55 protein-coding genes (1 of these 55 running past the window's edge) are annotated in these 57149 nt (G+C 70.5%); 34 read left to right on the top strand and 21 right to left on the bottom strand.

Translation table 11 applies throughout. The annotated features are described in order from the left end of the window. The 4 genes from ACWC97_RS24730 to ACWC97_RS24715 all read left to right on the top strand — a co-directional run. A protein-coding gene (locus tag ACWC97_RS24730; protein ID WP_352278947.1) for a LacI family DNA-binding transcriptional regulator crosses the window boundary here: on the top strand, window positions 1-672 show its 3' portion. It extends 372 nt beyond the left edge of the window; 672 of the gene's 1044 nt are visible here — the last part of the coding sequence; its start codon lies beyond the left edge, outside the window; it ends in the stop codon at window positions 670-672. Window positions 673-772: 100 nt separating this feature from the next. Continuing rightward, on the top strand, window positions 773-1870 hold the full coding sequence (locus ACWC97_RS24725) for a S1C family serine protease (protein ID WP_352278946.1): 1098 nt from the start codon (window positions 773-775) through the stop codon (window positions 1868-1870). 110 nt (window positions 1871-1980) lie between these two features. Next, entirely contained in the window at window positions 1981-2712 is a 732-nt protein-coding gene (locus ACWC97_RS24720) for a response regulator transcription factor (protein ID WP_392278372.1), read from the top strand. Beyond that, window positions 2709-4139, top strand: coding sequence for a sensor histidine kinase (locus ACWC97_RS24715; protein ID WP_352278943.1), 1431 nt, complete (start codon window positions 2709-2711; stop codon window positions 4137-4139). The genes ACWC97_RS24720 and ACWC97_RS24715 overlap by 4 nt, the downstream gene beginning before the upstream one ends. A gap of 24 nt (window positions 4140-4163) precedes the next feature. On the opposite strand, the gene ACWC97_RS24710 is transcribed toward ACWC97_RS24715, so the two are convergent. From ACWC97_RS24710 to ACWC97_RS24700, 3 genes are all read right to left on the bottom strand, one after another. After that, the gene (locus ACWC97_RS24710; protein WP_450651605.1) at window positions 4164-4481 is read right to left on the bottom strand and encodes a helix-turn-helix domain-containing protein; all 318 of its coding nucleotides are present in this window, start codon (window positions 4479-4481) and stop codon (window positions 4164-4166) included. Between the two features lie 133 nt (window positions 4482-4614). Continuing rightward, window positions 4615-5124 carry a DinB family protein gene (locus ACWC97_RS24705; protein ID WP_450651603.1) on the bottom strand — a complete coding sequence of 170 codons (510 nt, stop codon included), beginning with the start codon at window positions 5122-5124 and terminating at the stop codon, window positions 4615-4617. Between the two features lie 97 nt (window positions 5125-5221). Then, window positions 5222-5812, bottom strand: coding sequence for a TetR/AcrR family transcriptional regulator (locus ACWC97_RS24700; RefSeq protein WP_450651602.1), 591 nt, complete (start codon window positions 5810-5812; stop codon window positions 5222-5224). Between the two features lie 239 nt (window positions 5813-6051). Between ACWC97_RS24700 and ACWC97_RS24695 the strand changes: the two genes are divergently transcribed. Continuing rightward, window positions 6052-8010, top strand: coding sequence for a serine/threonine-protein kinase (locus tag ACWC97_RS24695; RefSeq protein WP_450651601.1), 1959 nt, complete (start codon window positions 6052-6054; stop codon window positions 8008-8010). A 17-nt stretch (window positions 8011-8027) separates the two neighbouring features. Here ACWC97_RS24695 and ACWC97_RS24690 read toward each other — a convergent pair whose 3' ends face one another. Next, entirely contained in the window at window positions 8028-8939 is a 912-nt protein-coding gene (locus ACWC97_RS24690; RefSeq protein WP_450651599.1) for a phosphatidylinositol-specific phospholipase C, read from the bottom strand. On the opposite strand from ACWC97_RS24690, the gene ACWC97_RS24685 reads away from it, so the two are divergent. Next, window positions 8938-9585: a hypothetical protein gene (locus tag ACWC97_RS24685; protein WP_450651597.1), complete on the top strand. Its 648-nt coding sequence runs from the start codon at window positions 8938-8940 to the stop codon at window positions 9583-9585. The two genes, ACWC97_RS24690 and ACWC97_RS24685, sit on opposite strands and share 2 nt — an antisense overlap. Window positions 9586-9925: 340 nt before the next feature. On the opposite strand, the gene ACWC97_RS24680 is transcribed toward ACWC97_RS24685, so the two are convergent. The 7 genes from ACWC97_RS24680 to ACWC97_RS24650 form a co-directional block, all read right to left on the bottom strand. Next, a complete protein-coding gene (locus ACWC97_RS24680) occupies window positions 9926-10579 on the bottom strand; it encodes an RDD family protein (protein WP_450651596.1) in 654 nt (217 codons plus the stop codon). Between the two features lie 285 nt (window positions 10580-10864). Further along, the gene (locus tag ACWC97_RS24675) at window positions 10865-11548 is read right to left on the bottom strand and encodes a hypothetical protein (protein ID WP_450651594.1); all 684 of its coding nucleotides are present in this window, start codon (window positions 11546-11548) and stop codon (window positions 10865-10867) included. A 314-nt stretch (window positions 11549-11862) separates the two neighbouring features. Then, the gene (locus ACWC97_RS24670) at window positions 11863-14244 is read right to left on the bottom strand and encodes a hypothetical protein (protein WP_450651592.1); all 2382 of its coding nucleotides are present in this window, start codon (window positions 14242-14244) and stop codon (window positions 11863-11865) included. Continuing rightward, window positions 14241-14666, bottom strand: coding sequence for a DUF6507 family protein (locus ACWC97_RS24665; RefSeq protein ID WP_352278924.1), 426 nt, complete (start codon window positions 14664-14666; stop codon window positions 14241-14243). The genes ACWC97_RS24670 and ACWC97_RS24665 overlap by 4 nt, the downstream gene beginning before the upstream one ends. Window positions 14667-14867: 201 nt before the next feature. Continuing rightward, complete coding sequence (locus ACWC97_RS24660; protein WP_450651590.1) at window positions 14868-15227, bottom strand: hypothetical protein; 360 nt, start codon at window positions 15225-15227, stop codon at window positions 14868-14870. 332 nt (window positions 15228-15559) lie between these two features. After that, the gene (locus tag ACWC97_RS24655) at window positions 15560-15754 is read right to left on the bottom strand and encodes a DUF397 domain-containing protein (RefSeq protein ID WP_450651783.1); all 195 of its coding nucleotides are present in this window, start codon (window positions 15752-15754) and stop codon (window positions 15560-15562) included. Window positions 15755-15767: 13 nt separating this feature from the next. Beyond that, window positions 15768-16619, bottom strand: coding sequence for a helix-turn-helix domain-containing protein (locus ACWC97_RS24650; RefSeq protein WP_450651588.1), 852 nt, complete (start codon window positions 16617-16619; stop codon window positions 15768-15770). Window positions 16620-16873: 254 nt separating this feature from the next. Between ACWC97_RS24650 and ACWC97_RS24645 the strand changes: the two genes are divergently transcribed. Next, entirely contained in the window at window positions 16874-17350 is a 477-nt protein-coding gene (locus ACWC97_RS24645) for an ATP-binding protein (protein WP_385215430.1), read from the top strand. A 123-nt stretch (window positions 17351-17473) separates the two neighbouring features. Here the strand turns inward: ACWC97_RS24645 and ACWC97_RS24640 are convergent, their stop codons facing one another. Continuing rightward, the gene (locus ACWC97_RS24640; RefSeq protein WP_352278917.1) at window positions 17474-19327 is read right to left on the bottom strand and encodes a bifunctional metallophosphatase/5'-nucleotidase; all 1854 of its coding nucleotides are present in this window, start codon (window positions 19325-19327) and stop codon (window positions 17474-17476) included. Window positions 19328-19654: 327 nt separating this feature from the next. On the opposite strand from ACWC97_RS24640, the gene mshD reads away from it, so the two are divergent. From mshD to pstB, 11 genes are all read left to right on the top strand, one after another. Next, complete coding sequence (gene mshD / locus ACWC97_RS24635; RefSeq protein ID WP_352278915.1) at window positions 19655-20578, top strand: mycothiol synthase; 924 nt, start codon at window positions 19655-19657, stop codon at window positions 20576-20578. 123 nt (window positions 20579-20701) lie between these two features. Then, the gene (locus ACWC97_RS24630; RefSeq protein ID WP_352278913.1) at window positions 20702-21109 is read left to right on the top strand and encodes a GntR family transcriptional regulator; all 408 of its coding nucleotides are present in this window, start codon (window positions 20702-20704) and stop codon (window positions 21107-21109) included. Next, the gene (locus ACWC97_RS24625) at window positions 21109-22005 is read left to right on the top strand and encodes an ABC transporter ATP-binding protein (protein WP_352278911.1); all 897 of its coding nucleotides are present in this window, start codon (window positions 21109-21111) and stop codon (window positions 22003-22005) included. Before ACWC97_RS24630 ends, ACWC97_RS24625 begins: the two co-directional genes overlap by 1 nt. Beyond that, window positions 22002-22952 carry an ABC transporter permease subunit gene (locus ACWC97_RS24620; protein ID WP_450651584.1) on the top strand — a complete coding sequence of 317 codons (951 nt, stop codon included), beginning with the start codon at window positions 22002-22004 and terminating at the stop codon, window positions 22950-22952. The genes ACWC97_RS24625 and ACWC97_RS24620 overlap by 4 nt, the downstream gene beginning before the upstream one ends. 285 nt (window positions 22953-23237) lie before the next feature. Further along, on the top strand, window positions 23238-25490 hold the full coding sequence (locus ACWC97_RS24615; protein ID WP_352278907.1) for an RNA degradosome polyphosphate kinase: 2253 nt from the start codon (window positions 23238-23240) through the stop codon (window positions 25488-25490). Continuing rightward, window positions 25477-26475 (top strand): CHAD domain-containing protein, encoded by a 999-nt coding sequence (locus ACWC97_RS24610; RefSeq protein WP_450651582.1) that lies wholly within the window; start codon window positions 25477-25479, stop codon window positions 26473-26475. Before ACWC97_RS24615 ends, ACWC97_RS24610 begins: the two co-directional genes overlap by 14 nt. After that, entirely contained in the window at window positions 26472-26912 is a 441-nt protein-coding gene (locus tag ACWC97_RS24605) for an NUDIX hydrolase (protein ID WP_352278903.1), read from the top strand. Before ACWC97_RS24610 ends, ACWC97_RS24605 begins: the two co-directional genes overlap by 4 nt. Window positions 26913-27098: 186 nt before the next feature. After that, window positions 27099-28235 (top strand): phosphate ABC transporter substrate-binding protein PstS, encoded by a 1137-nt coding sequence (gene pstS / locus ACWC97_RS24600; RefSeq protein WP_352278902.1) that lies wholly within the window; start codon window positions 27099-27101, stop codon window positions 28233-28235. A gap of 176 nt (window positions 28236-28411) precedes the next feature. Next, complete coding sequence (gene pstC, locus ACWC97_RS24595) at window positions 28412-29407, top strand: phosphate ABC transporter permease subunit PstC (RefSeq protein ID WP_352278901.1); 996 nt, start codon at window positions 28412-28414, stop codon at window positions 29405-29407. Next, entirely contained in the window at window positions 29404-30489 is a 1086-nt protein-coding gene (gene pstA, locus ACWC97_RS24590) for a phosphate ABC transporter permease PstA (RefSeq protein WP_352278899.1), read from the top strand. The genes pstC and pstA overlap by 4 nt, the downstream gene beginning before the upstream one ends. A gap of 28 nt (window positions 30490-30517) precedes the next feature. Next, the gene (gene pstB / locus ACWC97_RS24585; protein WP_366298554.1) at window positions 30518-31294 is read left to right on the top strand and encodes a phosphate ABC transporter ATP-binding protein PstB; all 777 of its coding nucleotides are present in this window, start codon (window positions 30518-30520) and stop codon (window positions 31292-31294) included. Window positions 31295-31468: 174 nt separating this feature from the next. On the opposite strand, the gene ACWC97_RS24580 is transcribed toward pstB, so the two are convergent. Both ACWC97_RS24580 and ACWC97_RS24575 read right to left on the bottom strand, forming a co-directional pair. Beyond that, window positions 31469-32467 carry an inorganic phosphate transporter gene (locus ACWC97_RS24580; protein WP_352278895.1) on the bottom strand — a complete coding sequence of 333 codons (999 nt, stop codon included), beginning with the start codon at window positions 32465-32467 and terminating at the stop codon, window positions 31469-31471. 5 nt (window positions 32468-32472) lie between these two features. Then, complete coding sequence (locus ACWC97_RS24575) at window positions 32473-33093, bottom strand: DUF47 domain-containing protein (protein WP_352278893.1); 621 nt, start codon at window positions 33091-33093, stop codon at window positions 32473-32475. A 200-nt stretch (window positions 33094-33293) separates the two neighbouring features. Here ACWC97_RS24575 and ACWC97_RS24570 point away from each other — a divergent pair, with 200 nt between their 5' ends. Further along, complete coding sequence (locus tag ACWC97_RS24570) at window positions 33294-33644, top strand: metal-sensitive transcriptional regulator (RefSeq protein ID WP_352278891.1); 351 nt, start codon at window positions 33294-33296, stop codon at window positions 33642-33644. 33 nt (window positions 33645-33677) lie between these two features. On the opposite strand, the gene ACWC97_RS24565 is transcribed toward ACWC97_RS24570, so the two are convergent. Both ACWC97_RS24565 and ACWC97_RS24560 read right to left on the bottom strand, forming a co-directional pair. Beyond that, the gene (locus ACWC97_RS24565) at window positions 33678-33872 is read right to left on the bottom strand and encodes a hypothetical protein (protein WP_352278889.1); all 195 of its coding nucleotides are present in this window, start codon (window positions 33870-33872) and stop codon (window positions 33678-33680) included. A gap of 112 nt (window positions 33873-33984) precedes the next feature. Further along, window positions 33985-34884 carry a hypothetical protein gene (locus ACWC97_RS24560; RefSeq protein ID WP_450651578.1) on the bottom strand — a complete coding sequence of 300 codons (900 nt, stop codon included), beginning with the start codon at window positions 34882-34884 and terminating at the stop codon, window positions 33985-33987. 130 nt (window positions 34885-35014) lie between these two features. Here ACWC97_RS24560 and ACWC97_RS24555 point away from each other — a divergent pair, with 130 nt between their 5' ends. Both ACWC97_RS24555 and ACWC97_RS24550 read left to right on the top strand, forming a co-directional pair. Next, window positions 35015-35203 carry a hypothetical protein gene (locus tag ACWC97_RS24555; RefSeq protein ID WP_450651576.1) on the top strand — a complete coding sequence of 63 codons (189 nt, stop codon included), beginning with the start codon at window positions 35015-35017 and terminating at the stop codon, window positions 35201-35203. 56 nt (window positions 35204-35259) lie between these two features. Further along, the gene (locus tag ACWC97_RS24550) at window positions 35260-36873 is read left to right on the top strand and encodes an FAD-binding oxidoreductase (protein ID WP_450651575.1); all 1614 of its coding nucleotides are present in this window, start codon (window positions 35260-35262) and stop codon (window positions 36871-36873) included. Window positions 36874-36924: 51 nt separating this feature from the next. Here the strand turns inward: ACWC97_RS24550 and ACWC97_RS24545 are convergent, their stop codons facing one another. The 4 genes from ACWC97_RS24545 to ACWC97_RS24530 form a co-directional block, all read right to left on the bottom strand. After that, on the bottom strand, window positions 36925-37656 hold the full coding sequence (locus ACWC97_RS24545) for a phosphatase PAP2 family protein (RefSeq protein ID WP_352278883.1): 732 nt from the start codon (window positions 37654-37656) through the stop codon (window positions 36925-36927). A 308-nt stretch (window positions 37657-37964) separates the two neighbouring features. Beyond that, window positions 37965-38966, bottom strand: coding sequence for a C40 family peptidase (locus ACWC97_RS24540; RefSeq protein WP_450651781.1), 1002 nt, complete (start codon window positions 38964-38966; stop codon window positions 37965-37967). A gap of 187 nt (window positions 38967-39153) precedes the next feature. After that, window positions 39154-39753 carry a hypothetical protein gene (locus ACWC97_RS24535; RefSeq protein ID WP_450651574.1) on the bottom strand — a complete coding sequence of 200 codons (600 nt, stop codon included), beginning with the start codon at window positions 39751-39753 and terminating at the stop codon, window positions 39154-39156. Beyond that, entirely contained in the window at window positions 39750-42086 is a 2337-nt protein-coding gene (locus tag ACWC97_RS24530; protein ID WP_450651573.1) for an alpha/beta hydrolase, read from the bottom strand. Before ACWC97_RS24530 ends, ACWC97_RS24535 begins: the two co-directional genes overlap by 4 nt. 553 nt (window positions 42087-42639) lie before the next feature. Here ACWC97_RS24530 and ACWC97_RS24525 point away from each other — a divergent pair. From ACWC97_RS24525 to ACWC97_RS24485, 9 genes are all read left to right on the top strand, one after another. Further along, the gene (locus ACWC97_RS24525) at window positions 42640-43410 is read left to right on the top strand and encodes a DUF4232 domain-containing protein (RefSeq protein WP_450651571.1); all 771 of its coding nucleotides are present in this window, start codon (window positions 42640-42642) and stop codon (window positions 43408-43410) included. Between the two features lie 152 nt (window positions 43411-43562). Beyond that, on the top strand, window positions 43563-43997 hold the full coding sequence (locus ACWC97_RS24520; RefSeq protein WP_352278878.1) for a DUF6892 domain-containing protein: 435 nt from the start codon (window positions 43563-43565) through the stop codon (window positions 43995-43997). An 82-nt stretch (window positions 43998-44079) separates the two neighbouring features. After that, complete coding sequence (locus ACWC97_RS24515) at window positions 44080-44718, top strand: DUF402 domain-containing protein (protein ID WP_450651570.1); 639 nt, start codon at window positions 44080-44082, stop codon at window positions 44716-44718. Between the two features lie 314 nt (window positions 44719-45032). Beyond that, window positions 45033-45341 (top strand): hypothetical protein, encoded by a 309-nt coding sequence (locus ACWC97_RS24510; RefSeq protein WP_352278875.1) that lies wholly within the window; start codon window positions 45033-45035, stop codon window positions 45339-45341. Window positions 45342-45525: 184 nt separating this feature from the next. Next, window positions 45526-46401 (top strand): hypothetical protein, encoded by an 876-nt coding sequence (locus ACWC97_RS24505; protein WP_450651568.1) that lies wholly within the window; start codon window positions 45526-45528, stop codon window positions 46399-46401. Then, on the top strand, window positions 46391-47740 hold the full coding sequence (locus ACWC97_RS24500; RefSeq protein WP_450651566.1) for a hypothetical protein: 1350 nt from the start codon (window positions 46391-46393) through the stop codon (window positions 47738-47740). Before ACWC97_RS24505 ends, ACWC97_RS24500 begins: the two co-directional genes overlap by 11 nt. Further along, a complete protein-coding gene (locus ACWC97_RS24495; RefSeq protein ID WP_450651564.1) occupies window positions 47737-49287 on the top strand; it encodes an SCO6880 family protein in 1551 nt (516 codons plus the stop codon). Before ACWC97_RS24500 ends, ACWC97_RS24495 begins: the two co-directional genes overlap by 4 nt. Before the next feature lie 132 nt (window positions 49288-49419). Then, window positions 49420-50850: an ATP-binding protein gene (locus ACWC97_RS24490; RefSeq protein WP_450651563.1), complete on the top strand. Its 1431-nt coding sequence runs from the start codon at window positions 49420-49422 to the stop codon at window positions 50848-50850. 1 nt (window position 50851) lies between these two features. Beyond that, window positions 50852-52480, top strand: a complete 1629-nt coding sequence (locus ACWC97_RS24485) for a type VI secretion protein (protein ID WP_450651561.1) — start codon at window positions 50852-50854, stop codon at window positions 52478-52480. A 100-nt stretch (window positions 52481-52580) separates the two neighbouring features. Here ACWC97_RS24485 and ACWC97_RS24480 read toward each other — a convergent pair whose 3' ends face one another. Further along, window positions 52581-53147 (bottom strand): GNAT family N-acetyltransferase, encoded by a 567-nt coding sequence (locus tag ACWC97_RS24480; protein WP_352278866.1) that lies wholly within the window; start codon window positions 53145-53147, stop codon window positions 52581-52583. A gap of 147 nt (window positions 53148-53294) precedes the next feature. Between ACWC97_RS24480 and ACWC97_RS24475 the strand changes: the two genes are divergently transcribed. The 4 genes from ACWC97_RS24475 to ACWC97_RS24460 are packed head-to-tail and all read left to right on the top strand — an operon-like array spanning window position 53295 to window position 57011. Then, the gene (locus tag ACWC97_RS24475) at window positions 53295-54230 is read left to right on the top strand and encodes an ATP-binding cassette domain-containing protein (protein WP_450651559.1); all 936 of its coding nucleotides are present in this window, start codon (window positions 53295-53297) and stop codon (window positions 54228-54230) included. Further along, on the top strand, window positions 54227-55027 hold the full coding sequence (locus ACWC97_RS24470) for an ABC transporter permease subunit (RefSeq protein WP_450651557.1): 801 nt from the start codon (window positions 54227-54229) through the stop codon (window positions 55025-55027). The genes ACWC97_RS24475 and ACWC97_RS24470 overlap by 4 nt, the downstream gene beginning before the upstream one ends. Next, window positions 55024-56349, top strand: coding sequence for a sensor histidine kinase (locus ACWC97_RS24465; protein WP_450651555.1), 1326 nt, complete (start codon window positions 55024-55026; stop codon window positions 56347-56349). Before ACWC97_RS24470 ends, ACWC97_RS24465 begins: the two co-directional genes overlap by 4 nt. Further along, window positions 56346-57011 carry a response regulator gene (locus ACWC97_RS24460; protein WP_450651553.1) on the top strand — a complete coding sequence of 222 codons (666 nt, stop codon included), beginning with the start codon at window positions 56346-56348 and terminating at the stop codon, window positions 57009-57011. Before ACWC97_RS24465 ends, ACWC97_RS24460 begins: the two co-directional genes overlap by 4 nt. Window positions 57012-57149: the final 138 nt, after the last annotated feature.

The following is a 57149-nucleotide window of genomic DNA, read 5'->3' as shown; positions in this document are numbered from 1 at the left end:
GTCAGCCAGGGCCCCAGCGAGCGGGCCGCGGCCGAGATCGAGGCGTGGGACGCGCGGGTGGTGCTGCTGCACGAGCGGCCGGAGGCGATCGAGGACGTCGCGGTCGTCACCGACGACGTGGGCGGCGCCCAGCTCGCCACCCGTCATCTGCTGGAGCACGGCAACGCGTACGTGGCGTGCTTCGGCGGCGTGGAGTCCACCCCGGCGGTCGGCGACCCGGTCGCCGACCACGTCGAGGGCTGGCGCCGGGCGATGCAGGAGTCCGGGCGGTCGACGGAGGGCCGGCTCTTCCAGGCCCCGTACAACCGCTACGACGCCTACAAGGTGGCGCTGGAGCTGCTCGCCGGGCCGGACCGGCCGCCGGCCATCTTCTGCTCCACGGACGACCAGGCCATCGGCGTGCTGCGGGCCGCCCGCGAGCTGCGGATCGACGTGCCGGGGGAGCTCGCGGTGGCGGGCTTCGACGACGTGAAGGAAGCCGGGCTGACCGATCCGCCGCTGACCACGGTCTCCTCGGACCGCCCGGCGATGGCGCGGGCCGCGGTGGACCTGGTGCTCGACGACTCGCTGCGGGTGTCGGGGTCGCGCCGGGAGCGGCTGAAGCAGTTCCCGTCCGCGCTGGTGGTACGGCGCTCCTGCGGCTGCGGGGAACCGGCCCTGGGCCCGAGGTAGGCCCCGGCGGCCCGCTCCTTACATCGGGCATACGCGGTTCTGCCGGGCTTCTCAGGGCGGACTCAGGCTCCTCTCATCTTCGGCGGACACGCTCGTAGTCATGACAGAGAGCCAGCGCCCGAGCGGCGAGTACCCGATGTACCCCTCGTACGGCAACGGCGACGCGGCCTACCCGCCGCCGCCGTCATACCCGCCCGTGCAGCCCTCCGCACACGCCCCGGACGCCTCGCACCAGGAGCCGGGATCGGCCGCGTGGCCCCCGCCCGGGCCGGCCGCGCCCCGGCACCGCGAGCGGGCCAGGCGCCCGGTGGCCCTCCTCGCGGCGGTGGCCATCGCGGCGGGGGTCGTCGGCGGCGGCACCGCCGTCCTCGTCGGCGAGCTCACCGGCCGCGGCGGCGACACCGGCTCCGCCGCCGGTGTCGTCCCCGGCACCACCGTCTCGCAGAGCAGCAAGGGCACCGTCGCCGGTGTCGCCAAGGCCGTCTCCCCGATGATCGTCGAGATCAACGCGACGTCGACGGCGGGCGAGTCCACGGGCTCCGGCGTGGTCATCACCTCCGACGGCGAGATCGTCACCAACAACCACGTCATCTCCGGCGCCTCGTCGGTCAAGGTGCAGCTCAGCACCGGCCGCACGTACACCGCGAAGGTCGTCGGCACCGACCCCGCCAAGGACCTCGCCCTGATCAAGCTCCAGGGCGCGAGCGGGCTCAAGACGGCCACGCTGGGCGACTCCTCGGCGGTCGCGGTCGGCGACCAGGTCGTCGCGATCGGCTCCCCCGAGGGCCTCACCGGCACCGTCACCAGCGGCATCGTCTCCGCCCTCGACCGCGATGTCACCGTCGCCAAGGAGGACGGCAGCGGCCAGAACCAGGGGCAGGGCCAGGGCCAGGGCGGGCTCGGCGGCGGGCAGTGGCCGTTCGAGTTCGGCGGCCGCCAGTTCAACGGCGACACCGGCGAGTCGACCACCACGTACAAGGCGATCCAGACCGACGCCTCCCTCAACCCCGGCAACTCCGGCGGCGCCCTCATCAACATGAACGGCGAGATCATCGGCATCAACTCCGCCATGTACTCGGCGAGTTCGTCCGGCGGCTCGGACAGTTCGAGCGCCGGCAGCGTCGGGCTCGGCTTCGCCATCCCGGTGAACACCCTCAAGGCCGACCTGGCCTCCCTGCGCTCCGGCGGCAGCTCCTGAGGGCCCGGCCGTGCGGGGCCCGGCCCCCGGGCGTGCAAGGCTGAGATCCGGAAGGCACCGCCGTACGCCAACGAGATAACCGGACCGACCGGGGAAGAGGACCACGACCGATGAGCCCCGCCGAGGACGCCCCGCAGCGCATCCTGATCGTCGACGACGAACCCGCCGTGCGCGAGGCCCTGCAACGCAGCCTCGCGTTCGAGGGCTACGGAACCGAGGTCGCCGTCGACGGTCTCGACGCGCTGGCCAGGGCCGAGGCCTACGCCCCCGACCTCATCGTCCTCGACATCCAGATGCCCCGGATGGACGGCCTGACCGCCGCCCGCCGGCTCCGCTCCGCCGGCACCACCACCCCCATCCTGATGCTGACCGCGCGCGACACCGTCGGCGACCGGGTCACCGGCCTCGACGCGGGCGCCGACGACTACCTGGTCAAGCCCTTCGAGCTGGACGAGCTCTTCGCCCGGATCCGCGCCCTGCTGCGCCGCAGCTCGTACGCGGCCCCGGCGGGCACCACTGCCTCCGACCCCGACGAGCTTGCCTTCGCCGACCTCCGGATGAACCTCGCCACCCGCGAGGTCACCCGGGGCGACCGCCGCGTCGAGCTGACCCGTACCGAGTTCACCCTGCTGGAGATGTTCCTGGCCCACCCGCGCCAGGTCCTCACCCGCGAACAGATCCTCAAGGCCGTCTGGGGCTTCGACTTCGAGCCCAGCTCCAACTCCCTGGACGTGTACGTGATGTATCTGCGCCGCAAGACGGAGGCGGGCGGCGAGCCGCGCCTCGTGCACACCGTGCGCGGGGTCGGCTACGCGCTCCGCGCCGGCGGCGGTGACGGATGACCGGCTCCCTGTCCCGTTTCCGGGCCCTGCCGCTCCGCTCCCGGCTGGCCCTGCTGGTGGCGAGCGCGGTCGCGGCGGCGGTCGCGGCGGTGGCGGTGGCCTGCTGGTTCGTCACCCGGGAACAGCTGGAGAACCAGCTGGACACCTCGCTGCGGAACGTCTCGGCCAGCGACGACACCGTACGGAGCCTGTTCGCCGCCTGCACCCACCCCGACCAGGCCGCTCCCCCGCCGTTCAAGGGGTCGTACATCGTGCAGCTGGTCACCGCGGCCGGCAGCACCTGCACCTCGGCCGGTGCCTCCCCGATCGAGGTGACGGCCGCGGACACCGCCGTCGCCGCCGGGGAACAGCCCGAGGCCCTGCACACCGCCACCACCAGGAACGGCGGCAAGGTACGGGTGCACACCTACCCGTACGAGACCCGCACCCCGCTGCCCGGGCTGGTCACGGGCGGTCTCGCGGTCTCGGTGGCCCGCCCGCTGAGCGAGATCGACGACCCGCTCTCCTCGCTCGCCTGGATGCTCCTGGTCGTCTCCGGCATCGGGGTCGTCGGCGCCGGGGCGGCCGGGCTCTGGGTGGCCCGCACCGGCCTGCGCCCGGTCGACCGGCTCACCGGCGCCGTCGAGCACGTCGCCCGCACCGAGGACCTCACCGTCCGCATCCCGGTCGACGGCGAGGACGAGATCGCCCGGCTCTCCCGCTCCTTCAACTCGATGACCGCCTCCCTGGCCAGCTCCCGCGACCGCCAGGCCCAGCTCATCGCCGACGCGGGCCACGAGCTGCGCACCCCGCTGACGTCGCTGCGCACCAACATCGAGCTCCTGGCCCGCAGCGACGACACCGGCCGGGCCATCCCGCCCGACGACCGCAAAGCCCTGATGACCTCGGTGAAGGCGCAGATGACCGAGTTGGCCTCGCTCATCGGCGACCTCCAGGAACTGGCCCGCCCCGACGCCCCGGCCCCCGGCCCGCTCCAGGTCGTCGCGCTGCACGACATCGCGGACACCGCCCTGGAACGCGCCCGGCTGCGCGGCCCGGAACTGACCCTCCGGGCCGACCTGGCCCCCTGGTACGTACGGGGCGAGCCCGCCGCGCTGGAGCGGGCGGTGGTCAACGTCCTGGACAACGCGGTGAAGTTCAGCCCGCCCCGGGGCACCGTCGAGATCGCCCTGCGCAACGGCGAACTGACCGTACGGGACCAGGGCCCCGGCATCCCCGCCGACGAACTCCCGCACGTCTTCGAACGCTTCTGGCGCTCCCCGTCCGCCCGCCAGCTCCCCGGCTCGGGCCTGGGCCTGTCGATCGTCGCCCGCACGGTCCAGCAGGCCGGCGGCGAGATCACCCTCCGCCCGGCCCCGGACGGCGGCCCCGGCACCCTCGCCACGATCCGCCTCCCGGGAGCCCCGACACCCCCACCAGGTCTGTGAGGCGGGGCCGCTCGCTTCAGCAGATCAGTTGTCGTAGAGGCCGGCTTCCTCGGTAAGACCGACCAACTCGTCGAGTCCTCGGCGACGCCGTGAGCGCCTCTTCTCCCTGTAGTCGAGAACGTCCGCCAGGAGCACCCTGCGGTGCCGCCCCGGCCTCGAAAACGGTATGCCGCCCTCGTCGAGGATCTTGACGAACGTCGGTCGGCCGACTCGCAGCAGGTCGGCGGCCTCCTGCGTGGTCAGCGTGGTGTTCACCGGAGTGGCCGTCACGGCCTTGCCCTCCGCCAGGGCCCGCACCACCACCTCGGGCAACAAGGTCCGGTCTTCGACGGAGCTGTGCATGGCTCTTTCTCCCTCGTAGATGACCCCAAACTCGCGCAATTCGAAAGAAACCGTGATCGCGGGTTCGGGAGCTGCGGGTGAACAGGGCGCGGACGGGGAACAGGGTGTCGCCGTGTTCCCGGTACGCCCCGCCTCAGGCCCCCACGGTCCCGTCGACGCCCTCGCGCAGGAAGTCCGCGTGCCCGTTGTGGCGCCCGTACTCCAGGAGCACGTGCACCATCACCATCCGCAGCGAGACCTCCTCGCCCCACCTCGGCTGGTACCCGACCAGGTCCAGCGAATCGGCCTCCCGCTCGATCCGGCGCGCCGTCGCCACCTCGGTCTCCCAGGCGGCGAACGCCTCCTCCCGCGTCGAGGAGCTCGCGTCGTACGCCGCCTGGAAGTCCATCTCGTCGGACCAGACCAGGGGCACGTCGTTGTCCTCGAACGCCCGGCGGAACCACGTCCGTTCCACCTCCGCCATGTGCCGCACCAGCCCGAGCAGGGAGAGCGTGGAGGGCGGCATCGACCGCTGCCGCAGTTCCTCGTCGGTGAGCCCCTCGCACTTCATGGCGAGGGTCGCGCGGTGGTAGTCGAGGAAGGCCCGCAGTGTCTCGCGCTCGCTGCCGAGGTGGGGCGGGCCCGTCCGATGGTCGTGGGTCACTGGCGTACTCCTCGTCGTCCGTAAGGGCGTTGATCAGTATCCGCCGCCCCGGGACCGCCGAGGGAGGAGTTACGGGGGCCGGGCCCGACGCGCCCGGCTACCGGCCGACGGAACGCCAGATGCGGTCCGCCATGACCCGCTCGACCTCGGCCAGGTCCACGTCCCCGAGGGAGAGCCAGCGGCGGGCGACCGCCGTGACCGGCCCCAGGATCAGCGATTCCAGCACGGGAAGGGGAAGGTCCACGAGCTCCCCCGAGCTCTGCCGGGCGTGCAGCCAGCCCGCGATCGGGGCCAGCCGGGCTTCCTGCGCGCCCCGTATCCGCCGGGCGTGCGCGTCGATCTCGCGGTCGGCGGCGACGGAGTGCATGAGCCGGGCCGCGGCCGGGTTGAGCCGGACGAAGAGCAGATAGGCCCGCACCAGCGCGTGCACCCCGTCCCGGGCGTCGTCCACCTCCTCCAGGGCCGCGCCCAACTCGTCGAGGAGCCGGCCCAGCCAGGACTGCGCGAGGGCGAGCACCACGCCCTGGAGGCTGCCGAAATGGTGGTAGATGCTTCCCGCGCTGACGCCGCTGGCCGAGGTGATCGCGCCGAGCGTGAGACCGGCCTCGCCCCTGGCCTCGTAGAGGTCGAGCGCGCAGTCGAGCACCTGCGCGGCGGTGGCCTCACCGCGTTGCTGCTTGGGGCTCATCGTTGCCGTCCTCGCTTCCGGAACCAGGGCCTCACGTCTCGTCGGCCCCTCCTACGGTGTCCCGGCCGGACAGCCTAGTGAAGTTTCCGAAATTATTTCCGGAAGTAGTTCCAATTACCGCGTTCGGTACCTCAGACTGAACCACGCTCACCCCAACTGGCTTAGGGGCGAGGGCATTTCGGACGGGCCGGCTCGGCCTCGGGGGCCACGGCGCGGGACACACGGGGGAACGCTCGGACATGACCAGCGCGCATCACGACGACCACGGGGGCGGTGGCGGCGGTCTCGACGGCGACATAGAGCCGCTGGCCGCGAACGATCCGGCCCGCATCGGGCCCTATCTGCTGCTGGGCAGGCTTGGCTCGGGCGGCATGGGCCGGGTCTATCTCGCCCGGTCGGAGGGCGGCCGTACGGTCGCGGTCAAGGTGGTGCACGCCGAGCACGTGGCGGACCCGCAGTTCAGAGCCCGTTTCCGGCGCGAGGTCGAAGCGGCGAGGCGGGTCGGCGCGCGCTACACCGCGCCCGTACTGGACGCGGCCCCCGACGAGGAGTACCCCTGGGTCGCCACCGGATACGTCCCCGGGCTCTCCCTGGAACAGGTCGTACGCGGCCACGGCGCGCTGCCCACCGCGTCGGTGCTCGCCCTCGCCGACGGGCTCCTGCGCGCGCTGAAGGACATCCACGCGGCCCGCATCGTCCACCGCGACCTCAAGCCCTCGAACGTGATGCTCACGGCCGAGGGCCCCCAGGTCATCGACTTCGGCATCGCCCGCGCCGTCGAAACCTCGGTCGAGTCCCTGCTCACCAGTACGGGGATGGTGATCGGCTCACCGGGGTTCATGGCCCCGGAGCAGGTCCTCGGGGAGGACGTGGGCCCGAAGAGCGATGTGTTCGCGCTGGGTTGCGTACTGACCTACGCGGCGACCGGCACGCTCCCGTTCGGCCGCGGGGCGAGCAACCAGCACGCGGTGATGTACCGCATCGTCGAGGGCGCGCCGGACCTCGACCGCGTCCGCGACGCGTCGCTGCGCGCCCTGATCGGCCGGCTGCTGACCAAATCGGTCGACCAACGCCCCTCGGTGGACGAGCTGCTGGCGGATCCCGACCGGCCACAGCCCCCGTCGGGCGCGGCATCGTGGCTGCCGCCCGAGGTGGTCGGCCACCTCGCGCGGCGGTCCGCGCGGCTGCTGGACGCGGAGGCCGCGCCGGTGCGCCGGGAGCAGGTGGACCGGAGCACGGTCGCCCTCCGCCCACCGGCCCCCGAAGCGGAGTCGGCGCCCGGACCCGATCCGACCGCTCCCGCCGGGGCGTCGGCCGCCCCGGAGCCGCCGTCACCGCCCCCCTCGCCGTCACCGTCGCCGTCACCTCGGAAGGCGAAGTCCAAGCGGGAGCGGCGGCGCCGGGCGCTGATCGTTTCCGTCCCCGTGGTCCTGATCCTGGGCGGGGGCGGTGGGACGCTGGCCGTGCTGCAGCCGTTCGGCAGCGACCGGAACGACCACGCGTCCCCGCCCGCCGCCTCCTCCGCCGGCCCGACGGGCACGGCCTCCCCGACAACACCGCCCTCCTCACCGTCCGCCACCCCGCCCCGGGACCGAAAGAGTCCCCACGCCTCCGACGACAAGAGCGGCAAGGCCCGCGACGGCAAGGACGGACGCGACGGGCACGACGGGGAGAACGGCCGCAACGCGACCGGACAGAGCGGAGGCTCGGGTTCCTCCGGCTCCACCAGCAGCGGGTCACGCAGCGGCGGAACCGGCGCGGGAACCGGCAGCGGATCCGGCGACGGGTCCGGGTCCTCCTCGGGCTCCACCTCCGGCTCGGGCGGCTCCTCCGGGGGTTCCACGGGCGGCTCGGGCGGATCGGGCGGCTCGGGCGGGGGAAGCTCGGTTCCCTCCTCGTTCGTGGGCACCTGGAAGTACGGCGAGACCTACAACACCGGACAGCCCGGCACCATCACCATCTCCGGCTCGGGCGTGGTCCGGCTGACCGACTACCCGTTCAACAACTGCCCGTACGAGGGAAAGGTGACCTCTACGACGAGCAGCCGCGTCAACGTCGGCGCCCTCCAGCTCGTCGGCGCGAACCCCGGCTACTGCTACCGGTCGCAGGACCCGTCGTTCTTCGTCCTCAACCCCGGCGGCATCCGGCACAACGTCGGCCCCGCCAGCGGCGACGGCTACTTCTACAAGCGGGGCTGATCCGGCCGGTCGGCGTCTCAGACCCCCGGGTTGTGCCGGATCAACGACTCGACCAGGCCCGGTCGGGTCGCCGGGAAGTCCAGCGGGACGATGCCGAGGCCGGTCCAGCCGGAGGCTTCCGCGCCGTCGAGGAAGGAGTGCACCTGCGGGTTGAGCCGGTCGGCGTTCCAGCGGGGCGGCAGCAGGGCGGCCGTGCTGACGTAGTTCATGAACAGCTTGCCGGGCTGTCCGGCCGCCTTGCGGAACTGGGCTTCGATCTTCGGGTACTTGGCGAACGGCTCCGCCATGTAGTCGTCCTGGATGTCGAAGAGTCCCGGGTCCGCGTACCGGACCCCGGGCAGGCCGCCGTTGTCGGCGAGGAGCACGACCTTGCCGCGCGCCTCCCCCAGCGAGGGCAGCGAGGAGCCGATACGGAACAGCGGGCGCCAGCCCCGGTTGTCGAGGTAGTCGTCGAAGACCGCCCGGAACGCCGCGTCGCTCTCCTCCGAGTACTCCTGCTTGACCCGCATCAGCACGGTTTCGGTGGGGTGCGCCGCCAGGAAGTCCCAGCAGGCGCCGAGCACATCGCCGAACATCAGGTTCTGGTACGAGGCCCCGTGGTGGATCGCGAACGACCCGCCGGTGATCCGGCACCGTACGTCGAGGAAGCGGATGCCGCTGTCCAACTGTTCGGCGATCGTGGTGTTCTGGCATTCGGTCCAGGGTCCGCCGTACCGTGCGCCGGAGTCGTGCGACCCGGGGATCGTGAGGGCCCGCAGCGCGGTCGCGTCGGGTATCGCGCCCATCCACCCCTGGGTGGTGAGGGCCTGCCGGTCGGCGGCGCGCGCGGAACCCGCGCCGATCAGCACGGTGGCGGTGGCGGCCAGGGTTCCGGCCAGGAAGTTGCGGCGGGTGGCGGTGTGCGGGGCGTGCGGGCGGTACGGGCTCATGCGGGCGTTCCTCCGTCTGCCGTGGGGTCAGCCGTCAGATTATGACCGGCACACGTCACATCGGGAACAGCGTCAACGGCGGCCCCGGACGCCCGAAAGACCCGATTACCCTTACTTCCCGCCGATCTACCGGCCTACCGATCCGTCCGGTGGACGAACCCGCAGCCAAGGAGCCGACATCAACGCCACCTCCCGGCACCGCGACACCACCGGGCGGGCCGCCAGAGCCCTCGCCCTGACCGGAGCCGCGATCCTGGCCCTCGGCGGCTGCGATGCCCTGAACACGGACAAGACTCCCGAGCGCGTCCGGAACGGCACCAACGAACTCGATCTGGAGGTCACCGGCCGCCCGACCCCCGGCAGCCTCTCCGTCACGGAACGGGTCCTGGCCCGCCTCAAGGCCCGGGACGCCGACGGCCTGGCCGCGCTCGCGGCGTCAGTCGGCGACCCCGAGTCCGACGCGAAACGCTGGACGGCCCGATGGAGCGGCCCCGCCCAACACCCGGCGACGGCCGACTTCTTCCAGGGCGAGCGGGAGAGCACCGTCGACATCCGCTTCACCGACGAACGGTCCACGCTTTCCCTCGTGCTGAGGGACCACGACTACGACGACGCGTACGACGTCGTCCTGAACGACGAGGGCTGACGCTCCGACCACCGCCCCCGGCTGGACCGCAACCGGCCCCCTCACCCCGCTCGCCCCGCTCGCCCCGCTCGCCCCCAGGACCTCCTACGGGCTCTACGGGTGGACCAAGGACAACTCGTGGTCAGCGAGCCACGTCACCTTCACCCTGGCCGACCTGGAACGGCTCACGCCTGGAAGGGACTTCTACCAGCGGTCCACAGGAGTCAGCGAGGAAGTGGCCGTCACCATCTCCACGGCCGAGTTCAAGGCCACGGCCTGCGGGCGGGAATGACGCGATGGCGCTGCCGCCCGGCTGCTCGGGCGGTGGGGAGTGACCACACCGCCCGTCCGCGTGGGCGCTTCAGGTGTGGCTGACCTTGACGACCACAGTGCGGCACAACTTGTCGGCGAGCGTCTGCCGCTTGCTGTCGAACAGCGGCAGGAACCAGCCGATATAACAGGGCAGGCTGTCCACGATGTGCGCGAGCTTGCGCACGAACGCCATCCCCATGCCGAGCGTGCCACCATCGGCCTCACGACGCAGGCTGATGCCCAGGACCCGCTTCCCGGTCGTCTGCCCGGTCGAACCTTCCCGGTAGAGCTGGAATATCGCCATGACCAGGGTGTAGACGACACCGACCGCGAAGAACGCGCCGGGCTCCGCGGTCGCCGGATCGTCACTGCGGGCCAGGTCGATGAACCCCATCCCGTACATCGGCCCGAGAATGATCAGCCCGTCAAGCAGATAGGCGCCAACCCGACGCCCCCAATGCGCCAGCGGCGGCACACCCACCCCGTACCCGCCCTGCGGATACGCCCCGTACGGCGGATACCCGTACGGCGTGTACCCGTACGGCGCGTGCCCGGGCATGTTCTGCGACGCCGGGGCCTGGTATCCGGGCTGGGCAGGTGAATTCTGCGGGTCGTACGGGGTATGCGGGTCGCCGAAACTCAAGGTGCTCTCCATGGAACGGAAACAGGCTGCGCGGGGAAATACAAAGGAAATGGCGGTCATCCTCTCCACGGCCGAGTTCAAGGCCACGGCCTGCGGGCAGGAATGACACGATAGTGCTGTGCTGCCGTCTGGCTGCCCGGGGGTGGGGTCGTTTTTTAATGTGTCACCTACCCCCTCATGTGTCACACATTTTTGCAAGGGGGGGTGACCATACCGCCCGCCCGCGTGGGCAGTTCAGCTGTGGCTGACCTTGACGACCACGGTGCGGACATCTTGTCGGCGAACGTCTGCCGCTTGGTGTCGAACAGCGGCAGGAACCAGTCGATGTAACAAGGCAGGCTCCAGTCATGACAGGCGTGACTGCCGAAGTTCCAAGATTTCCCTTGCCTCCAGCGGAGCCTCCTCTACCAGAATTCCCGCTTCAGCAGCTTGTGGCATCTCCCGAAGAACCATCAGCGCGGCCTCAGGCGTCATTCCCCGCACATAGGCTTCTTTTAGCCGCTCCAACCAGATGAGTCCGGCTTGGTAGCCCTCAACGTCGGCTTCATCGCGGGGTTCGAAACTCGCCGCACCTTCGCTGTTTGATGCCCAGAGGTAGCCCAGAACTCCGCTGCGACTACGAACCGGGAAGTACAGGACGCGACCTGACGCCTCACGCCGATAGCCCTGCTCAAATTCTTGGGTATGCCTGAAGATCCTGTTCCGGTAAGGGATCTCGAACCGCCCCCACGAATCGGACGGCGCACCATCATCATCGAAATGACTTTCTACGCCAGTTTCAGTGGGTTTCCCAAAGTAAGTCGGATCTTCTGGCCCCGTATCTGAATCGAGGACCACAGACAGGTCCCTCAGAGCAGAAGCCAACCTGGGTGAATTCTTGGCATACACAGAAGGCTGAGGATTACCTTTGAGGTCATAGGCCATCCACGCATCGGAAAAGGTAGTCAAATCAGTGGTGACGAAATCAAGGAAGGCAGAAGTGCCGAGTTGGAACAGGTTTTCCTGAAGGTAATCACCCTCCTCACCCACAAGCATTCCGGCGCACCGGATGGAGGTATCTACCGATCCTATCGACCCTGCGTCGACTCTCGCCTCGATGACACGCGCAAACCTTTGAGGGACCTCATCTCGACCCCCACCTTCCGCAGGGATTTCACCACGAAATAGGTAACTGCCCGACGCACCCGCCTCCGAGACGGAAATTTTAAAGTTGGGCCTCCCACAGGCCAGGCGATGCGCATGAAGAATCGAGTAGGCGTTGAGTGAATCACGGATACACCGAATGATGAGCCCTTCCTCACTATCACACCCCCAGGTCCAACGGGCTACCGGCGTACTGGTAATCACGACGATCCTTTCGGGAAAAATTTAGCCTCGGGAGGGACGAACAAATTCCCGTCCGGCGAACGAAATATGAACTGGACATTATTTTTGGCGTGCAAGCCATGCAGGCGGCCGAGCTGAGTAGCTATTTCAGCCCTCGACGCCTTGGTCTCCACCAAGAAAATTTTCACGTCCGCATGAGAGTCCGTGAGCTGCCGGATCTTCTTGAATACATTCCTGACAACCTTACCCGGGTCGGCCGGAGATTCCGGACCTGTCATATCTTTTAGTTGCCACCCGTATACGGTTCCATCCACATCACGTGCCATCACATCGAGATCTGTCTTTTCACCCGTGAAGACACCGGGCTTTATTTCATAACCATCCTGCTTGATCTCAAAAACTATTTTATCAGCTCCTCCGGAATGCAATCTCTCACCGAGGCGCAGTTGCTCAATCCCTCCCGAAATCCCATCAAGCCTACTCAGGCCGGACACTACCTCCCTGTATCCTTCGAAAGCTACAAGCTTTCCAGACGCAATTATCTCGGATATTTCCTGTCCAGCTGGATTCTTGGACAAGTTGTTCAAGGCCCGTTCAATGTCGTCAGGCTTCACACCAGTGCTGGTCAGCTGGCCACGTACCTGCGCCTCCATTTCACCACCGAGTTCCAGAGGGCCTGAGTGGTCCTGAGGCCTGTCCCACCCGCCAGGATCGCTGATGTCACGAGCGAATCCATCCGGCCCTCCGCCCCCGACGCCACCTCCACCTCCTCCTCCAGTACCGCTTCCCGCAGGTAGGTCGTGGCTCAAGCTGTGCCTGGTTCCTGGCAGCTCGGTGTGATGAATGGTGGTGGCGAGATGGTTGTGGGGTGGGGTGGGGCTGGTGTTGCCGGGTGGGGTGTGGTCGGGGGTGTGGTGGGCGGTTGCGCCGGTGAGGGCGGGTTCGTGGACTTCGGCTGGGGGCTGGGCGTTGAGGTTGCGTTCCTTGGTTGCCTGGTCGGCGCGTTGGAGGAGGGTGCCGTCCTCTTTGTAGAGGTTGCCGTCACGGTCGAAGTAGGCGGCTTCGCCGGCGAACGGGGAACGGACGGCGCCTTCGGGGAGAGCCACCGCACCGTCGGGGAGTTCGACCGTGCCGTTGGGGAGGGCGGTCGCGCCGTCGGGGATCGTGGCGCCCTCGGGGAGGTGCAGGGTGCCGTCCGGGAGGCGGAGGGTGCCCTCGGGGACAGTAATGACGTGGTCCGGGAGAGGCGGGAAGGTGGTGGTCTCCAGGCCCTTCAGCCCGGTCATGACGTCGCTGACCTTCGTGAGTCCGGCACCCGCACCCTTGAAGACGTACGTCATGGGGTCGACGACACGGGCGGTCTTGCCCGCGACGGAGAGGGTCTTGGCCAACGCGCCGGCCTTGCCGGCACCCGCTGCGGAGCCGCCGGTGCCGCCGGTGAAGACGGTGGTCAGGACGTTGAACGTGACCGCCCCCGCCGCACGGGACGGGTTGGAACCCCACTGGTCCCAGGCGATCAGGGCCTTGCCGGTCTCCTTCATCGCGGCGCGTGAGTCGCGTACCCAGGAGGGCAGTTTGTCGTCCGGGGCCGCCCAGAAGATGCCGTTGACGCCAGGAGTGATGGCGAGCGTCACTCCGGTGGCGAGCTTGGCCAGGCCGGTCCATGCCTGCTTCATGGAGTCCCAGCCCTCGGTGCCGACCAGGATGCCGAGACCTTCGAGGGTGCCCCCGACCCCGTCGACGATGAAGCCCCTGCCGAAGTCGTAGGCGTGGCGCCACACCTTCCACCACGGCACCGACTCCTCGACCGGTTCGCCCCACGGCAGGCTCGGCGCCTGTTTCAGCGCCTCGGCGTCGTACCCGTACGTCCCCGACCTGCCCGAGCCGTCACCGGTCTTCAGCGGATGCCCGCCGACCAAGGCGACGATCTTCGCGTGGCAGGCCCGCTCCACCTCCTGGAACGCGGCCCACACCTCGGCGATCTCGTTGCGGCGCCGGTTGTTCTCCTCGACCAGGTCGCCGTCCTCGGCCCAGTCGTCGTCCCCGTTCACCTTCACCCGGAAGGCGACCGCGTCCCGTTTCAGCGCCTTCAACTTCTCCACCAGCGGGAACGCGTCGTCCGAGTACGTGCCGAGCGCACCGGCGACCACACACAGGTCCTCGCTCAGCGACAGCCCCTTCGCCGCGACCGGGGCCGTCGTCGCGAAGAGCTGCTCCGCCTCCGGCGCCCGGTAGAAGGCACGCAGTCCGCCGAAGCTGCGATGCACGTCCCCGGCCGCCTCGGCGATCTTCGCCCCGTGCCCCGACAGCTCGGTCACCTTCACGTCGAGCAGCGCCAGATCACCCGTGAAGACGGGTATCCCGATCGGGTCGACCGGCGCCGGCCCTCCGCCTCTCACCGCATCCCCCGCATACGACGCAGCTCGTCCACCCGTACCGCCCTGGCGGCGTTCTGCGCCCGCTCGGCCGCCTCCAGGTCGCCCCGCACATAGGCGTTCGTCGCGTCCACCGCACCCAGCACCGCGGCCTCGGTTCGCTTCCCCATCGACACGAAGTCCCGCTCACGCACGTGCAGAAACTCCGCCAACGCCGCCGCCACCGGGCCCGCCGCCGCGCGCGACAGCGGTGCCTTCCCCGGCACAACCGGGCCCTGGAGCGGTGTGGACGCCTGCGGGCCCGGCACCGCCGTACCCGCCGCCGATGCCGCCTCCGACACCGTCTCCAGCAACGCCGTCAGCGCCTTCTGCAGGTCGTCGGCGTGCCCGCCCACGCTCCCCAACTGCCCCTGCACACCCTGTGGACGGATGTCCCAACCCACCACCGCAAGCCCCCGGAACGTTGCATTCGAACGCTCGCCCCTGGCTGGACAACCGTTCCCGAGGCCATCCCTATCAAGCCGAACATCGCTGTTGCAATCAGCAAATTGACAATCGGCCAACTACGTCCGAGATCGTGCGCCCAAAGGAACTTCGGAGTGTCGAAGCCGGGCCCGAGCCTCCCGATCCGTTCGCCACTGCGACCTCTACGGCAACGGTTCCTCGCCCTCCACGGGGAGGTCGAACCCCGGGCGTACGGTCCACTCGATCCAGGCGTCACCATGGCTCAGCGAGAGCCCACAGGGTTCGCCGCGATGAAGAGCAGCGAGGGCGCCCACGCATCCGCCGCCCTCGACCCAACTCAGCGCGCGGTGGCGTTCGAACGGCGGCAGTCCGACCGCCAAGGCCCGGATGTTCAAGCGGATGACGCGGATCGCCTCGGCGGGGTCGAGCGCCCTGTGCTGGAACACCTCGGCGATCTCGTCGGCCGCCAACGTCCGATAGGTGACCCGTTCGCACCAGAAGACGCGTGTCACGGACGATGCGGGGCGCTGGCGGTCGAGCACGGGCCTCTCCTGGCGCCCATCGAAATCGCCTCGCGCCCGCCGCCGGCGTGACGAGCCGCGAACGCGAGGCGATCCTTTGAAACTCCGCTCAACGGGCGCAGCACTGAGTGGAGTTGTGCATCACGAACGCCAACCCACCGGGGCCGGGTCGGCTGGAGGCACACCTCGAAGCTAGCGTTTTACGCGAGACCGTTTCAAGCGTTTGACGTCTAACGAGTGAGGTTCAGATGCTCGAAGCTTGCTAACGGGTCACCCAATCCAAGCCACCTCATACACAACGAGCGGCCCCCACCTGCGCCGATGGGAACCGCCCGAAGCGGGAGTGCTATGAATCAGGCCAGATCGTCGAACTCGCCGTCCTTCGCGCCTCCGAGGAAGGCGCGGAGCTTCGCACGGGTCGTCCGGATGACCACATCGGGGTTGTCACTCTCGCGCAACAGGATCTCGCCGCCGTGCTCGGCCAGCTCAAGGCAGTTGTTGCCCTCAGCATTCGATGACTTCGACGACTTTCGCCACTGGATTTCGATTTTTCTCACGCCTTCATACTTGTAGTGCGATGGTACGAATGAAGTCCCGCGTCTTCTCCGGGTCGAGAGAACGTTCCTCGATCCGATTCAGAGCGAACCGCCAGTTCTCAAGGCTTGTTTCAGCGTCCAGAAACCGCGAGCCAGTCGCGGTGTCGATCTGCACGGTGTCAAGCTGTGGCACTGGACCGTAGAGGTAGTGTGCCGAACTGTTGGCGTGCGGGAAACCGCCCGCAGCGAACGGAATCGCGCGGATGACGATGTTGTCGCGCTCCGACTGCAACAGCAGGTGGTCAAGCTGGCTGCGCGCGATGGCAGAGCCGCCGTAGACCATCCGCAGCGCAGCTTCATGAACCAGGAACACGCAGCGGGGCTGGTCCGCCCGATCGAGTACGTCCCGGCGCTTCAGCCGATGCGAAAGCAAGCGCCGTTGACGCGTAGGGCTGGGCGGAGGGACGTTCTCCGCGAACACGGCCCGTGCATAGTCCTCGGTCTGGAGCAGACCGGGGATGTGCATGATCTCGACCGACCTGAATCCTTTGGCATGGTGCTCCAGCTCGGCCAGGTCAAGAGGATCGCTGGTGAATTCATCCCGGTAGTCCTCCCACCAGCCCTTTATGCGCTCCCGGGCCATCTCTGCCAGCGCGTCGATGTAAGCCTCGTCGGAACAGCCATAGTGCTCGGCCCAGGTACGCACCCGCTCCGTGCTGACGCCGAACCGCCCGGACTCGATGTTGCTCACCGTGGTGCGGTCCGTGCCGAGCATCGCCGCCGCTTTGGTGAGCGAAAGCCCCGTGCGCTCTCGCATCTTGCGCATCTCGGTGCCGAGTCGGCGCTGTCGCGCCGTGGGCGCCTTCCTTGATGGCATCAACTTCTCCTCTCCCCAGGTCAGTTTGGCCCGTTACCCATCGAGACGCACATCGTTCATGACATTACACAAGTGCGTCCAACACGTGAGGCGCATGAGCTAGGGTCGCCCTACCTCGCGCCGCACGCCGGTAGGCCCGAAGTGCAGCCGTACGCAGGCATGTTCAGCCACGCCCGCGTGCGGCCATCGCCACGGGCGACGAGTGACGCACGCACGCACGTTCGCTTCGCATCGCATCGCGTTGGGAGAACGACATGACCTCCGTCCACACCACCGCCCATCCTTCGCCGCCGGGTCCGCCGGGTAGCGAGATCTACCGGCTGACCCTGCCCAACACGTCCGGGGCGGCCAAGGTGTCGCGGGACTTCGTGGCGTCGCTGCTGGGCGTCAGCAGATGCGGCGGGCTGGCCGGACTGGTCGACGACGCGCGGCTGTGCGTCACGGAGGTGGTCGCCAACGCGCACCGGCATACGGCCACGGCGCTGATCCAGGTCCATGTCGCCGTAGGGGACGAGCGGGTCACCGTCGCCGTGGCGGACGACGACCACTGGGCCCTGCCCCGGTGCCCCGAGCAGCGCGGCGGGTCATGTCAACCGGAGGGCGGACGCGGGTTGCTGCTGGTGGAGCGGGTGGCGGCCGCGTGGGGGACACGGGTGCTGGGCGAGGGTGTGCCGTACCGGAAGGCGGTGTGGTTCACGCTCGGCGGGGACGGCGGCAGAGTACGGAGCTGAGCCGGGCCGGGTCGAACCGGGGCGAGTCGGGCCGGGGCCGACCGGGAACGCCGAACGGGGCGGCGGGCCGGGTTCGGCCGCCGCCCCGTTCGGGTTCGAGCGGTGTTGCTGGGTGGATCAGTCCTACTTGATGACCGTGATGCGGTCGGCCGCCGGCGGGGCCAGCGGGGCGTCGGCCGTGGAGTGGGCCACCAGGTAGTCGTTGAACATGTCCAGGTCGGAGGCGCCGACCAGCTTGTTCGTGCCCTGGCCGAGGGCCGCGAAGCCGTCGCCGCCGCCCGCCAGGAACTCGTTCATCGCGACGCGGTAGGTCTTGGCCGGGTCGATCGCCTCACCGTTCAGCTTGATGGTGTCGGTGACCACGCGGGCCGCGCCGGACTTCGTCATGTCCAGGGTGTAGGTCAGGCCCTTGGAGATCTGGAGGATCTTCGGGCTGGCCTCGTTGGAGCCGCTGACCTGCTGCTGGAGCGCGGCGACCAGCTGGGCGCCGGTCAGGTCGACGACGTTCATCATGTTGGTGAAGGGCTGCACGGTGAAGGACTCCCCGTACGTCACCACACCGTCGCCCTCGGCGCCGCTCGCCTTGTACACCAGGTCGGCGCGGATGCCGCCCGGGTTCATGAACGCGACGACGGCGCCGCCCTTGTCCGCCGGGGCCAGGCCCTCCAGCTGGGCGTCGGCGATCAGGTCGCCGAGCGGCTTCTCGTAGGCGCTGGAGCCACGGCCGTTGATGTCGGCGGTGATGTAGCCCTGCGGCCGGTTGGAGATCGGGGCCGCGAGGGCGTTCCAGCGCGCGATCAGGGCCGTCATGTCGTTGGCCTTGGGCTGGTCACGGCTGACGATGTGGTTGGCCGACTTCGGGTTCTTGGCACCGGCCGACTTCACCGACGTACGGACGATGTCCTTGGTGCGGCGGTCGTAGGTGAGCGTCGTCTCGGTGTAGAGCTTGCCGAAGGAGGACGCCGAGGTGACCAGGCGCGGGTTGCCCGCCGGGTCCGGGACGGTGCAGACGTACGCCTGGTGGGTGTGGCCGGTGACCAGCGCGTCGACCTTGGGCGTGATGCCCTTGGCGATGGTGGTGATCGGGCCGGAGATGCCGTCGCCCGGGCCGTTGCTGTCGCAGTCGTAGTTGTACGAGGACGAGGCCGGGGCACCGCCCTCGTGGATCAGCGCGACGATGGACTTGACGCCCTGGCGGTCCAGCTCCTTGGCGTACTTGTTGATCGTCTCGATCTCGCTGTGGAACTTCAGGCCCTTGACGCCGTTGGCCGTCACGATGTTCGGGGTGCCCTCCAGGGTCACTCCGATGAAGCCGATCTTGACGCCGTTCTTCTTCCACACCGTGTAGGGCTTGAGGATCGGCTTGCCGGTCTTCTCGTCGGTCACGTTGGCGGCGAGGTAGGGGAAGTCCGCGCCCCGGAACTTCTTGCCCTTCTCGTAGCAGCCCTCGACCGGGTGGCAGCCGCCGTTCTGGAGGCGGCCCAGCTCGGTGGCGCCCTCGTCGAACTCGTGGTTGCCGACGCTGGTGACGTCCAGGTCGATCCCGTTGAGCGCCTCGATGGTGGGCTCGTCGTGGAAGAGGCCGGAGAGCAGCGGGCTCGCGCCCACCATGTCGCCGCCCGCAGCGGTGATCGAGTACGGGTGGCCCTTGCGGGCGGTGCGCAGCGAGGAGGCGAGGTACTCGACACCGCCGGCCGGGACGGCCTTGACGGTGCCGTCGGCCTGCGTCTCGTTGACCGTGCCCGCCGAGCCGGCCGGGGGCTCAAGGTTTCCGTGCAGGTCGTTGAAGGACAGCAGCTGCACGTCGACGGTGGGGCCCTGGCCGTGGTTGCCCTGCCGGCCCTGGCTGTTGCCCTTGCCCGGGTTCTCCTGGGCGCCGGCCGGCATCGCGGCGATGAGCGCGCCCACGGTGGCGAGCCCGGCCGCGGCGGTGAGCACCCGCCGGGACGCGCGGTTCTTCTGCGGTGTCGCTGACATCGGTCCCCTTGTGATTCTCAGCGGGAGGTTTTCGATTTATGACAAGTCCGGAGACTTCGTGCGCAGCCTAGGGTCAACGCGCGTAGCGCGACAGGTTTGGCGGGTTACGAACTGGTTGCCATGTGGTGCGGCCGGGGACCCGCGTCCGGGCAGTGGCCCGTCCCGCCCCTGGGGGGCGACCGTCCGTCAGACGGTGGGCACGGTACGTACGGAGTGGCACGCGCGGGCGGCCCCACCGGTCCGGTCGACTGAACCCGGGGGCCGACCGTACCCGCCGTGCCCGCCGGGGCCGCCCGGTGCCAGGGCGGTCGCCGTACGCTCGTAGCCATGACGACTGACGCAGCTCTTCCCGCCCCCGGCCGTGAGATCCGGACGCTCGACGTGCTCTCCCCCGAGGAGGCGGAGGCCGTATCCGAACTGCTCGCCGAGGCGGCCCGGTCCGACGGCGGGCAGGCCGTGTCCGAGCAGGGGCGGCTCCAGTTGCGGGGCGGGCGGCGCGAGGGGGTCCGGCATCTGCTGCTGACCAGCGGTCCCGACCTGGTGGGGTACGCCCAGCTGGAGGACACCGACCCGGTGGAGGCGCCGGCCGCCGAGCTGGTCGTGCACCCCTCGTACCGGGGGCAGGGGCACGGGCGGGCGCTGGGCGCGGCGCTGCTCGCCACCACGGGCAAGCGGCTGCGGGTGTGGGCGCACGGCGGGAAGTCCGCGGCGCGCCATCTCTCGCAGGTGCTGGGGCTGGCGCTCTTCCGTGAACTGCGTCAGCTTCGGCGGCCGTTGACCTCGCTGGACATCGCGGAGCCGGTGCTGCCGCCGGGCGTCACCGTACGCACCTTCGTGCCCGGTGAGGACGACGCGGCCTGGCTGGAGGTGAACCGCGCCGCCTTCGCCCACCACCCGGAGCAGGGCTCGCTGACCCAGCGCGACCTGGACGACCGCAAGGCGGAGCCCTGGTTCGACCCGAAGGGCTTCTTCCTGGCCGAGCGGGACGGCGAGCTGATCGGCTTCCACTGGACGAAGGTGCACGCCGAGGAGCATCTCGGCGAGGTGTACGTGGTCGGCATCCGGCCCGACGCGCAGGGCGGCGGCCTCGGCAAGGCGCTCACCGCGATCGGGCTGCGCCACCTCGCGGCGGAGGGACTGCCGACCGCGATGCTCTACGTGGACGCGGACAACAAGGCGGCCCTCGCGGTGTACGAGCGGATGGGGTTCACGACCCACGAGGTGGACCTGATGTACCGCACGGAGTCCTGAGCCCGGGTCGGCGGGTACGGCACGGGGCCCTGAGCCCCGGTCACGTCCCCTGGGGGCGGCGTCGCTTGACGCCGCCCCTTTCTTACGTCACCCTTTCACTACTCAATTAGTGAAAGGGTGAATATGGCAGAGTCCGCAGCGGTCGAGTACCGCATCGACCGACGCAGCGGCGTCGCCACGTACCTCCAGATCGTCCAGCAGACCAAACAGGCGCTCCGCCTCGGCCTGCTGAAGCCCGGTGACCGCCTGCCCACCGCACGCGAGGTCGTCGAAGCCACCGCCATCAACCCGAACACCGTCCTCAAGGCGTACCGGGAACTGGAGCGCGAGGGCCTCGTCGAGGGGCGGCGCGGGCTCGGCACCTTCGTCACCCGGGGCCTCGGCGGCGCGGCGGCCGCCGACGACGCGCCGCTGCGCGCCGAGCTCGCCGACTGGACCCGCCGGGCCCGCGCGGCCGGGCTGGAGAAGGACGACGTGAGCGCGCTCTTCACCGCCGTACTGGACAGCACATTCGAGGGGGATCGAGCCTGATGACAGGCGTTGCGATCGAGGCCGACGGCCTCGGGGTGAAGTATCGGGGCGGGGCCGGGAAGTGGGTGCTCCGCGACTGCTCGTTCCGGCTGCCCGCTGGCCGGGTGTGCGCGCTCGTCGGGCCCAACGGGGCGGGCAAGTCGACCCTGCTCGCCCTCGCGGCCGGGCTGCTGCGGCCCTCGGCGGGTTCGGTGCGGGTGCTGGGCGGTACGCCCGCCGAGGCGCGGGCCCGGATCGGCTTCGTGGCCCAGGACAAGCCGCTGTACCCGCAGTTGACGGTGGACGGGACGCTCAGGGCGGGGGCCGATCTGAACCCCGCCACCTGGGCCCCGGAGACCGCCGAACGCATCGCCGGTGACCTGCCGCGCAAGGCCCGGGTCCGGCAGCTCTCCGGTGGCCAGCGCACCCGGCTCGCCCTGGCCCTGGCGCTCGGCAAGCGGCCCGAACTGCTGCTGCTGGACGAGCCGATGGCCGACCTCGACCCGCTCGCCCGCCAGGAGCTGATGGGCGCGCTGATGGCGGAGACCGCCGAGCACGGCACCACCCTCGTGATGTCCTCGCACCTCCTCACCGAGCTGGAGGGCGCCTGCGACCACCTGCTGCTCGTCGACGGCGGCCGGATCCGGCTCGGCGGCGGGACGGACGACCTGCTCGCCGCGCACACCCTGCTCACCGGCCCGGTACGGGACACCGCGCCGCACACCGCCGTCGAGTCCCGCACCACGGGACGGATACAGACCACCCTGATACGGAGGGAGGGCCCGGTGGACACCGGAGTCTGGGAAACCGCGGAACCCTCGCTGGAGGAACTGCTCCTCGCCCACCTGCGCTCGCCCGAGGCCCCCGCGCTGCTGACGCCGGACGCCCTGCCCGCCGGGGAGGTGGCGGCCCGATGAGCGCCCTCGCCCTGAGCGGCCCGGTCCGGGTCACCCTGCGCCAGCACCGTACGACCCTGTGGACCGTCGGCGCGCTCGCGCTCGCCGGGATCGCCGCCGTGGTCATCGCCTGGCAGGTGGTGGCGTCGGCCACCGACACGTTCGCGGACACCGGCTGCTCGGTCAGCAAGGTGACCCACGGCTGCGGCATCGCCGTCCGCCACTTCCTCAGCGTCGGGTTCTACTTCCACCGGCTGCTGGAGTACGCCGGGCTGGTCATGATGCTCCTGCCCGCGTTCGTGGGCATATTCGTGGCCGGCCCGATGGTCGCCCGCGAGCTGGAGAGCGGTACGTTCCGGCTGTCCTGGAGCCAGGGGATCTCGCCCGCGCGCTGGCTGGCGGCCAAGCTCGCGGTGCCCGCCGTGGCAACGGTCGCCGGAGTCTCGGTCCTCTCGGCCGTCTGCACCTGGGCCGTGCCGCGGGCCGACCGGACGCAGTACCCGATGGAAACGTACGACCCCATGATGTACGGCGCCACGGGCACCGTCCCGGTCGGCTACACCCTGTGCATGCTGGCCCTCGGCGCGCTGGCCGGGCTGCTGCTGCGGCGCACCGTCCCGGCGATGATCGCCACCGTGATCGCGTACGCCCCGCTGACGGCGCTCCTGAACCGGGTGCGGGAAGATCTCTGGCCGACCGTCCGCACCACCGAGAACCAGTGGTTCAGGGACAACACGACCTGGCTGGTCGACTCGGGGACGCTCACCGCGTCCGGGAAGCCCCTGGACCCGGCGTTCTGCGGGGAACCCGGTGCGCCCGCCGCGTGCGAGGGCGCCGTCAGCTACGTCGACTACCACCCGCTCGCGCACTTCTGGCCGCTCCAGCTCGTCGAGACCGGCATCCTGCTGGCCGTGGCGGCCCTCGCCGTGGCGCTCGCGTTCCGGGTGCTGCGCGGTCTGCACGCCTGACGCCGGTGCGGTACGGGCACGCACCCGGGCGCCCGTACCGCACCGCGCACCGCTTCCTGCACGTCATGTCGCCGTTACCAGCCATTCAGACGGGCTTGCGAACCTCTGACAATGCAGCCAGCTGTGCCGACCCCCCGCAACGGGAGGAAACCCGGCAACGGGAGAACCCCCGGCAAGGGACGGACGGGCGAAACCGCCCTCCTGTCCCCCACGGCCCCCACGAACCCCGTGAACCCCGCCCCTTCCGACGCGCCTACCGAGCCGTCCGCGCGGAAGAATAGGGCCATGAGCCAGCAGCCCAGCTCCGAGGTAACGGTCCAGCCCGCCACGCAGCCGTCGGTCGGCTCGCTCGCCGCCCAGCGGCCGCGCGCGGTGGCCTCCGCGTCCGGCTCCGCCGCCCTGTCCACCGCGGCCGACCTGGACCCCGACATCGACGCGGACGCCGACGCGTACGAACCCGACGTCGACGGCGACGAACTGCCGCACGACCGCTTCCTGGACCGGGAACGCAGCTGGCTCGCGTTCAACGAAAGAGTGCTGGAACTGGCCGAGGACCCGGCGACCCCCCTCCTCGAACGGGCGAATTTCCTCGCGATCTTCGCCTCGAACCTGGACGAGTTCTTCATGGTCCGGGTGGCCGGTCTGAAGCGCCGCATCGCCACCGGGGTCGCCACCCGGTCCGCCTCCGGGCTCCAGCCACGCGAGGTCCTGGACCTGATCTGGACCCGCTCGCGCGAGCTCATGGCCCGGCACGCCGCCTGCTACCAGCAGGACGTGGCCCCCGCCCTGTGCGACGAGGGCATACAGCTGATCCGCTGGCCCGAGCTGACCGAGAAGGAGCAGGCCCGGCTCTTCACCTTCTTCCGGCAGCGCGTCTTCCCCGTACTGACCCCGCTCGCCGTCGACCCGGCCCACCCCTTCCCCTATATCTCGGGGCTCTCGCTCAACCTCGCCGTCGTCGTGCGCAACCCGGTCAGCGGCCACCGCCACTTCGCCCGGGTCAAGGTGCCGCCGCTGCTGACCCGCTTCCTGGAGGCGTCGCCGCAGCGGTACGTGCCCATCGAGGACGTCATCGCCGCCCACCTCGAAGAGCTCTTCCCCGGCATGGAGGTCCTCGCCCACCACATGTTCCGGGTCACCCGGAACGAGGACCTGGAGGTCGAGGAGGACGACGCGGAGAACCTGCTCCAGGCCCTGGAGAAGGAGCTCATGCGGCGCCGCTTCGGCCCCCCGGTCCGGCTGGAGGTCGAGGAGTCCATCGACCCGTACGTGCTCGACCTGCTGGTCCGCGAGCTGAAGGTGTCCGACGCCGAGGTCTACCCGCTGCCCGGCCCGCTCGACCTGACCGGGCTCTTCGGCATCGCCTCGCAGGACCGGCCCGAGCTGAAGTACCCCAAGTTCATCGCCGGCACCCACCGCGACCTCGCCGAGGTCGAATCCGCCTCCCCGCCCGACATCTTCGCCGCGCTGCGCGAACGCGACGTGCTCCTGCACCACCCGTACGACTCGTTCTCCACCTCCGTGCAGGCCTTCCTGGAACAGGCCGCGAGCGACCCCGACGTCCTCGCGATCAAGCAGACCCTGTACCGGACCTCCGGCGACTCCCCGATCGTGGACGCCCTGATCGACGCCGCCGAGTCCGGCAAGCAGGTCCTGGTCCTCGTGGAGATCAAGGCCCGCTTCGACGAACAGGCCAACATCAAGTGGGCCCGCAAGCTGGAGGAGGCCGGCTGCCACGTCGTCTACGGCCTCGTCGGGCTCAAGACGCACTGCAAGCTCTCGCTCGTCGTCCGGCAGGAGGGCGACACCCTGCGCCGCTACTCCCACGTCGGCACCGGCAACTACCACCCCAAGACGGCCCGGCTCTACGAGGACCTCGGTCTGCTGACCGCCGACCCGCAGGTCGGCGCGGACCTCTCCGACCTCTTCAACCGGCTCTCCGGCTACTCCCGCCGCGAGACCTACCGCCGTCTCCTGGTCGCCCCCAAGTCCCTGCGGGACGGGCTGATCGCCCGGATCGACAAGGAGATCACCCACCAGCGGGCCGGGCGCACCGCCTACGTCCGCATCAAGGTCAACTCGATGGTCGACGAAGCGGTCATCGACGCCTGCTACCGGGCCGCCATGGCCGGGGTGCCGGTGGACATCTGGGTGCGCGGCATCTGCGCGATCCGCCCCGGCGTCCCCGGCCTCTCCGAGAACATCCGGGTCCGCTCGGTCCTGGGCCGCTTCCTGGAACACTCCCGGATCTTCGCCTTCGGCAACGGCGGCGAACCCGAAGTGTGGTTCGGCAGCGCCGACATGATGCACCGCAACCTCGACCGCCGGATCGAAGCACTGGTCCGGGTCACCGACCCCGCCCATCGCGCCGCGCTCAGCCGTCTCCTGGAGACCGGCATGGCCGACACCACCTCCTCCTGGCACCTCGGTCCCGACGGGAACTGGACCCGGCACGCCACGGACGCGGACGGACGGCCGCTGCGGCACGTACAGGAAATGCTCATCGACGCGCGGAGGCGCCGGCGTGCGACGCCATGACCACCAGACGACGACCCAGGCGGACCTTACGGCGGGCGCCGTCCTCGCGCCCTACCTCCAGGAACAGGCCGCCGAGTTCCTGCGCAGCCTGCGCCTGCACCGCGAGAACAGCGCCCCCACGGACGCCGGTGCCCAGGGCGCCGAGGAGGCCGCCGAAGCGCTGCGCCGCTCCTCGCGCCGGATCGGCGGCACCCTGCACACCTTCCGGGCGGCCCTGGACACCGCCTGGGCCGAGCAGCTCCGTACCGAACTGGCCTGGCTCTCGGGCACCCTGGCCCGGGAACACGCCTACGCCACCCGGCTCACCCGGCTCCTCGAAGCCCTGCACACCCTGTCCGGCGCCCCGCTGCCCGCCGCCCGCAAGGGCTCCGGCGACTCCCCCGACAAGGAGCGCGCCGCCCTCGGCGTCGGCGCCGCCCGCGCCGGGGCCCTGCTGGAGCGCCAGCTGACCCTCGCCCGGACCCGGGCCCACTCCGCCGCCCTCCAGGCGCTCGGCTCCTCCCGCTTCCACGCGGTGGCCGACGCCGTGGCGCTGCTCGCCTCCGAGGTGCCGCTCGCCCCGGCGGCGGCCGCCCCGGCGGAGGAGATGCTGCACGGCCCCGCCGACCGGGCCGAGCAGCAGCTGCGGGACACGGTCGCGGCGCTCCCCTCCGGCGGCCACGCGGCCCAGCCGTACAACGAGGCGCAGGACGCGCCGTGGCACCGCACCCGGCTCCTGCTGCGCCTCCACCGGTACGCCCACGAGGTGGTGCGGGGCGCCTCCGATCCGGTGCTGGCCGCGCCGGGGCGGGCGCTCGACCTGCACCGGGACGCCTCGGAGGCGGCCGCGGCGGCGGCCTCCGCGGCCCGCACCCCGCGGATCGCCCCGGCCACCGCGTACGCCCTGGGGGTGCTCCACGCCGACCAGCGCCATGCGGTGGAGGCGGCCCGGGGCGTGTTCCGGACGAGCTGGCCGTACGCGGTGGCGGCCGCGGGCGCGCCGTGAGCGGTCCCACGAAGAACGGGACCGGGAAGCCGGTGCGGGCCGCCGGGTGCGTGCTGTGGCGCCGTACGGACTCCGGCGGGCTGGAGGTCTGCCTGGTGCACCGGCCGCGTTGGGAGGACTGGTCGCACCCGAAGGGGAAGCTGAAGCGCGGCGAGCCCGCCCTGGCGGCCGCCCGGCGCGAGGTCCTGGAGGAGACCGGGCAGCACTGCGTGCCCGGCGCCGCGCTGCCCACGGTCCGCTACACCGTCGGGGACCGGCCCAAGGAGGTCGTCTACTGGGCCGCCGAGGCGACCGGCGGCGCCTTCGTGCCCGGCGACGAGGTCGACCGGGTCCGCTGGCTCGCCCCGGCGGCGGCCCGTGCCCTTCTCACCCGCGAACGCGACCGGGAGCTGCTGGACGCCCTGCTCGCGACCCTGGCGGACACGCCCGGCCCCTGACCCGGCCGGAACCGCGCCGCCCCGCACGGTTCACCTCCCGTTCACTCTCCCCCGTAGGCCGCTTCACCTGGTCTGCCTAACTTCGTCAGTGCACGGTGCGCGGCGCAACGGCCCGGCACCCACCCCAACGCACGCCGTCGTAAGAACCAACAAGACCTCGGCGGCTCCTGGAAGGAACACCCGAAAGTGAAGCTTCAGCGCAAGAACCGGCTTCGTGCCACCGCGCTCGGTGCCCTCGCCGTCTCCAGCGCCCTGGTCCTCACGGCGTGCGGTTCGGACGACAACAGCGGTGGCTCGACCGGCGGCAACGGTGGCAAGACCAACGCCGCGTCGAACATCAAGTGCGACGACGCCAAGGGCCAGCTGCCCGCCTCCGGCTCCAGCGCGCAGAAGAACGCCATGGACCTCTGGGCCAAGAACTACATGGCCGGCTGTTCCGGCGTCGAGATCAACTACAAGTCCTCCTCCTCCGGTGAGGGCATCGTCGCCTTCAACCAGGGCACCGTCGGCTTCGCCGGTTCCGACTCGGCGCTGAAGCCCGAGGAGGTCGCCGAGTCGAAGAAGATCTGCAAGGGCGGCCAGGGCATCAACCTCCCGATGGTCGGCGGCCCGATCGCCATCGGTTACCACCTGGAGGGTGTCGACAGCCTGGTGCTGGACGCCCCCACCCTCGCCAAGATCTTCGACAACAAGATCACGAAGTGGAACGACCCGGCGATCGCCAAGCTCAACAGCGGCGCCAAGCTCCCGGACAAGCCGATCCAGGCCTTCCACCGCTCCGAGGACTCCGGCACCACGCAGAACCTCGGCAAGTACCTCGGCGCCGCGGCCCCGAGCGACTGGAAGTACGAGGCCGAGAAGAAGTGGCCGGCCCCCAAGGGCCAGGCCGCCTCCGGCTCCTCCGGTGTCGCCGCCCAGGTGAAGCAGGTCGACGGCGCGATCGGCTACTTCGAGCTGAGCTACGCCACCGACCAGTCGATCTCCACCGTCGACATCGCCACCGGTGGCTCCGCCCCGGTCAAGGCCACCTCGGAGAACGCCTCCAAGGCCATCGCCGCCGCCAAGGTCAAGGGCACCGGCAAGGACCTGGCCCTGGAGCTCGACTACACGACCAAGGCCGAGGGCGCCTACCCGATCGTCCTGGTCACGTACGAGGTCGTCTGCGACAAGGGCAACAAGGCCGAGACCCTTCCGACGGTCAAGTCCTTCCTGAACTACACCGCCAGCGACGAGGGCCAGAAGCTCCTCACCGAGGCCGGCTACGCGCCGATCCCGGCCGAGATCAACGCCAAGGTCCGCGAGACCATCGCCTCCCTCTCGTAACGACGAGGCACGGGTGACCCCGCGCACGTCACGCACGTAACACCCGCAACACCCGCAGGACCAGCGACACCCGGCGGACCGGTCCGGTACACCCTTCCGGACCGGTCCCGCCACCACCCATCCGGTGCACCGCCGCCAGGGGAGCCAGCCGCTCCCCCACACAGACCGGAAAGACCATGGCTTCCACCACACCGATAGACACGCCGCCGGCCCCGCCGGTGGCGCGCAAGCGCGCCGGGACCTCGTCCGGGCGCGCGGGCGACAAGGTCTTCCTGGGCCTCTCCCGGGGCTCGGGCATCCTGTTGCTCGTGATCATGGCGTCGATCGCCGTGTTCCTGACCTACCGCGCCTCGATCGCCATCTCGAAGAACGAGGGCAACTTCCTCACCACCTTCGACTGGAACCCGGCGGGCAGCCCGCCGGTCTTCGGCATCGCGGTCCTCCTCTTCGGCACCGTCGTCAGCTCGGTCATCGCGATGGCCATCGCCGTCCCCGTCGCCGTCGGGATCGCGCTGTTCATCTCGCACTACGCGCCGCGCAAGCTGGCCGCGCCGCTCGCGTACGTCGTCGACCTGCTCGCCGCGGTCCCGAGCATCGTGTACGGCATCTGGGGCGCGCTCGTCCTGGTGCCCTACCTCGAGGGCCTGAACCTCTGGCTCGACCAGTTCTTCGGCTGGACGTACGTCTTCGAGAAGACCGAACTGGGTGTCGCCCGCTCCCTCTTCACCGTCGGCATCCTGCTGGCGATCATGATCCTGCCGATCGTGACCAGCGTCAGCCGCGAGGTCTTCCTCCAGGTCCCCCGGATGAACGAGGAGGCCGCCCTCGCCCTGGGCGCCACCCGCTGGGAGGTCATCCGCCTCTCGGTGCTGCCCTTCGGCCGCTCCGGCGTGATCTCCGCCTCGATGCTGGGCCTGGGCCGCGCGCTCGGCGAGACGATGGCCGTCGCCACGGTCCTGTCGCCGAGCTTCATCATCTCCGCCCACGTGCTCAACCCGGGCGGTGGAACCTTCGCCCAGAACATCGCCGCGAAGTTCGACGAGGCCAACGAGTTCGGGCGGGACGCCCTGATCGCCTCGGGTCTCGTGCTCTTCGTCCTCACCCTGCTGGTCAACGGCGCGGCCCGGCTGATCATCGCCCGCCGCAAGGAATACTCGGGGGCCAACGCATGAGCCAGGCAGCCAACACCGGCATACAGGAGCGGCCCGCCACGGCGGCGCCCGCCCGTACGAACAGCCTGAGCAGCCGGACGCTCCCCCGCTGGTCCCCCTTCGCCTTCGCCGCCGTCGCGCTCGTGCTCGGCGTGGGCACCGGCATCGCGGCCGGCTGGCAGAGCCGCACCCAGTGGGGTCTGTTCTCCGCCCTCCTCTTCGTCGTCGTCTCGTACGTCGTCACCTCGGTCGTCGAGAACCGCCGCCAGGCCAAGGACCGGCTCGCGACCAGCATCGTCTGGGTCTGCTTCCTGCTGGCGGTCGTCCCGCTCGCCTCGCTGCTGTGGACGACGATCAGCCGCGGCGCCGAGCGCCTCGACGGCTACTTCCTGACCCACTCCATGGCAGGTGTGCTCGGCTCCGAGCCGACCGGCGGCGTCTACCACGCGCTGATCGGCACCCTGGAGCAGGTCGGCATCGCCACCCTGATCTCCGCCCCGGTCGGCATGCTGACCGCCGTCTACCTGGTGGAGTACGGCAAGGGGACACTGGCCAGGGCCGTGACCTTCTTCGTCGACGTCATGACGGGCATCCCGTCCATCGTCGCGGGCCTCTTCATCCTGTCGATCATGCTGATGACCAAGACCCAGCCGTCCGGTCTGATGGGTGCCCTGGCACTCGCGATCCTGATGATGCCGGTCGTGGTCCGCTCCACCGAGGAGATGCTGAAGCTCGTCCCGAACGAGCTCCGCGAGGCCTCCCTCGCCCTCGGCGTCCCGAAGTGGCGCACCATCCTGAAGGTTGTCCTGCCGACCGCGATCGGCGGCATCACCACCGGTGTGATGCTCGCGATCGCCCGTATCGCCGGTGAGACCGCGCCGATCATCCTGCTGGTCTTCGGAAGCCAGCTGATCAACCCCAACCCCTTCCAGGGCGCGCAGTCCTCGCTCCCCTTCTACATCTGGGAGCAGTACCGGGTCGGCACCGACCAGTCGTACGACCGTGCCTGGGCAGCGGCGCTGGTCCTGATCGCCTTCGTCATGATCCTCAACCTGGTGGCCCGCGGCATCGCCCGCTGGAAGGCCCCGAAGACCGGCCGCTGACCGCGGCACGAAAGAAGCAGTGATTCCGATGGCCAAGCGCATCGACGTCAGCGGACTGTCCGCCTACTACGGCTCCCACCTCGCCATCGAGGACATCTCGATGACCGTGGAGCCCCGCTCCGTGACCGCCTTCATCGGCCCGTCCGGCTGCGGCAAGTCCACCTTCCTGCGCACCCTGAACCGCATGCACGAGGTCACCCCCGGTGGCCGCGTCGAGGGCAAGGTGCTGCTGGACGACGAGAACCTCTACGGACCCCACGTCGACCCGGTCACCGTGCGCCGCACGGTCGGCATGGTCTTCCAGCGCCCCAACCCGTTCCCGACCATGTCGATCTTCGACAACGTCGCGGCCGGCCTCCGGCTGAACGGCTCGTACAAGAAGAGCGAACTCGCCGAGATCGTCGAGAAGTCGCTGCGCGGCGCGAACCTCTGGAACGAGGTCAAGGACCGGCTGAACAAGCCCGGCTCCGGCCTCTCCGGCGGCCAGCAGCAGCGGCTCTGCATCGCCCGCGCGATAGCCGTCGAGCCCGACGTGCTGCTGATGGACGAGCCGTGCTCCGCCCTCGACCCGATCTCCACCCTCGCCATCGAGGACCTGATCGGCGAGCTGAAGGAGCGCTTCACGATCGTCATCGTGACGCACAACATGCAGCAGGCGGCCCGCGTCTCGGACCGCACCGCGTTCTTCAACCTCGCGGCGGTCGGCAAGCCCGGCAAGCTCATCGAGATCGACGAGACGGAGCGGATCTTCTCCAACCCGTCCGTCCAGGCCACCGAGGACTACATCTCGGGCCGCTTCGGATAACCGCTCCACCCCGGCGGTACGGGGAACCCGGCCCACGCCGGACCCGTACCGCCGGCACAGACGGCCTTGGGGTGCTGCATGGCGGTGCCACCGCAAGGCGAAGGGGCCGCCCCCACTCCCCGCGAAGGGAGTGGGGGCGGCCCCGTATGCGTCCGCCGCGCGGGGCGACGGACGTCAGCCGAAGAGCAGGTACACGACTCCGTAGCTCGCGGCCGCGACCAGCGCCGCGGCCGGCATCGTGATGAACCAGCCCATGATGATGTTCTTGGCGACGCCCCAGCGGACCGCGTTCACCCGCTTCGTGGCGCCCACGCCCATGATCGCGGAGGTGATGACGTGCGTCGTGGAGATCGGCGCGTGGAACAGGAACGCCGAACCGAACATGATCGACGCACCCGTCGTCTCGGCGGCGAAGCCCTGCGGCGGGTCCAGCTCGATGATCTTCCGGCCGAGCGTCCGCATGATGCGCCAGCCACCGGCGTACGTACCCAGCGACAGCATCATCGCGCAGACCAGCTTCACCCAGACCGGGATCGGGTCGCTCGGGCTCTCGACATCGGCGATGACCAGCGCCATCACCACGATGCCCATCGTCTTCTGCGCGTCCTGGAGGCCGTGGCCGAGCGCCATGCCCGCGGCCGAGACCGTCTGCGCTATCCGGAAACCGCGCTTGGCCTTGTGCGGGTTGGTCTTCCGGAACATCCACATGATCGCGACCATCACCAGGTAGCCGACGACCAGACCGATGACCGGCGAGACGAACATCGGGACGACGACCTTGTCGATCACACCGTCCCAGTGGACCATCGTCCCGCCCGCGAGGGCCGCGCCCACCATCCCGCCGAACAGGGCGTGCGAGGAGGACGAGGGCAGCCCGAAGTACCAGGTGACCAGGTTCCAGATGATCGCGCCGACGAGCGCCGCGAAGAGGATGCCCATCCCCTTGGAGCCCTCGGGCGTGGCGATCAGGCCCTCGCTGACGGTCTTGGCGACCCCGCTGCCGAGGAAGGCGCCCGCGAGGTTCATCACCGCGGCCATCGCCAGCGCCGCACGCGGCGTGAGCGCACGGGTGGAGACGGAGGTGGCGATGGCGTTCGCCGAGTCGTGGAAGCCGTTCGTATACGTGAAGCCGAGCGCGACCCCGATGGTCACGATCAGCGCAAAGGTGTCCACTGCGGTCAGGACTCCTTGACCGCGATGGTCTCCACCGTGTTCGCGACGTGCTCGAACGCGTCGGCCGCCTCTTCCAGCACGTCCACGATCTGCTTGAGCTTCAGCACCTCGATGGCGTCGTACTTGCCGTTGAAGAGATGGGCGAGCAGTTTGCGGTGGATCTGGTCGGCCTGGTTCTCCAGGCGGTTGACCTCGATCCAGTACTCGGTGAGATTGTCCATGGTGCGCAGACCGGGCATCGCCTCGGCGGTCAGCTCGGCCGCCCGGGCCAGAACCTCGATCTGCTGCGCGATACCACTGGGGAGTTCCTCGATCTGGTACAGCACGACCAGGTCGACGGCCTCCTCCATGAAGTCCATGATGTCGTCGAGCGACGACGCGAGGTTGTAAATGTCCTCACGGTCGAACGGCGTGATGAAAGAGGAGTTCAGCTGGTGGAAGATCGCGTGGGTGGCATCGTCCCCCGCGTGCTCCGCTGCCCGCATGCGCTCCGCGATCTCGACTCGGGAGGCAGAGTCCGCCCCGAGCAATTCCATCAGGAGTTTCGAGCCCGTGACGATGTTGTCCGCGGACGCGGAGAACATGTCGTAGAAGCTCGTCTCCCTGGGGGTCAGACGAAAGCGCACGTGGGGTCCTCGGGGTGCTTTGGATTCGGTCAGGCTGATGCTAGGCGCATCATCCGGCCACGGCTAACCGGCGTTCTTCAGTGTCGCGCATCGGACACCACGATCAGCACGGACCCCCGGTCACGTTTCAGATGAATTCGTTAGGATATACCCACCAGGGGTATGTATACGGCAGGGTAAAGGGAAAACGGGAGGCAGTAATGACCACGACCGAGACCACCGTGACCGGCGCGGAGACGGAAACCCCGGTCACCGATCACGACCGCGGCATACACGGTTATCACCACCAGAAGGCCGAGCACCTCAAGCGGCTGCGCCGGATCGAGGGCCAGATCCGCGGCCTCCAGCGCATGGTCGACGAGGACGTGTACTGCATCGACATACTGACCCAGGTCTCGGCGTCCACGAAGGCGCTCCAGTCCTTCGCCCTCCAGCTGCTCGAGGAGCACCTGCGGCACTGCGTCGCCGACGCGGCGGTCAAGGGCGGCGAGGAGATCGACGCCAAGGTCGAGGAGGCCACCAAGGCCATCGCCCGCCTGCTGCGCACCTGACGGCGGGGGCCCCGCCCGGGCGCGCCGCCGCGCTCACCCCCGGTGGTCGCCGTGCCGGGGGCCGGCGGACCGCTCGGCCCCCGCGTGGACGTCGAGCACCTCGTCGATCCGGGCCGCGCTGAGCCGCTCCCCGATCGCGGCCGACGCGGCGATCATCAGCTCGCCGCAGAGCTCGATCTCGGCGAGGGCCACATGGTCGGACACCGTCCGCACGCCGCGCGTCACCACGTCACCACTCACCTCTCGCTGCCGTCGCGGGCTTCCCAGCGTAAGGAGCCGACCTCCCACCGCGCATGGCACGGACGGACCATTTCCCGCTCCCGGCATGGCTAGAACCCCGCTACTTCTCCCGGATCCGCCCCGTGTAGATGTCGTCCCCGTCCGGCAGCCGTACGGAGACCGGGGCTCCGAAGCCGAACAGCAGCGTGGTCGACACCACCTCCACCGCCGGGCCCTCCGCCGCGAAACCGAAGCGGTGGCGGACCTTGCGCAGCCGCCCCTGCTCGTCGAGGTACGCGTCGAACGGCACCGCGTCCGTGCGGAACCCCTTCGCCGCCGAGGCCAGCGCCGCGCGCGAGCCGGGCCCCGCCCGGCGCGCGGCCAGCGCCAGGTCCGCCGTCCCCCGGTAGTGCCGCACCCGGACCCCGGCGACCTCCGTCCACCCCAGGTACGTCACCTGCCGCGCACCGCGCAGCAGCTCGGCCGCGGCCATCGGGTCGGTCGCCCCGCCGGTGACGAGATTGCCGTCGGCCAGCGTCGTCGTGTCGACCCTCACCCACTTGTCCTCCGGCACCCCGGCGCCCCGGTTCTTCATGTAGAGCGCGCCCGGCGCCAGCAGCTCCGTGATCGGGCGGTGCGCGTCCGTACCGGCGGCGTCCTTCGGCAGCACGACGGTGAGCCGGCCGGTGCCGGTGCGGAAGTCGTACGCGCCCCGGCCCCTGATCGTCACCCGCGTACCGCCCGCCGCGGTCTCCATCGACGTACGCACCTCGGCGCTCCCGGCCGACACCCCGGCGGTCCCGGCCACCACGGCCGTTCCCGTCCCGCCGACGGTGGCGGCGAGGACGTCGGCCGCGCGCCGCACCTCGGCGAGGGAACCCGAGCCGCCCTGCTCGTCGGCGACGGCACGGTCACCGCCACCACCGGCCGAGCAGCCGGCGGCCGCCGCCATCACCCCCACCACGGCCAGGGCACAGACAGCGCGCGCCCCACTCCTGGACCTGTGCTGCCGCACCACCATCGCCTGCCAACCCCCAACGCCGTCACCTGCCCGAGAGGCCCGTCCGTCCGGATAACGACGCCCCGTGTCCCCCGTCACGCGGCCCCCTCGGGGCTCACCGCCCGGGAGGTACGGCCAGTACCGTGGTCGAGTGCATGACCGATACGTCGAAGAGGTCCCGCCGACCACCCCCACCACCGCGTCCACCGCCCACACCCCCACCACCGTGGAACGCGGCTCCTTCTGCATCGCGCGCTGCTCCTGCGGCTGGTCGGGACCGGCCCGCCGCTCCCGCGACCGGGCCCGCACGGACGCCGCGGATCATCTCGCGGCCCCCTGACGCCCCGGCTCCCCACTTCCCGGCCTCCGCCCCCCCACCGTGATCCCGGAGCTCCGATGAACCTTCCCCTCCCACCCGCCCGGCGCACCCTGCTCGCCGCGGGCGCCGCGGCGGTACTCGCCGGTGTCACCACCGCGTGCGACGGCCCCTCCGCCACCCCGGGCGGTACGTCGGACGGCGCCGGCGGCACCGGGAGCGCCACCGGCTCCCCGTCCGCACCCTCCGCCCCACCAAAACCCTCCGCCACCGCCCGTACGGACTGGTCCGCGCTGGCCAGGAGCCTCGACGGCAGCCTCGTACGACCGCAGGACGCCGCCTACCGGACCGCCCGTCAGCTCTACAACACCCGCTTCGACGGGCTGAAACCGGCCGCCGTCGCCTACGTCCGGCACGCGGCGGACATCCGCGAGTGCCTCTCCTTCGCCCGCCGCACCGCCACCCCCGTCGCCATCCGCGGCGGCGGCCACTCCTACGCGGGCTGGTCGAGCGGGAACGGCCGGCTCGTCCTCGACGTGTCCTCGCTGGACCGCATCTCCCCGGACGGCACGATCGGCGCGGGCGCCCGGCTCGGCGACATCTACCGGAGCCTGGGCCGCAGCGGGCTGACGATACCCGGCGGCTCCTGCCCCACCGTCGGCATATCCGGCCTCACCCTCGGCGGCGGCCACGGCGTCGCCTCCCGCGCGTACGGCCTGACCTGCGACAGCCTCACCTCCGCGACCCTGGTCACGGCCGACGGCACCACCCTCACCGTGGACGCCGACCACCACCCGGACCTCTTCTGGGCGCTGCGCGGCGCGGGCAACGGAAACTTCGGCGTGGTCACCGAGCTGAGGTTCCGCACCCGTCCGGTCCGGCCGGCCGTCACCGCGTACCTGACCTGGCCGTGGTCGCGCGCCCGGTCGGTCGTCGCGGCCTGGCAGGAGTGGGGCCCCGCACAGCCCGACGAGATCTGGACCTCCGCCCATCTGGACGCCGGCCCGGCGGGCGCCGACCCGACCGTGTCGGTCTCCGCGTTCGGCCTGGGCACGTACGGCGACCTCCAGAACGCCGTGGACCGCCTCGCCGACCGGATCGGCGCCCCGGCCTCCTCGGTCTCACTGCGCCGCCGCGGCTATCTGGACGCGATGCTCGGGTACGCGGGCTGCGCGGGCATCAGCGAGGCGCAGTGCCACCTGCCGGGAACGACGCCCGGCCGCACGCCCCAGGGCGCGCTGCGGCGCGAGACGTACGCCGCCGCCTCCGACTTCTACGACCGCTCGCTCCCCCCGGCGGGGATACAGGCGCTGCTCGACCGGACCGCGGCGTTCACCCGGATCACGGTGGCGCAGGGCGGCGGGAACGGTTCGGTCTCGCTCACGGCCCTGGGCGGGGCGATCAACCGGGTCTCCCCGCAGGCGACGGCCTTCGTCCACCGGGATTCGCGGATCCTCGCGCAGTACATCGGCGCCTGGGCCCCCGGCACGGCGGGCAGCGCGCAACAGGAGTGGCTGAAAAACACCCATGCGGTAATGCGCCGTCATGCTTCGGGCGCGGCCTACCAGAACTACAGCGACCCGACGCTGACCGACTGGCGCCGGGCCTACTACGGCACGGCGGCCGACCGCCTCACCGCGCTGAAGAGGACGTACGACCCGGACCGCCTCTTCTCCTACCCGCAGGCGCTCTGAGGCCGGGGCCGCGAGTCCCCTACGCGGCGAGGCCCCTACCCGGCACGGTCCCTATGCGGCGAGGTCCTTCTCGCCGCTCCCGCCGCACGCGCCCGGCCGCGGCTCGGGGATCCCGAACGCCCCGGACCGGTCACCGGCCCCGGCCACCGGCCCGGACCGCCGCGACCGTACGAGCCGGCCGAGCCGCTCCGACCGGGAGACGGCCGCCACCAGCGGGGTCAGCAGCATCCCGGCCAACGGGGCCAGCAGCAGGGCGACCGCCGTGCCGAGCGCGAATCCGCCGATGACGTCGGTCGGGTAGTGGACGCCCATGTAGACCCGGCAGAACCCCTCCAGGAGGGCGAGCCCGATCGCGGCGATGCCGAATTTCCGGTTGGCCACGAAGAGTCCGACGCCCAGCGCCATCGCCATCGTGGCGTGATCGCTGACGAACGAGAAGTCGTTCTTCCCGTTGATCAGGACCTCCAGCCCCTGGTGGTCCCGGAACGGGCGGGGGCGCTCGACGAATCCGCGGATCGGGATGTTGATCAGGAGCGCGATCCCGGCGGCGAGCGGCGCCCAGACGATCCCGGCGACCGACGCGACCGCGTCGTCCGCCGTACCGCGCCGCCGCACGCTCCACCAGCACCACAGGACCACCAGGACGAGCCCGAGCAGGATCCCGTACTCACCGAGGAACTCCATCACCCGGTCGAACCAGGGGGGAGCGGACCTGGCGAGCCCGTTGATGTCGTAGAGCAGGCCGACGTCGGGGTTCGACCCATCGACTGCGACTCCAGCCATCTGCTGCGGCCCCTTGTCCTGTCTGCTGCCGCGGGCACCCATGTGTGCGCCGCTCTGACGAACCCCCGTGTCGGTTCGGTTCCGGCCGCCGTCGCACGGTCGACGCGTCGGTACGCCGTCGGCCCCGTCCTCCCAGGGAACGAGACCCCTGGTACGCGTGTTCCGCTCTCCACCGAATGATCACCATGACGTTATCGAAGAGAGACGCATCACCGCAGCTCAGGGCTGAGGTTTCACGGAGAGTTCCGGCCATCGCCGCCCCGAGGCCATGCCCCGCGCGCCGCCCGTGCCGCCGCCCACGCCGCCGCTCATGCCGCCGACCGGCTCTTCGGAAGGGCCTTCGGGAGGGCCGCGGCCCCGTCCTTGGTCACCCGCGTCGCTCCGAAGTAGTCCGGCGCGTCGATCTTGTCGAAGCGGATGACGGCCCCCGTGTACGGAGCGTTGATCATGTACCCGCCCCCCACGTAGATCCCCACGTGGTGGATGGCCCGCGAATTGGACAGGTCGTTCGAGAAGAACACCAGGTCCCCGGGGAGCAGCTCGTCCCGGGAGGGGTGCGGCCCAGCGTTGTACTGGTCGTTCGCCACCCGGGGCAGCTCGATGTCCACCGTCCGGTACGCGGCCTGGGTCAGCCCCGAGCAGTCGAACCGGCCGTTCTGCTCCGGCGTGCCGTTGCCACCCCAGAGATACGGCGTCCCGAGCTTCTTCTGCGCGAAGTAGATCGCCCCGGCCGCCTGCTGCGAGGGCTGCACCCGGCCGACCGGACGGGCGAAGCTCTTCTCCAGGCTGCGGATGATGGTGACGTAGTTCTGCGTCTCCGAGATGGACGGGACCCCGCCCGCCCTGATGACCCGGTACGCCCCGGCGTTGTACGCGGCCAGCATGTTGTCCGTCGGGTCGCCCGGGACCTTCTTCACATAGCTGGCCAGCTCGCAGTCGTACGACGCGGCGGACGGGATGGCGTCGGCCGGATCCCACACGTCGCGGTCGCCGTCACCGTCACCGTCGATGCCGTGGGTGGCCCAGGTGCCGGGGATGAACTGGGCGATGCCCTGCGCGGCGGCGGGGCTCTGCGCACGCGGGTTCCACCCGCTCTCCTGGTAGAGCTGGGCGGCCAGCAGGGCGGGGTTGATCGCGGGACAGAGGTTGCCCCACTTCTCCACCAGCGCCTGGTACCGCGCGGGCACCGCCCCCTTGGCCAGCGCGACGGCCCCGCCGCCGGACCCCATCCCGGCGGCGGCCGAGTACGTACCGACGACGAGGAGCGCCACGAAGGTCATGGCGCTGCCCGCCGCGATGCCACCGACCACCCAGAATTTACGCACCCCTCAACCATCCCCCATCCGGGGCGTGTTCATGGGCGGTTTCGACGGTGTGTACGAGTAATCCGCGTCATGCGGGGGCGATCCGTACGCAGCTCCGGCGCATGGGACCGCACGACGGGCGCACCGGGTGCACCGGCCGGATCAACCGGCGCACCCGGCACCCGCACGACCGTCAGGCCCCGGCGGACCAGTGGTCCGAGCGGACGTTGGGGCTCGGCAGCGGATACACGTCCTTGTATGCCGGGCCGTTCGGCTTCGACGCGGACTCGGCGACCTTCGACTCCTTCACACAGGGCGTGTCCGCCTCGAAGAAGACCTGCCCCTTGGCGCGCACGCTCACGCTGATGCCGAAGCCGTCCTTCGTCACCGCGTAGACCGCCGGGAACTCGGTGTCCTTGTTCTTCGCCCGGATACGGAAGTCGCTCGCCCGCCAGGTCTGCTCGACCTGGTCCAGGAACGCCTGCCTGCGGTCCGCGGACACGATGGTCATGACGGTGCGTCGGCGCGTCACGTCGCAGCTGCCCTTGGTCGTCGGACCGTGCGCCCACTGGACCTCGGGGTCGATCTTCTTCAGTACGTCGTCGAGCATGCCGTCGGCCCGGTCGGCAGCCTCCTGCATGTCCATCTTGTTCCCCTTGGTGCTTTCGGAGCCTGCGGTGCTGCTGGTCGAGGTGTTCGCACCGGCCTCCGGGTGCGCCTTCTCGCTGCCACAGGCGGACAGCGCGAACCCGACGGCCAGAGCCACGGCGACGATCTGGAACCTTCGGCTCATCGGTACTCCTCAATCTTGAGCCGGTCGGCGTGCCCGGACACGATAAGCGCGATGCTGTCGGCGGAGACGGCGTCCCGCGACGGGGTGAAGTAGTTGGAGTGCGAATCGAAGCTCATGGGCTTGCCCGGGTCCACCGGGAACCGCCTGGCCCCGAACGCCTTGCTCGCCGGGTCCTTCCCGAACCAGAGGTTGTCGTCGCCCGGGTCGGCCAGATCACCCGCGATGACCGCGCCGGCCGGCCCGCCCAGGATCATCCCGATCCCGCCCACGACCACCTGGGTCTTGGACGGCAGCTTGGTGACCGGGTCGTTCTGCGCGGCGCCGACGAAGACGTGCTCGGCACCGACCCCGAGGTCCACGGCCCGGTCCACGCCCACTCCGGGGCTGCCGACCAGGATGATGTCGTCCACCCCGGGAATCCCGCCGATCCGCCGGGCGGCGGCACCGACGGTGCGCGAGCCGTAGGAGTGCCCGATGGCCGTGATGTGCGGATCCTTGTTCTGGTTGGTCGCGACGATCCCGCTCATGAAGTCGTTGTACGCCGCGCCGCCCACCTCCGCACGCTTGGTGCCCGCCACCGCCAGGCTCTGCAGCCCGTCCGGCGTCTGCGGGGCGTCGTAGCCGAGCCAGACGATCGCGGCGCTGGACGGGTCGTACCCCTGGGCGCCGATCGCGGTGTCCTTGGCCCGCCGCAGGCCGCTCTTCGCGAACTCCTCGTCGAGGGCGGTGTTCAGCCCCGGCACGTAGGCCGACACGTTCTTCGAGGTGTCGGGGTTGCCGTACGAGACGATCGCCCGCCCGTTGCCCTCGTCGCTGATGCCGATGAGGTACATCGGGGGCCGGCTGCCCTCCTTGAGCTGCCGGTCGATCTCCTTCAGCCCGGCCAGCTGCTCGCGGGACTTCTTGTCGGTCTGTCCCTCCAGCTTCTGGATCAGGCCGGGCAGGTTACGACGGTTGGCGGCGTCCCGGTCCGCCACGGGGATGCCGTCCAGACCGCCGATCTGGTCCGGGAGGAGCTCCAGGTAGCGGTCGCGCTGCTGCTGCGTCAGCCCCTTCCACCAGTACGCGCGTCCGGCGGCGCTGCCGTTGCGGGGGATGAGCCCGTCGAGGTACTGCCGCTCGCTGTCCCGTACCGCGGACTCGACGCGGCTGCCCGAGCCGGGCAGTCCGGTCAGCGGGTTGCTCCCGCCGGGCTGGGCCACCTCCCAGGCGGCGTTGATGAACTTGCCCTTGTTCCACTGGTCGCCGGCCTTCTTCGCGGCCTGCGCGTACTGGTCGACGACACCGCGACCGGTGGTGACGGGGTGCGCGATGGTGTCGACGGCGCCCTGGACGTCACCCAGCAGGCCGTCCTTGCCGACGACGCCGGAGAGGAAGCCGCCGTTCGGACGGGGCTCGTAGTCCGAGATCACGGGTTGTCTACCCGCGTTGACTCCTACAGAAGAACCGCCGTCCGCACCCGAACCACCACTCCCAACGGAACCACCGGCACCATCGGAACCGCTGGCACCACCGGCACCACCGGCACCACTCCCGCTGCCGCCACCATCGGCGCCCCCGGAACCACCGGCGCCTCCGGAACCATCAGCACCCCCGGAGCCGGACCCTCCGGACTGCGACGAGCCCGACGCACCCGAGCCGCCGGTCACGGTCGCGCTGTCCGTCCCGGAGCTGTCGCCGCTGCCGCCCTTCCCCCCGTGGCCGCCCTCGGCGACGGCGGCGGGCGGCGGGCAGGAACTCCCGGTCAGCCGGCAGACGGCGTCCTGGATCCGGCCGGACACCTGACCGCCGATCCCCGTCGCCACCAGCGCGCCGACGAGAGCAACGACCACCAGAATCGTGCCCAGGTACTCCATCGCGGTCTGCCCGTGGTCCCGGCGCCGCTGGGCCAGCAACCGCCCGAGGCTGAACCCCTCGTGGAGCACCCGCTGCTCGGGCGCGAGCCTGAACCACGCGCGCGACCGCGCCCGGCACAGCAGTACGAGAACGAGGACCGGAAGGACCATCCGGGTCACGCCGCGGCTGTCCTCCGAGTTCAACGTGGCCAGCGCCCCGAGCAGGAGCCAGGCGTGCACGGCCACCAGCCCGCGCCAGACCCAGACGCCCCCGGTCCGCACCCGGAACGACAGCACGAGCCCGACGATGCCGGGCAACGAGGCGTACAGCAGCATCCCCAGCAGATGACCGTCGACCGCCTCGACGGACGAGGCGGTGAGCAGCGCGTTGAACACACCCACGACCGTGACGGCGAAGAGCAGCCGGACGAGGACCAGAACTGCTTGCAGGGGGCGCGACAGTGACTGTCTGCCGGGACGGTCATCGGGGGCGCGCAAGGCAGCACCGCCCGGTACCGCTAGTTCCTGTATGCCAGACACGGCGAGTCTCCCCAACTTTGTGAGTGGGCGCAGCGACAGTTCCCCCCGGTATCCGTATGCGACCACAACACCCCGGGGCCCGGCATGGGCCCTGGGACCCAATGCCGGACTCAATGCCTGCTCGGGCCCTCACCGCCACCACCCCGCCTTTCAGGGCGAGTTGCAACACACGACCCGCCGCCCCCTCGCTGCTCCGGGGCCGCTTCACCCCCTTCAGCGCCCTTCAGCCCCGCGCCGCGCGGCGAGTTGAGCCCGACCGGAGCGGGCGGCTTCCCCACCCCTCCCAGGAACGCGAAGGCCCGGTCCGCCCCGACCGCCAAAGCCTCCGCACCCCTGCCCGGTAGCCCCGCGGGGAGTGCCGATCAGAGGGTCCCGACGACGTCAGCCGGACGTCAGTGGGGCGTCAGCAGAACGTGAGCGATCCACAGGATGCTTTTGATGTCAAGAGGTCGGAGCAAGCGGTTCACCGCAGGATTCGGGCCTTGTCTCACGCTCATCCTGGGAGAAATCCATGCGCTCGATCCGCACCCGCAAGCACACCGCCGCCCTCGGCGTCGTCACCGCCGTCCTCGCCCTCGCCCTCACCGCCTGCAACGAGGGGGACGGCACGGACGCCGCGGGCGCCGCCGGTAACACCTCCTCCGCCCCCTCCGCCGAGGCCACGCAGGCCGGCGGCGACGCCAAGGGCACGGACGGCTCGAAGTCCGGCGGCAGCGCGCAGAACGCCGGCGCGAAGACCGGCTCGTCGACCGGCGGCGGCTCCAAGGACAGCGGCAGCTCCGCCTCCGGCGGCAGCGGCGGTGGCAGCGGCAACACCAGCGACAGCTACGCCTACAAGCACCCGTGCAAGGCCAGCGACCTGTCGATCCGCGTGTACCCCCGCGAGGGCTCGAAGACCCAGCACGTGATCGAGGTCAACAACACCGGCGCCAACTCCTGCGGTCTGAGCTACTTCCCGCAGGTCAGCCTGGGCGCCTCGAAGGCCTCGGACCACAGCGGCGACATCATCCCGGCGGTTCCCGGCGGCCTGGGCGGCGCCCCGGCGTACCCGGTCAAGCCGAAGACGGCCGCCATCGCGGTGATCGACCTGAACCCCAAGGGCGGCAACGGAGTGACCTGGATCAACGAGATGAACGTGCTGGCCGACGGCGACCACATGCCCAACGCCGACACCCAGAACTTCGAGCTCGGCCCGGACGTCAAGGTCCTGGACCCGAAGCTGGGCCTGTACGAGGCCTCGGTCGCCGATGCCGTGAGCTCCATGCAGTCCGCGGGCAAGTAACCCCGCCGCACCCCGCAACCCCCGTAGGGCCCGGATCGCGTCTCGTATCCGGGCCCTACGGGGTGTTCGACGCGACCTCCCGCCCCCGCACCGGGCGGGTCGCGGCCTCCGGCGGCCGGCCCGCTGTCAGAGGGGCTCGGTAGGGTCCGGGCATGCCTGCATTCCGCGACTTCAATTTCAAGCTGTTGGTCATAGAGAAGCTCATGTATGAGGACCGGACGCTCACCCCGGCCTTCAGCATCGACGAACTCCTGAGCGCGAGGGGCGCCAGGAGCGCGATGGACTACGTGTACGAGCAGGGCCTCGAGTTCACGGTGCTCGACGAGTCCCGCGCCTACTTCGAGGCGCTGGAGATCAGCGAGGAGCTGCTCGCCACGGTGGAGACCCTCCTCGTCGACGGCGGCAACCGGGTGTACTACCACTGCTCCCCGGTCTGGGACGGCGAGGACGAGCTGTTCGACGTGGCCTCGCTCGACGATCTCGACCTGCTGCCGAACCTGCGGCGGGTCAGTGGCGCACAGGACTGCGGGATAGGCGTCGCGTTCGACGAGAAGCTCCTCGCGGCCCGGGGCATCGCCTCCGACTGAGCCGCACACACTCTCCCGCTGTCGCCCCGTCAGGTGATCCGACAACGTGTCCGGCGGCTCCGCCACGGGCACGATCAACGTCATGAACGACGGCATGAGCGACGAGCCGGGCAGGATCCTCCGCTGGAACTTCTTCATCGGCGGACACCTGAGTTCCTCGGTGCCCGTACGCCTGGTCCAGCGGACCGGGGCGGGCCAGCTGGTGTGGATGGAGACCGGCACGCCGATGTGGCGGACGAAGCTTCCGCGCGGGGCCCATCTGCGGGACATAGCCCCGGACGACCGGCCGGCCGGCGGCTACCCGGTCGTCGCCGACCGCTGGCCGATGGGCAACGCACTCTTCTACCAGCCGGACGGCGCAGCGCATTCGGTGCTCTGGCTCTTCGGACGTGGACGAAAATTCCGCGGCTGGTACGTCAATCTGGAGCGCCGCATCCATCGCGGCGACGACATCGATGTGTCCGACCACGAGCTCGACATCAACGTGGCACCGGACCGGACCTGGAGATGGAAGGACGAGAAGTCCTTCGCCGAGAAGACCGGTCACCCCGTCTACTGGTCGGCCGCCGAAGCGTCGGCGATCCGGGACGAGGGCGCCTCGGTCGTCCGACTCGCCGAGGCCGGAACGTTTCCCTTCGACGGCACCTGGTGCGATTTCCGGCCGCCGCCCACCTGGACCACGCCGCCCCGGCCGCCCGTTCCCCGCCACCCGCTGCTCTGACGTACCCCCAATTCCGTACGGCATCAACTGTCACGGCCGCACTGACCAGGGGATCCATGCATTCTCAGCCAGTGTGGCGAGATGGCAATCATTGCCCGGGGTCACACCCCGTGATACATAGAGTAACCATACAAATTCAGTCATACGCCGTTCCGCCCCACGGGCCCGAGACAGCCCGACCGGCCACATGTGCGAGGCCGGAGCAAAGAGAGCCGTCGAGCCGTCGCCCGAGACCGGTTTCATCAGCGAAGATAGAGAGCGACCCGTGCCGTGGGGCAGGGGCAATGAACTACCCAACAGGGGCGGTGACTTACATGATCCTGGCAGCGGAAAAGGGCGACATCACCACCATCATCGGCGGAATCGCCCCGAACTGGGGACCGTTCGGGACCCTCGGCAACGAGGCCCGCGTGATGATCGAGGTCGTGATGGCGGTCGCGATCCTGCTCTGCCTGGGCATCGCGATCTGGGGTGCGGCCAAGCAGCGCATCGGAGCGACGGCCCTGCGCGACACCTTCAGCGCGGAGCAGGGCAAGGGCCTGATCGTCGCCGGGCTGACCGGTGTGTTCATCATCGGATCGCTCGGCACGGTGTTCACCATCGTCTACGGAATGGCCGTCTGACCCGCTGTCATTCCCCGTCCGGGGCCCGTCCGGCCCATCCACCACCATCCGTCGTCCGTCCGTCGTGCCCACCGGCAGAGGTTGCGTCCCTGATGTCGAGTCACCACACCGCACCCGCGCGGAAGCCCACCCGGCTACCGTCGTACTACCCGGTCCAGGAAACGGTTGAGGGGGCGTACGCGGCATGAGCCTCGGCGACGACAACGGCTACCGCAGCGACTCAGGTCGTACGGACGATGCGTACAGCACCATCGGCGGCACACGGCAGACCCGCACCCGCCTCCCCGACGGCGAGGGCGGCGACGGCTACGGCCCCCCTCGCCGCCCGGCCCGCAAGCCGCGCTCCATGATCATGATGGTCGGCGTGATCGTCCTCCTGATCGCGGCCATCGCGTTCGCCAACATGGGCGGGGGCGGCGGGGACGACAACAACGACGGCCGAGGCCGCGCGGACGGCACCCCGAACACCTCGTCCACGGCCGCCACCGGAACGAAACCGGTGAACAGAAAGAACGGCACCATCGCCTCCGGCTTCGCCCACGACGAGCAGGGGGCGCAGAGCGCGGCGGCGAATTATGCGGTGGCGCTGGGCTCTGCCGAGATGTTCGACAAGAACCGTCGCCGTGCCATTGTCTCAGCCGTATACGCACCCGAGGTTGCTACCGCTCGCCAGGGCGATCTTGACAAGGTGTACTCCGGCCGCAGTTTCCTTACCAGCATCGGGCTCAACGCTGACGGCACGGCGCCAGCTGGCCTGACCTTCGTATCACGGTCCAATCCGGCCGGAACGAAGGTAGTGAAGTTCAACGGTGATACCGCGAGCGTCGCAGTCTGGTACTCGGCGCTGTTTGGGCTGGCAGGCGAAGGCTCCAAGAATCCCGTGGCCGAAAGCTGGTTCACAAACACCTTCGAGCTGGCATGGATCAATGGTGACTGGAAAGTAACGGACTTCACCCAGAAGGACGGCCCCACACCAGTCGGCCGCGACCAAGCCGCCTCGCCTGCCGACGAAATGGCCGATGCAGTGGAACAGTTCGGAGGGTTCACCTATGCCCGATAAACGATCTGGTCGAGCCCTTCCGTTCACGGCTGCAGTGGCCGGCCTGCAAGTGTTCTTGGTAATGCTGGCCAGTCGTGCATTCGCCGAGCCTTCCCCAAGCCCGACTCCGACGCAGAGCAACAATGCCTGCGACCTGATTCGCGGCCCCGCCAAGGACTACTGCGAATCCGGCGACGCCGGCACCGGCCGTTCCCCCAGCACGCTGACCGACTCGCAGGACCCCCTCGCCTCCCTCGCCCGTGGGTGCGCCGACGCCGCCGCGTGGATCGTGGACAAGCTCAGCGAGGCCGTGAAGAGCACCGCCAGCGTCGACTTCACGAACACCAAGTTCCTCCAGCAGTACGCGATCGTCTTCGCCGCCTCCACCGTCCTCACGCTCGTCCTCTGGCTCCTCGCCGTGGCCAAGCGCGCGATCCGCGGCGTACCGCTGACCACCGCGATCTCCGAAGCCGTCGGGTACCTGTGGCTGACGGTCCTGGCGTCCGCGTTCACGCCGCTCATCCTCTACACGATCGTCTCCGCGACCGACGGCGTCACCGACGTCATCGCCGGGTCCTCCGGCGGGCAGACCGACGTCTTCTTCGGCTCGTTCTCCGAAGCCCTCAAGAAGGGCTCCGACATCGGCGGCGGCCCGATCATGCTGATCGTCGTCTCCCTCGTGTCGATCCTGGCCGCGGGCGTCCTCTGGCTGGAGCTCGTCATCCGGGCCGCCCTGCTCTACGTCGGCGCCCTGCTCGGCACCGTCGTCTACGCCGGACTCGTCGACAAGAACATGTGGGGCCACGTCCGGCGCTGGGCGGGCATCATGATCGCGGTGATCATGGTGAAGCCGGTCATCGTCGTCGTCCTCGGGCTGGCCGGCGCGCTCTCGCAGGACGACGGGCCCAACGCCGTCTCCGCCGTCGTCTCCGGCCTCGCCATCATCCTGCTGGCGATCTTCGCCTCCGCAATGATCTACCGCTTCGTCCCCGGCTTCGGCGACGAGATCCAGGGCGCCCGCACCAACCGCAAGCAGGCCACCGACGGCGCCCAGGCCGCCGCCCTGGTCAGCTCCCCCGCCGCGCTCGTCTCCCAGGGCATCAAGACGCACAGCAGCCGAGGCGGCCAGGGCGGCGCCGACAGCACCGGAGGCGGCGCCCGGCCCGCCAACCCCGCCAGCGGCGGCATGGCCGCCCACAGCTCCCGCGGCTCCGGAACAGGTACGGGCGGCACCGGCTCCGTGGCGCCGTCGCCCCGCAGCGGCTCCTCGCCCACCTCCGGCACCCCGCACGGAAGCCGCCCGCACCGCGGCGGATCAGGCAGTTCAGGTAACAACAGCACGGGAGGTGGAGGGCGTTGACGACTCCGTCCCACACGATCGCACCCCGCCGCACGTATCTCATCGGCCGGGCCCGGCCGAACGCGATCGTCGGCAAGAACCGCGAGACCGGCGAGATCGCCCTGATCATCGCCGGGGCGTTCCTCGGCATGATGTGCGGCCTGCTCGTCCCGGTCCTGTCGCTGCGGATCGTGCTCCTCACCGGCTTCCCGCTGCTCGCCCTGGCGATCGTGTACCTCCCGTACAAGCACCGCACCTTCTACCGGTGGTTCGAGATCAACCGCAGCTACAAGCGCACCCTGCGCCGCGGTACGACGTACCGTTCCGCGGCCATGGAGGCGGGCGTCGGCAGCGACGGGCGCGAGGTCGAGATCGGCCCGCCCCCCGGCATCGGCCGGATCAGCTGGCTCGCCGCCCCCTTCGGCCCCGACGAGATCGCCGTCCTGCTGCACGCCGACCGCCGCACCGTCACCGCCGCGATCGAGATCGAGGGCCCCGGCGTCGGCCTCCGCGACAGCGAGGACCAGGAAGCCCTCGTCGACCGCTTCGGCACCCTGCTCAAGCACGTCGCCAACGGCGACGGCTTCGTGACCCGCATCCAGATGCTGGCCCGCACCCTGCCCGCCGACCCCGACGCGCACGCCAAGGACGTCGCCCAGCGCGGCGACACCGCCTCCCCCCGCTGGCTCAAGGACTCCTACGACCAGCTCCAGTCGATGGTCTCCACCTCCAGCGAGCAGCACCGCGCCTACCTCGTGGCCTGCATGCACTACACCCGCGAGCTGGCCGCCGAGGCCAACGCCATGGCCCGCGCCGCCCGCCCCCAGGCCGGCCGCAAGCTCGACCGGGACGCCGGCCTCGCCGTCGTCATGGCCCGCGAGCTCACCGACATCTGCGCCCGCCTCGCCGAGGCCGACATCCGGGTCCGCCAGCCGCTCGGCCAGAGCCGCCTCGCCTCCCTGGTGCACTCGATGTACGACCCCGACCACCCCATCGACCACATCCAGGCCATGACCAAGCGCAACGCCTGGCCCGCCGAGCTGGACGCGGTCGAGCCCACGTACCTCCAGGCCAAGACCCGCGAGTCGGTCACCCGCGCCCCCTGGTGCCACTCCACGGCCTGGGTGAAGGAGTGGCCGATGACCCCCGTCGGCGTCAACTTCCTGGCCCCGCTGCTCGTCCACACCCCCGACGTGATCCGCACGGTCGCGGTCTGCATGGACCTCGAACCGACCGAGGTCGCCATCGAGCGGATGCTCACCGAGAAGACCAACGACGAGGCCGAGGCCAGCCGCCAGGCCAAGATGAACCGCACCGTCGACCCCCGCGACATCGCCGCGCACGGCCGGCTCGACCAGCGGGGCGAGGACCTCGCGAGCGGCGCGGCCGGCGTCAACCTGGTCGGATACATCACCGTCTCCTCCCGCTCCCCCGAAGCCCTCGCCCGCGACAAGCGGACCATCCGGGCCTCGGCCGGAAAGTCCTACCTCAAGCTGGAGTGGTGCGACCGCGAGCACCACCGCGCCTTCGTGAACACCCTCCCGTTCGCCACCGGCATCCGCCGCTGACACCCGGTCCCGAATGGTCGGGACCGTCCCGAACGACCCGGCCGACAACCACGCCGTCCGAGCAACGACCCGGACCGTCCGAACCACCCGAACAACCCGAACGACCCGAACGAAAGGGAGGTCGGTCACGCCATGCGGGATCCGCTGTCCGCGCTGTCGGACGCCTTCACCGCCTTCCTCTTCGGGAAGGTGGAGACCACCAGGCTGCCCGTCCGCACGTCCACGGGGCAGGCCCAGGCCGTCTACCTGCCCACCGCCGCCCCCGGCCTCGGCGACTCGGGCGTGATCATCGGCCGCGAGGTCTACTCGGGCAAGGGCTACATCTACGACCCCTTCCAGCTCTACGGGCAGCAGCTCCCGGCCCCGCACTGGCTGGTGCTCGGCGAGTCCGGCAACGGCAAGTCCGCGCTGGAGAAGACGTACGTGCTCCGCCAGCTCCGCTTCCGCGACCGCCAGGTCGTCGTCCTGGACGCCCAGGGCGAGGACGGCGTCGGCGAGTGGAACCTCATCGCCCAGCAGCTCGGCCTCACGCCCATCCGCCTCGACCCGACCTCCGCCCTCAACGGCGGAATCCGGCTCAACCCGCTCGACCCCTCGATCACCACCACCGGCCAGCTCGCCCTGCTCCGGACGATCATCGAGGTCGCCCTGGGCCACGGCCTGGACGAGCGGTCCGGCTTCGCCCTGAAGGTCGCCCACTCCTACGTCAACGGGACGATCACCGACCGACAGCCGGTCCTCACCGACATCGTCGAACAGCTCCGCCACCCCGAACCCGAGTCCGCCGAGACGATGAACGTCGACATAGACGACGTACGCGCCTGGGGCCTGGACGTCGCGCTCGTCCTGGACCGGCTGGTCGACGGCGACCTGCGCGGCATGTTCGACGGACCGACGAGCGCGGGCATCGACCTCGAAGCCCCCCTGATCGTCTTCGACCTCTCGCACATCGACCGCAACTCGATCGCCATGCCGATCCTCATGGCGATCGTCGGCGTCTGGCTGGAGCACACCTGGATCAGGCCCGACCGGAAGAAGCGCATCTTCCTCGTCGAAGAGGCCTGGCACATCATCAACTCGCCCTTCGTCGCCCAGCTCTTCCAGCGCCTGCTGAAGTTCGGGCGCCGACTCGGCCTGTCCTTCGTCGCCGTCGTCCACCACCTCAGCGACGTCGTCGACGGGGCGGCGGCCCGCGAGGCCGCCGCGATCCTCAAGATGGCGTCGACCCGCACGATCTACGCCCAGAAGGCCGACGAGGCCAGAGCGACGGGCCGGGTGCTCGGCCTGCCCCGCTGGGCGGTCGAGATCATCCCGACCCTCACCCCCGGCATCGCCGTCTGGGACGTCAACGGCAACGTCCAGGTCGTCAAGCACCTGATCACCGAGGCGGAACGCCCCCTGGTCTTCACCGACCGCGCGATGACCGAGTCCTCCGTCGTCGATCCGCTCCCCGACTCCCTCCCGGAGGACGTACGCGCCGCGGACCTGGAGGCGGAGGAGCGGGCCGCCCGGATCGAGCGGCAGCAACGGCTGAACGAGTCGTCCGAGTCAACGGTGGCATGACATGGCAGGGCGCCCTCACGAACGCACCGGCGACTCCGGCCGGTACGGCCGCGGCCATGGCCGTACCGGCCCCGGACACACCGGCCCCGGCCGCGCCGACCACGAGCGCCCCGGAGGCAGCGGCGGCATCCCCGACGGCCTCCTGATCGGCCTGCTCGTCTTCCTGCTCGGGCTGGCCGCGCTGGCCTGGACGACCACCGGTCTGGCCGGTCTGTTCGCGCACGGCGCCTGGCCGGAGGGCGTCACGCTCACCGAAACGCCCCGCGCGATGCGCAGCCTCGCCTCCGCGCCGCACGATCTGCCGGCCGCCTGGCCGGACACCCCCGCGGGCGAGCTCTCCGGGTACGGGCTGTTCTGGGGCATGTTCATCGGTGAACTGCTGGTGCTGCTGGTGCTGACGGTGTTCGTGCTCGGTACGGTGGCCCGCTGGCGCGCCGTACGCGCCCACCAACGAGCCGAACGGAACACGTATGGTCCCGAGGAGAAGAACACCCCCGAGGAGTTCGACGGCCCCGCCTACGAAGCCCGGGCCCACCGCAACAGCCCCCACAGCGACAGCGGTCTCAACGACCCCGCCCCCCACACAGCCGTCCCCGCTCCCGCCTCCACCCCCGCGCCACCCCAGCAACGCCGCCCCCCGCAGGAACAGCCGCCCCTCCCCGATCCCGCCACCTCCGTGGAGCAGCCCCCCATCCTGTCCCCCACCCCCCTCGTCGTCTATGGACCGCCCCCGACCCGCCGCCCCATCGTCGTACGGGCCGTCCACGAGGCCCCCGGCCCTGCGCTCGTCGTCACCTCCGACCCCACCGTCTGGGACGAGACGAAGGACGCCCGCGCCAAACTCGGCCCGGTCCTCCTCTACGACCCGGGCCACCTCTGCGACACCCCGGCCCGCCTCCACTGGTCGCCCACCACGGGCTGCGAGAACCCCGAGACGGCCGCCGCCCGCGCCACCGCCCTGCTGGCCCCGGTCCGCCCCCAGGCCAAGATCGACGCGGCCACCGCCGACACCGCCGAGACGCTCCTGCGATGCTGGCTGCACGCCGCCGCCGTCGACGGCCGCCCCTTCCGCCAGGTCCACCGCTGGGCCCAGGGCAGCAGCGCCCACGAACCCGTCCGCCTGCTCCGCACCCACCCCAAGGCCGCCTCCGGCCTCGCCGGCCTCCTGGAATCGGCCCTGACCGCGCACCCCGAACGCCGCGAGATGGCCCAGCAACTGACGGCCCGCGCGTTCGCCGCGCTGTCGACCGTCCACATCCGCGAGGCATGCACCCCGAACCGCGCCGATTCGCTCGTACTGGAATCCTTCGTCGCCGAGGGCGGCACCCTCTACGTGGTGGGCGAACCGATCGAGGACCCCCGCTCGGGCCCCGGAGCGATGCCCCTGCTCACGGCGCTCGCCGCCCAGGTCATCGAGCACGGCCGCAGCCTGGCTTCCAGATCCCCCGAGGGCCGGCTCGACCCGCCCCTGACCCTGGTCCTCGACGACATCGCCGCAGTGGCCCCCGTCCCCCGGCTCCCCGAACTGCTGGCCACCGGCCCGGCCATCGGCCTGCCGCCCCTGGCCCTGCTCCGCTCCAGGGAACAGGGCCGCTCCCGCTGGCCCCAGGAGCTCACCCCGACCCCCTGAGCCACACAGAACAACCTCAGTACGAGAACCTCGACGCGAGAGCCCCGGGCCAGGAACCTCAACACGCGAACCTCAGCACACGAACCTCAGCACGGGAGCCTCAGGCCGGAAACGGCCTCTCCACCACATGCTCGATCTCCCGCGCGGACGGATCGCCCGGCACCGGCACCGTACTCCCGGTCGGGACGAAACCGATCCGCCGGTAGAAGGCCGCCGCCCGCGGATTGTCCTCGTGCACATACAGCCGTACGCGCTCGATCCTCGGCTCCGCCAACGACCAGGCCCACTCCGTGGCCGCCCGGAACAGCTCCTCGGCCAGCCCCGCACCCCGCGCCCCGGACCGTACGAACACACCGACCACATGCGCCTGGTGGACGTCGACCCGCTCCCCGAACGCCAGCTCCGCGTCCGGCCGCTCGATCAGCACGGTGACACTCCCGTCCCACCGCCCGTCCGGCGCCACGGCGACGAACTGCCGCACCTCACCGCTCCCGGCCTCCGAAGCGTTGAGCGCCCGCTCCCGCCAGAACGCGTCGGAGCGGGTCACGCCCTGCTCGTACGTCTCCAGAAACGCCACCGGCGCGACCGGATCGCGCAGAGCCGCCAGCCGCAACTCCTTGACCTGCGGCCACTCCTCGGCGCGCACGGTTCTCACCACATGTTCCATCCACCGATCCTGTCGCCCGCCCGGGACCTGCGCAAACGACATTCCCGACCGGCCGACGGCCCATGTCGTACCCCGGTACCACGCGCACCGCCAGATGCCCTCCCCGGTCCGACGCCGCCCGGCGCCCCGCTCCGTAGCGTCGAACGCATGATCAGGGCATACGGACTCACCAAGAAATACGGCGACAGGACGGTCGTCCAGGACCTCGACTTCACGGTCCGCCCCGGCACCGTCACCGCCTTCCTCGGCCCGAATGGCGCCGGGAAATCCACCACGATGCGCATGCTGCTCGGCCTGGACACCCCCACCCGGGGCCGGTCCACGATCGGCGGCCGTGCGTACGCCACCCACCACGCACCCCTCACCGAGGTCGGCGCACTCCTGGAGGCCCGCTCCGTCCACCCCGGACGCACCGCCTTCCACCACCTCATGGCCCTGGCCCACACCCACGGCATCCCGCGCCACCGCGTCGAGCACGTACTCGACCTGGCCGGACTGACCGCCGTCGCGCACCGACGCGTCAAGGGCTTCTCGCTCGGCATGGGCCAACGCCTCGGAATCGCCGCCGCCCTCCTCGGGGACCCGTCGACGCTCGTCCTGGACGAACCCGTCAACGGCCTCGACCCGGAAGGCGTCCGCTGGATCCGCAACCTCCTCAGGTCCCTGGCAGGGGAGGGCCGTACGGTCCTGATCTCCTCCCACCTGATGAGCGAGACGGCACTCACCGCCGACCACCTGATCATCGTCGGCCGGGGCCGCCTCCTCGCCGACACCACGGTCACCGACTTCGTCGCCTCGGCCGGCGGCGCCCAGGTCAAGGTCGTCACCCCACGGGCCGACGCCCTGCGCCGGCTCCTCACCCCCGACCCCACCGTCACCGTCACCACCACCGCACCCGACCACCTCACCGTCCGGGGCACGGACGCCGCCCACATCGGCCGCACCGCCGCCGCCCACGGCATCCCCCTCCACGAACTCACCCCGCAGACCGCCTCCCTGGAACAGGCCTTCATGGACCTGACCCAGGAATCCGTCGAATACCGGATCACCACCGCCCCAGAACCCACCGGAGCCCCCGCATGACCACCGAAACCCTCCCCACCACAGCACCGGGCCCGTACCGGATCACCCCGGCCCGCGTCCTCCGCTCCGAGTGGCACAAACTCCGCTCACTGCGCTCCTCCTGGACCACCCTGGCCTCCGCGTCGGCCCTGATCCTCGGCGTCGGGCTCCTCATGGGCACGACCTACACCAGCGACGGCGGCGACTCCGACATCGACACCGTGGTCCTCGTCCTCTACGGCTCGCTGCTCGCCGCCCCGTGCGTCGCGGTCCTCGCCGTCCTCATGACGGCGGGCGAGTACGCGACCGGCATGATCCGCGCCTCGCTCACCGCCGTCCCCCGCAGGCTGCCGGTCCTCTGGGCGAAGGCGGCGGTCCTCACCGCCACGGTCTTCACCACCATGCTCGCCACCTGCCTGCTCACCTTCGTCCTCGCCCAGATCTGGCTCCAGGACACCGACCAGGCGGCCTCCCTGACCGACCCGGGCGTGTTCGGGGCGATCACCGGCACCGCCGTCGGCATCACCCTGCTGAGCCTGATCGGCCTCGGCCTCGGCGCCCTGCTCCGCTCGGTCCCCGGCGCCATCGGCGCCTACATCGGCGGGGTGCTGGTCCTCCCCCAGATCCTCGCCGCACTCCCGTACGAGAGTCTGAGGACCGCCCTGGCGTACGGGCCCACCCGGGCCGCCGCCGCCCTCGGCTCCGCCACCCCGTCGCCGGGCGACGCCTCCACCGCGGGCGCCCTGCTCGCCCTGTGCCTGTGGGCCGGTGCGATCCTGGGCTGCGCCGCCCTGCTGCTGCGTCGACGCGACGCATGATCCGGGAGGGGGCGGGGGACGGCGAGGACGGGCACGTGACGACGGACGACGAGACGGGCCGCACACCCGGCACCGACCGGGCCACCACCCCGGTCACCCACGCCCTCGACCGTCTCCTCCGACGCGTCCGCGCCCTCGACCACCGCCGCCCGATGGTCTGGAACGTGCTCCTCACCGCCTTCTGGACGCTCGTCGCCCTGCTCGACGTCACCACGGGCGGCTGGCGGACGGTGGCCGTGAACCCGGAGGTGCCCGCCTCACTGGTCCTGCCGGTGAGCGCGGCCTTCTCCGTACCCCTGCTGTGGCGGCGTACGCACCCGATGGCCGTGCTGGTCCTCATGGCACCGGTCGCGCTGGTGAACGTCTGGTGCGGCGCCGTCGTCCAGGCCGCCTACCTCCAGCAGATCGCCGTCTTCAACATCGCGCTGCGCCTGCCGGGGCGGGCCCTCGCCGGCGCCGGGGCCCTGGTGGCCGTACCGCTCCTGGCCGCCGGGGCACTCCAGCCGGACGGCTGGAACCAGACGGCCGTCCCCCACCTCTGGGCGTTCGCGCTCGCGGCGATGCTCGGGCTCGTGGTCCGTACGCGCAAGGGGTACACGGAGGCCCTCGTCGACCGGGCCCGCCGGCTGGAACGGGAACGCGACCAGCAGGCCCGTCTCGCGGCCTCCGCCGAACGGACCCGGATAGCCCGCGAGATGCACGACATCATCGGCCACAACCTGTCCGTCATCACCGGCCTCGCCGACGGCGGCGCCTACGCGGCCGCCCGCAGCCCGGAACGCGCCGCCCAGGCCCTGGAGGCCATCGGCACGACGAGCCGCCAGGCCCTCACCGAGCTCCGCAGGCTCCTCGGTGTCCTGCACGACCACCCCGCCGCCGAGGCCGACCGCGCCCCGCAGCCGACCCTGGACGACCTGGACGCGCTCCTGACCGGCGTACGGGCGGCCGGCCTCCCGGTGACCCTGCGCGTCCACGGCACGCCTCCCGCCCTCGCCCCCACCGCCGGACGGCAGTTGACGGCCTACCGGGTGGTCCAGGAGGCTCTGACCAACACGTTGAAGCACGGCGGAACCCAGCCACCGCCGTCCGCGGAGGTCACCCTGACCTACCGGCCCGGTGAACTGGAGGCCGTCATCACCGACACCGGCACCGCAGCCCGGCCGCGGACCGACGCACGGGGCGGCGGCCAGGGCATCGCCGGAATGCGCGAACGCGCCTCCCTCTACGACGGCACGCTCGAAGCGGGCCCGCTACCGGCCTCCGCGCCCGTCCCCGGCTGGCGGGTACGGCTCCGGCTCCCCTTGGAGGACACCCCCTCGTGACGACCGTGCTCATCGCGGACGACCAGCCCATGCAGCGCTTCGGCTTCCGCATGCTCCTGGAGAGCCAGGACGACATGACCGTGACGGGCGAGGCCGCCAACGGCCTCGAAGCCCTGGAGCTCACCCAGCACCACCAGCCGGACGTCATCCTGATGGACATCCGGATGCCCCTGCTCGACGGCATCGAGGCCACCCGCCGCATCGTCAGAACGGCCCCCCGCACCCGCGTCCTGATCGTCACGACCTTCGACCTCGACCGGTACGCGTACGACGGTCTCCGCGCCGGCGCCAGCGGCTTCCTGGTCAAGGACGCCCTGCCGGAGGAGATGCTCTCCGGTATCCGGGCCGTGGCCTGCGGTGACGCGGTGGTCGCCCCCAGCCTCACCCGCCGCCTGCTCGACGCATACGTACAGCACCTCCCGGTCTCTCCGGGTGGCCCCGCATCAGTGGACACGCGCCTCGCGCCGCTCACCGAGCGGGAACGGGAAATCCTCACCGTCATCGGCCAGGGCTGGTCCAACACGGAAATAGCCGAGCGGCTCCACCTCGCCGAATCGACGGTGAAGACCCACGTCGGCCGCATCCTCGCCAAGACCGGCTCCCGCGACCGCGTCCAGGCGGTCATCCTCGCCTACGACACCCACCTGGTCACGCCCCAATGACCTGCACCCCCTGGGCGAAATACTCCGGGGGAAAATGGGGGTGAACGCAGAAAAGCCCCGTGTCCACAAAGGACACGGGGCTTTCCCGTAAAAGAAGTTCGGCGGCGTCCTACTCTCCCACAGGGTCCCCCCTGCAGT

It is taken from the genome of Streptomyces sp. NPDC001108 (assembly GCF_053598535.1).
Note: the sequence above shows the minus strand (reverse complement) of the source record. Positions and strands in the feature narration are given on the sequence as shown.

Bases quoted from the DNA above. Each gene is read 5' to 3' on its own strand.
- ACWC97_RS24650 (WP_450651588.1), bottom strand. From the start codon at position 16,619: ATGCCATCAAGGAAGGCGCCCACGGCGCGACAGCGCCGACTCGGCACC.
- ACWC97_RS24715 (WP_352278943.1), top strand. From the start codon at position 2,709: ATGACCGGCTCCCTGTCCCGTTTCCGGGCCCTGCCGCTCCGCTCCCGG.
- ACWC97_RS24615 (WP_352278907.1), top strand. From the start codon at position 23,238: ATGAGCCAGCAGCCCAGCTCCGAGGTAACGGTCCAGCCCGCCACGCAG.
- ACWC97_RS24535 (WP_450651574.1), bottom strand. From the start codon at position 39,753: ATGAGCCGAAGGTTCCAGATCGTCGCCGTGGCTCTGGCCGTCGGGTTC.
- ACWC97_RS24500 (WP_450651566.1), top strand. From the start codon at position 46,391: ATGCCCGATAAACGATCTGGTCGAGCCCTTCCGTTCACGGCTGCAGTG.
- ACWC97_RS24695 (WP_450651601.1), top strand. From the start codon at position 6,052: ATGACCAGCGCGCATCACGACGACCACGGGGGCGGTGGCGGCGGTCTC.
- ACWC97_RS24490 (WP_450651563.1), top strand. From the start codon at position 49,420: ATGCGGGATCCGCTGTCCGCGCTGTCGGACGCCTTCACCGCCTTCCTC.
- ACWC97_RS24720 (WP_392278372.1), top strand. From the start codon at position 1,981: ATGAGCCCCGCCGAGGACGCCCCGCAGCGCATCCTGATCGTCGACGAC.
- pstB (WP_366298554.1), top strand. From the start codon at position 30,518: ATGGCCAAGCGCATCGACGTCAGCGGACTGTCCGCCTACTACGGCTCC.
- ACWC97_RS24465 (WP_450651555.1), top strand. From the start codon at position 55,024: ATGATCCGGGAGGGGGCGGGGGACGGCGAGGACGGGCACGTGACGACG.
- ACWC97_RS24505 (WP_450651568.1), top strand. From the start codon at position 45,526: ATGAGCCTCGGCGACGACAACGGCTACCGCAGCGACTCAGGTCGTACG.
- ACWC97_RS24475 (WP_450651559.1), top strand. From the start codon at position 53,295: ATGATCAGGGCATACGGACTCACCAAGAAATACGGCGACAGGACGGTC.
- ACWC97_RS24545 (WP_352278883.1), bottom strand. From the start codon at position 37,656: ATGGCTGGAGTCGCAGTCGATGGGTCGAACCCCGACGTCGGCCTGCTC.
- ACWC97_RS24625 (WP_352278911.1), top strand. From the start codon at position 21,109: ATGACAGGCGTTGCGATCGAGGCCGACGGCCTCGGGGTGAAGTATCGG.
- ACWC97_RS24480 (WP_352278866.1), bottom strand. From the start codon at position 53,147: ATGGAACATGTGGTGAGAACCGTGCGCGCCGAGGAGTGGCCGCAGGTC.
- ACWC97_RS24685 (WP_450651597.1), top strand. From the start codon at position 8,938: ATGCGGGCGTTCCTCCGTCTGCCGTGGGGTCAGCCGTCAGATTATGAC.
- ACWC97_RS24725 (WP_352278946.1), top strand. From the start codon at position 773: ATGACAGAGAGCCAGCGCCCGAGCGGCGAGTACCCGATGTACCCCTCG.
- ACWC97_RS24550 (WP_450651575.1), top strand. From the start codon at position 35,260: ATGAACCTTCCCCTCCCACCCGCCCGGCGCACCCTGCTCGCCGCGGGC.
- pstC (WP_352278901.1), top strand. From the start codon at position 28,412: ATGGCTTCCACCACACCGATAGACACGCCGCCGGCCCCGCCGGTGGCG.
- ACWC97_RS24470 (WP_450651557.1), top strand. From the start codon at position 54,227: ATGACCACCGAAACCCTCCCCACCACAGCACCGGGCCCGTACCGGATC.
- ACWC97_RS24570 (WP_352278891.1), top strand. From the start codon at position 33,294: ATGACCACGACCGAGACCACCGTGACCGGCGCGGAGACGGAAACCCCG.
- pstA (WP_352278899.1), top strand. From the start codon at position 29,404: ATGAGCCAGGCAGCCAACACCGGCATACAGGAGCGGCCCGCCACGGCG.
- ACWC97_RS24515 (WP_450651570.1), top strand. From the start codon at position 44,080: ATGAACGACGGCATGAGCGACGAGCCGGGCAGGATCCTCCGCTGGAAC.
- ACWC97_RS24640 (WP_352278917.1), bottom strand. From the start codon at position 19,327: ATGTCAGCGACACCGCAGAAGAACCGCGCGTCCCGGCGGGTGCTCACC.
- ACWC97_RS24525 (WP_450651571.1), top strand. From the start codon at position 42,640: ATGCGCTCGATCCGCACCCGCAAGCACACCGCCGCCCTCGGCGTCGTC.
- mshD (WP_352278915.1), top strand. From the start codon at position 19,655: ATGACGACTGACGCAGCTCTTCCCGCCCCCGGCCGTGAGATCCGGACG.
- ACWC97_RS24485 (WP_450651561.1), top strand. From the start codon at position 50,852: ATGGCAGGGCGCCCTCACGAACGCACCGGCGACTCCGGCCGGTACGGC.
- ACWC97_RS24560 (WP_450651578.1), bottom strand. From the start codon at position 34,884: ATGGTGGTGCGGCAGCACAGGTCCAGGAGTGGGGCGCGCGCTGTCTGT.
- ACWC97_RS24510 (WP_352278875.1), top strand. From the start codon at position 45,033: ATGATCCTGGCAGCGGAAAAGGGCGACATCACCACCATCATCGGCGGA.
- ACWC97_RS24710 (WP_450651605.1), bottom strand. From the start codon at position 4,481: ATGCACAGCTCCGTCGAAGACCGGACCTTGTTGCCCGAGGTGGTGGTG.
- ACWC97_RS24520 (WP_352278878.1), top strand. From the start codon at position 43,563: ATGCCTGCATTCCGCGACTTCAATTTCAAGCTGTTGGTCATAGAGAAG.
- ACWC97_RS24680 (WP_450651596.1), bottom strand. From the start codon at position 10,579: ATGACCGCCATTTCCTTTGTATTTCCCCGCGCAGCCTGTTTCCGTTCC.
- ACWC97_RS24700 (WP_450651602.1), bottom strand. From the start codon at position 5,812: ATGAGCCCCAAGCAGCAACGCGGTGAGGCCACCGCCGCGCAGGTGCTC.
- ACWC97_RS24630 (WP_352278913.1), top strand. From the start codon at position 20,702: ATGGCAGAGTCCGCAGCGGTCGAGTACCGCATCGACCGACGCAGCGGC.
- ACWC97_RS24645 (WP_385215430.1), top strand. From the start codon at position 16,874: ATGACCTCCGTCCACACCACCGCCCATCCTTCGCCGCCGGGTCCGCCG.
- ACWC97_RS24690 (WP_450651599.1), bottom strand. From the start codon at position 8,939: ATGAGCCCGTACCGCCCGCACGCCCCGCACACCGCCACCCGCCGCAAC.
- ACWC97_RS24620 (WP_450651584.1), top strand. From the start codon at position 22,002: ATGAGCGCCCTCGCCCTGAGCGGCCCGGTCCGGGTCACCCTGCGCCAG.